Here is a 55,227-nt window from a genome sequence, read left to right on the forward strand (position 1 = left end):
GATTGGCGATTTTCATCCGGCCAAAATTGGCGATTTTCGCCCGGCCCGGAATGGCGATTTTCGCCCGGCGCTAACATCGATGATCTTAATGCGTTCTTCGACTGTTTTTAAGGCCATACAGATACCAACCTTTCGTATGTAGGATGGATTCAGTATACACCCCGCAATGGGTATTTTCAAGGACAGTTTGCTGTTTAACTGGCAGAAGTTCAAGGAACTGTTCCCGGAGGAAGTCAAACTCCGCATTCGGTTTTCGCTGAATGAATATTCCGCCCCCGTTGACCACCTCTGACCGCGTCGGATTGAGTCGGCTCGCCGCTCGGATTGAGCGGGGTGACCGCCCGAGTTGAGCAGTTACCCCTTTGCGGTCAGTCTACCGTCGCGGTGAGCTTTCGCATGTGCTCGCCCTTCAAGGTGATCACATATGAGTTGTGCTTTATCCTGTCGCAGATGGCATCGGCAAGCGTTGGGTCGTAGAGATACTCGTGCCGGCCGGGGATGTCTATCTGGGAGCAGAAGAGCGTGGAGGCGGTTTGGGTCCGGAGCTCGATGATCTCTAAAAGGTCCTTGGCCTCGGTCTCCTTCAGAGGATACAGCAGCCACTCGTCCAGGATCAGGACTCGGGGCTTCCTATACTTTTTCATCACGTCACGGTAGTCCCATCGCTCCTCGCCAGAGCAATCTCCACCAGCAGGTCGGGGAGGCGGACATATTTCACCTCGTAGAATTTCCTGTTCGCCGCAATGCCAAGGGCACATGCCAGATAGGTCTTGCCCGTCCCCGTAGCCCCGAGAATGATCACGTTGTTGGTGCTATCTATGTAGGAGCAGGAGGCCAGCTTCAGGATCAGCCCTTTGTCCAACTGACGCCCGGCGTGGTAGGAGATATCCTCCACGCAGGCGCTTGGGATGGCGTACCCGGCCTTCTTGACGAGCCTGCGCAGATGATTGCTCTTCCTGGAGCTCCACTCCGCTTCCACCAGCAGGGAGAAACGGTCCTCAAAGGACAGCTCGTTGAACTGTGGATCCTCCAGCTGCTGTGCGAAGGCCTTGGCCATGGCGCTCATGCGCAACTCATAGAGTTTTGAAACAGTGGGATTCATCAGCATTACTTGTCCCTCCTGTGGTAGTCCGCCCCACGGGTGAAGCTGTACTGGGAGGCCGCCTTCGGGCTCTCCTCCTTGTCCTCGCTCAGGAGCTTGTCCTGCTGAGTATTCCGGTGCCGGGAAACCGCCAGTCCGGAAAAATGAAAAGCGCCGTTCCGGCGTTTTGGAAACCAGCATTCCGGTGATTTGGGAACCGCTGCCCAGCAGGATATTGCTCTGGTTGCAGAGCAGCGGCTCCCGTCAAATCATTCGCTCAGGCTCTTGTCCAGTCCATATACCTCCCGCATGGAACGGTAGTTCGCCGGATCTGCGGGGATGATGTGAATCTTGTAGGCGTCATGCTTAATCCTGTCCAGGAGCGCCTCAGCCAGGGGACTGTTATCACCATCGATCTGGTTGTACCAGCCGTTGTCGTGGTACTGGGAGTAGAAGATTGTGGAAGACTTCTTCCGCCGGGCGTGAAGGAGTTCCAGGATGTCGTGCTGTTCCGTTTCCGTAGGCTTCAAAAGAAGCCATTCGTCCAGGAACAGGAGCCTGGGATTGGCATACTTCATCAAAACCTTCCGGTAGTTGTTCTCCGTCCTGGCGATCTCCAGATCCAGGAGCAGAGCCGGGAGTCGGACATATTTGGCCTTGAAGCGCTGCTTGCAGGCCTCTATAAAGGAGAACGAGGCCCGGGATGTGCTGGTGTATATTTCGTTTCGGTAGCCGCATTTGCACGGGGGATTTCTCCGTGCTAGTGGAGCTCCGTAGCCGAAATATACACCCAGCAGAGCCATCTGCCAAAATGAGCTCTATATTACTATGCTCCAGACTACCCTCCCGGTATGCGCCATAAGAGCAATTATGTAGCAAACCTCTTGACCTGCCCGCGTAATTGAGATGTTGGACGCCACATAATTTAGCTACGTTCGCCGAGCTCCCAATGCGACATAATTTATGAGCCTTGAGGAGGACAGATCACGCCGGTTGGGTTTTGCAATTATCCGACAGAGCAGAGCAAGTCGGAGAACACAGTGAAGGCATACCGGCAGGCGGCGGGTAAGTACCTGTGCTGGTATGAGGCTACATTCGGGGAACTGGCCAGCTGTACCGGGCCAATGTGCTTGACTACATCTCCTATATGCGGACGGTCAGGAAGCTGAGCAATCCGACGGGGAACGCCAAGCTGGCAGCGCTTCAGAGCTTGAACGAGTATCTGATCAGTGCAGGGAGCCAAACTGATACTGCACTGAGCGAGCGGGACTATCTAAAAGTACAGACAGCCTATGCCAATCCCAGTACGGTGAACAGAGAGCAGGTGGAAGCGTTCCGCCAGCGGGTGCTTGGGGCGTTCAGTAATCAAGTAAATTGGATTACGCCGAAAGTAATAGCTGTCATAATGGCTGCGGCAATACAGAGGCCGCAGAAAATCGCCGGGAATGCCCTGCTGATTCGTATATCAAGCATAGCCGCCGCCAGCGCTCCGGTCCATGCGCCAGTGCCGGGCAGCGGGATGGCTACCAGCAGGCACAGCCCGAGCGCCCCATATTTTTGGAATACCCTTCCCTTCAGATGGGCTTTCCGCTCCAGTGCAGCGATTACTGAATCCAACCGGGGGTTGTGTCCCCGCAGCCAGGCGAAAACACGGCGTATGTATGCAATCACAAATGGAACCGGAAGCAGGTTCCCGAGCATCGCCGCGAACAGTGCCATTGGGTAATTCAGCCCCTGGGCAATGCCGTAGGGCAGGCCGCCGCGCAGCTCAATCACAGGCACCATGGAGAGGAAAAAAGTGGCCAACACTTTGCTCAAAATGGCAGTCAGCCATTGCATTTTCCGTCCTCCCTCCGGCGCCGGGATGGTTTTCGGCAGCGCCTATTCATCAGATTTTCTCGGACACTCACCGCCGGACACTCCTTATGAGCCGCTGAATGGTATAGACGGCTGCCACTCCTGCCAAGGCGCCGATCACATTGAGACTCACGTCCCACTGCAAATGCCGGCCTGGCACTCCTAGTTTACCTATCTCCGCCAGCACTGCGATGAGTGCGCAGGAAATACTTGCGATCCCAAAAACTGTTCTGCCACGGTGCTGCGCCAGAGTTGCCAAAAGCGCCGCGGAAGCCAGGAGCCCCATGACAAAGAACACACCAAAGTGGGCGAACAGCCGCAGCCCCGCATGGAATTGCTGTGAGTCGAGCTGCAGGCCCAGCTTCCCCAGCAAATCCAGTAGAAAGCGGGCAACCAGCTGGCTGAATTGGCTCGTCTCCTCCCCTGTCTGCCAAGAGAGATAGAGGCAGAAGACAAGCCAGAGAAGAGTGAGGAACCAGAGAAGAATTATAGGAGGAGCATGTCCTGTCCTGTTTAGACATTTTGACATATAACTTCATCTCCAGATAATATGTCTGCAAAAAAGTAAGAGGCTTTTATTTACCATTTTGCAATCTTCCTTTCTTATCAGTATAGTAATATCGCATTATGCCGGCAGTGATGGACGCAGCTCTGTCTCTTTCCGAGCCCCCGTAAGATATGCTCTGGGCTGGATCGATGGCGTGATTGCGAATCGCCCAAAGGAAGAGGCCGGGCTTGGGCTTACGGCAATCGCAATCTCCGGTAATCTCCGGTAATCTCCGGTAGGTGAGGCCAGTGGTAGAAATTGTGATTACACACAAGCGTTCATAAGGTAAGACTCTCTTCTCCCGCGTCGTCCCCGCATTCACCGCCGATGCGGTAAGCATTCGGTGCCATGTCGTCAGCGGCCGGCATATTTTAGTTGCGGATGCATGGCATCCAGGACACTATAAAAAATCAGCCGTCTCCCTTTCGATGAAGCTTCTTCGTTACCACGCGAACAGCGTCAAGAAAATAGGAATTATTCAGCAGGTACAGCACCCTAAAATATACTGCCGTCGACAGCGTTATCACCAGGCAAATTCTGACTATATAGTTCAGCGGCAGCGCTCGCATCAGGATTGCCCCAGCCGGTATCGGAACTGCCGCCACCCAATATTGCCAATAGCTTTTAAAAACCTCTCGCATATTGAAAAATTTTGATGCGTTTACAAACGATATTACCGCAACGACAGTCTCCGCCACGACCGTGGCAATGGCAGCGCCGTTTTCGGCGTAGCGGGGGATGAGAACGGAATTGCATATAAGGTTGGTAACGGCACCGACGGATATAGCAATAAGCATCAGTTTTTCCTTGCGCTTCACCGCTATGGCGGCAGAGTTAGAAAGGCAGCTCAGCGACCCAGGCGCCTATGGCCAAATGGGATTTGAGGAACGGCTGAGCCTGTTAGTGGATGCGGAGTGGAACCGCCGGCAGCAGAACCGGATGCAGCGCTGTCTCCACAACGCTCACCTGGCTGCCCCTGGTGCTGTGATTGAAGATATTGAGTACCATGAGGACCGCCGGCTGGACAAGGCTCAAATTCTGCGTTTCGCTACTTGCCAGTACATTGAAGAGGGGCACCAAATCATCCTCAAGGGCGCCTCCGGCAGCGGCAAGACCTTTCTCGCCTGTGCCCTTGGCAACGCCGCCTGCCGGAAGTTCAAGACTGTCCGATATACCCGTCTCCCGGAACTGCTGGAGGAGATGGGGCTCGCCAAGGCTGCGGGTGAGCTCAAGGACACCGTGAAAAGCTACCGGAAGGTGGATCTGCTCATCCTGGATGAGTGGCTCATCCGCCGCCTTTCGCCGCAGGAGTCTTACAACCTTCTGGAGCTTGTGGAAGCCCGCTGTGCCCACGGCGCCACCATCTTCTGCACCCAGTACGACACCAGCGAGTGGTATGAGCGGATCAATCCCAGTTCCGAGGAAGCCAGTCCCATCTCCGAGGCTATTATGAACCGCATCATCCACAACGCCTATGACATCCTCATTGACGGCAAGATCTCCATGCGTGAGCGCCATGGCCTTAAGAGCCTGGAGGCGTGACATGGCAGTGATACAGCATGGCCGCCAAGAAGTCCTCGCTTACCTGGAGCAACAAAAGGCTTCCACGGAAGAACGAAGACTGGCTTGGAATTGGGTCCGCCGGGGGGAAAATCTCTTTGACAATCCATGGGTTCTCTATGACGAATCTGGCTAACCGATGGACTTCATCTCTGCTATGAGGATGATTTACGAATTGAGGAACGAACACCTATGACTCTCCCACCCGGTCCTCGATACACGCCGGGGACCGGGGGGACTTCTCCGCCGTGACGGTGGGGCTATTTCTCCGTGAAGCCGGGGCTATTTCTCCGTGCTAGTGGAGCTCCGTAGCCGAAATATGCACATATTGAAGAAGGGGTTTACCTCCAAGAATCATTGTGTTTTTTCCTGGAAGCCTCTCGTTATGAAGTTTGATGGGCATCATGGCAACAGTTTTCATTTACTGTTCCTCCTCGTAGATTTAGAGAGGAATCATTATCGCTGAGCTTTACAACCTATAGGAAGTCATTTTCTCTATTTGCCCTCGTACATTTTGCGGTAATAGTTTTGGTACTCCCCGCTGACGATCTCCTCCCACCAGGGGCGGTTGTCCAGATACCAGCGGATTGTCTTGACGATGCCGTCTGCGAATTCTGTTTCCGGCAGCCAGCAAAGCTCGGTGTGAATCTTTGCGGGGGCGATTGCGTAGCGCATATCAGGACCCTTGCAATCTGTGACATGAGTTTGGTTTGCAGAAAGATGCCGGGGTCCTCAATGCTGCGGTCAACATGGGATTCCGCCGCGAAGTTGACAACGATGTCCGGCTTTTCCACCACGAAGAGCGTGTCCACCGCCGCCCGGTCGCAGATGTCCGTCCTGACGAAGCGGAAGTTCGACTTGTCCATGACGGCCGCCAGAGTCGATAGGTTCCCCGCGTAGGTGAGCTTGTCCAGACAGACGATGCGATAGTCCGGGTGGGCTTTGAACATATGGAAGATGAAGTTGGAGCCGATAAACCCGGCCCCGCCGGTGATGATGATGGTCATTGTCTTTTCTCTCCGTCATCAGATGAGGGCGTTTTTACCCCTCGCCCGCGCAATACTCGCACGGCTAACGCAGTGAAATACCTAAATCCGTCTGTCCGAAAGGAAAGTGCAAAAAACAGCAGATTCGGCACTGTAAGGCAAATAATGGCTTTCAGCACGAATGCCCAAAACGCGTTTCCTGCCTGTATCATCCCCGCCAGCAACGATGTCAAAGCACAAGCCATAATGGTCACCGACATGTAAATCAAAAACATTACAGCGTACCGTCTGGCGCTCTTATGGAACACGTGTTTATAAAGCACATAGGGTTCCACCCAAATGCAAGTCGTAACAGTACTTATGATTGTACCCAAAAACACTCCCGCCGTACCCATGCACTTTGCCAAAATAATAGAGGCTATAATATTGATGGCTGATTCCGCTATGGGCTTATATCTGTCATAGTAAAACGCGCCGGTGGCTGATCGGAATGTTGAAGCGGCTTTTCTCATTCCTGTCAGATAAAAATTGATAACTACGATTAGCACGGTGAGGTCATCGAACAGGAGGCTATCTCCTAGCCAAAGGCTGATAAATGGGTTGAAAAGCACCCATAGGCAACAGGCGCAAAAGCCATAGATCCAGGCATTAGCGAAAAAAGTACGATTAAATGTTCTCTCCAGCTTTATCCTGTCTTCCGCTGTCTCAGAGGCGTTCAGGTTTCCCACGCTGGCGATAACCGAGTCGAAAAGTTGGCCGATTACCTTATTGAGTGCGTCCGTTATCAGGAAATAGTTTGAATAAAGCCCCACGGCCACCAGTCCAACGTAGCGGGACAGGATCAGGTTATCTGTGGACATAACCACCATGCCGCCGATTTTATGAAAGACCATGGCGCCGATGTTCTTTTTGATGCCTCCTACCGTCTCTTTCGGTAGAGGCTCCGCTTTTTTCTCCCGAAGATATGGATACATCTTGTCCGCCTTGTGTGAAATGCCCACGTTCTCTAAGAGGGTGAACAGCACCTGCAGAACAAGGAACAGGATATAATTCCGGGTAAGGAGCAGAGCAATGATCTGGGCCACATTCAGCAGAATGTAGAACCCATACCGATAAATCGTTGCAATGTACCGCTTTTCATCACATATAATCAGCGCCCGCTTGTAGGAGAAAAAGTAGGATACCACCGTGTTGGCAGCAAATAGCCAATAGATGAGGGTCAGATTTGGAATGTTTGGAACCTCATCCATAAGAATTGTATACCAAGGCGTGAAAGCAAGCCCGATGACCGCAATAGCGCAACCGATAGCGATGTATGCCTTTCGGTATAACGCCATCAGGCTCTTGACACTCTCCGTGTCGTGTTCCGCCAAGGGCTTATAGAGGGCAAAATTCATCGCCGGCCCAATGCCCAGCTCCACCAGGGAGAAGATAGTCAGGATATTGCTGAAAAGGCCGTTGAGGCCGAGATATTCTTCGTTGAGACTGCGGAGGAAAACAATCCGTGCGATGAAACTGATAGCAATCCCCACAAATTGACCAACAAAGGCTGTAATCAGATTCTTTATTGAACTCTCTGTACGTGACATAATCCAATCAAACTGTGCAAATTTTCAATTCTTATTATGAAACTTACCAACGATTCCGTCTGTTTTGGTACGAATAGGCCTTACATTAAAATCTGTATGATCTCCCGTATTGCCGCATCATTGTTGCCATCATATGTTATCGTATGACAGTCAGGGTTGACTCCAAGTCTCTCCAAACTGAAAAATGACTTGAATCCGTAATCTTTGTCGTCGATTGTGATAATCTTGCAATTAGCATAGACCATCACATCCATAAAACCGCTTCGTAGGCCAATAAGTATTCCCCCATAACTCACGAGAGAAAACGCTTCTTCTAGGTTGCAGGGAATAGCCTGAGTACCCCGTATGGGCCGTTCCAAATCGTTTTCGGTCAATGTAACAACTGTATACCCTCTAGCTGTCAACTCCATAACTGTTGCCTCTAACAACTTTAAGACATCACAGCAAACCGTATTTGCCTTAGGATTAAGCAAAACTGTTCGTCCTTTCTTTAGCTTGAATTTGCTTATATAATCCGATATGTCAGCTTCTGGAATTTTAGGTCTCTTCGGTTGTGAAGCAAGACTGATTTTATATAGCATGGCCTTAGCGTACAGTGGATAGCTGATTACGGGATTATCCCATAATGTGCGAAGATGTGCATTACACGTGAGGAAAACAAATGTCATGCGATCAATATAAAGGCATGAATAATATTGGCCAAGTTTGGAGCCGACAAATTCGCGTAATGCTCCAAGCTTCCATTTTTTCATGCAGAAAACATCATCAACTGCATCAGGGAAATAATTACAAAGTCGCTGCACATAATTTGGTGTGCAGACGACTGTCACATGGCTTATGTTTCTTTGCCTTTTAAATTCAGACAGATAAGAAAACGCCAGTATTGAATCCCCTAAAGTGGGTGGGCAAAACAAATAATGGGTATTCTCTTTCCTGTGTATTATTCTTGCAAAGAGAACTGCGCCAAGGCACATTTTTGGTATGGTTTTGATTAAGCTGTTTCTCAAGATTTTTCCGCCATAATACTTTTTATAATCGCTCATGTCCTCCACTCACCCTCCGTGCAGTTTTCTTGTCATTGGTAGGCCCCAATACAGTACAATATCATGTCTCTTCTCAATCGTTCTCGGTTATTCCGCAACAGCATCCACTTTGGTGATTACCTACCGCCAAATCATTCCTGTACACTTGCTGTTAGATATGCCCATTAGCAATGAACGGAGCGGCCCTCACGTTCACTACTTATTGCGCTTAAATAGGCTAAAAAGGCCCAGAACGGGAAGCAGTTATTCATCGGAACGGTCAACGTCATTATCCCTATATATCCCCAAAATACTGCCCCCAAAAGCATATTGTAGCTTCGCGATGTCCTGTATCTTTTATACAGCTTAATCAACGCCACATAAAATACAACAGTTCCAACAACACCCCAATATAGTCCATAAAGCAAAATGCCAAAAGAACCGCCCAGTCCTTCAGGGCCGTTCGCGATGATCTGATTTATCTCCCAATAATTCCATGCAATACGTGGCCCATTGCTTGAAAACCACGCAACTGTATTCTTGAGTATATCTTCCAATGTAAAACCCCAAATTGCATTTCCCACACCAAGGGGGTATTTTACCGTATGAATTACAGTAGCGATTAATTCCATCGTTCTGGTTGTCAATGACCCCAACGACTTAGTAAGAACCTCACTATAAACAATTCCCACAACTAAAAGGCCTACAAGCGGCAATAATATCAAAATAAGGACAGCAATAATGATTCCTTTTTTTGTCTTTTTCTTACACAGAAATGACATAATCAGAGTCAAAATCGTAATGATGGCGAAAAGCAGGAGAGTTCTTGCGCTTGATGTAATAAAAAAGCACAACATTGCCATTGCAGAAACAATTAACATCAGCTTATTTTGTTCCTGTTTATAATGCCAAAGAGTAACTGTTCCAAATGTTATAATCAAAGGGACTGTCAGCGACGATTCGGTAGTAGTCAACCGAACTCTTTCATAATACCTTGAGGGGTCAATTAAACTGTCAATTAAACCACCATTATTATAATGAAATATCGGCCATGCGGTAGGCATTGTCAGTATTTCCACAATCAGAACAAAAAGCAGAAAGTAGAACGTAAAAACAAATGGTTTGCAAATCTGTTTGGGGGTAAGCCTTTTCATGAAAGTCAATACCAACGCATAATATAAAATGCTATACAAGAAAAAGGTCATTTCCTTTATCGACTTGACTGCTGTATAATCGTCACCAATAATCGTTTTGCTGAAAAAAGCCGCATATATTATATCTGCCACAAAGTTTACCGCTAACAAATAGCACAGTAGCATGAAGAGAGTCCGGCCCAGCCGATCTACAGTTATTTTACGTCCCAATATCACTGCGAGGGAAAAAATTGCCGGGAATAGTACTGACAGGATTGGCCTTCCAAAATAGCCAAACAGCCTTGAAAAGAAGCTGTCATTAAAAACAGATAGAAAAATCAGTAAAAAATACAGATAATAATCAGCGCTGAATTTCTTCATACTACATCCCCAAAATGCATCAGACGCATATCTTTGTTATCAGTTCAATACAACTGTTGGCCAATGCAATATTCTTTTTACAACAGTTTTTTCTGAAGCCGAACCCATATGTCACTCCTAGAAAACATACTCCGGCCTTTTGTGCTGCCTCCAAATCATTGGCGGTATCTCCTACCATAAGGCATCTCCCGGATTCCAAAACGCCGACTGTACTCATACAAATACGGATAACGTTTGCTTTTTTTAATTCACCCTTAAGGTCTGTACCAGCGATGCAGTCAAAAAGTTGAGTAAAGTTAAAGTGCTCAAGAAGTCTTTTTGAATAGTCTTCACGCTTATTTGTTGCCACACCGATTTTTATCCCGCTTTCCCGAATCAGGCGCAATGCCTCATATATTCCTTCATACGGCATTGCCTCAAATAAATAAAGATCCTTATATACGTTTCTCCATGCCGTTGCCAGTTCCCATGCCTGCGCTTCCGAAAGAGCATAGTGCCGCTGAAAAGAGTCTTGGATGGGGGGGCCGATAAAGCTTTTCTGCTCTTCCCCAGTAAGCGGGGGAAGACAAAACTTCTCTATCACATAGTCGGTAGCCCGCGTTATTCCCTCTGACGTATCAAGCAGTGTCCCGTCCAAATCGAAGAAAACGGCATCATATCTCATATTCATCCTCCTTTTTCATATATGGATGGCGTTATAAAGGATAATTCCATTTTCGCCTTATAGTACGGAATTCTCCTGGCTATCGCCTTATTAACATCGGATAGGCGCTGGTAATTGTTCGACATCCCCATTTCCTCATCGTAATAATTCTCATTCGCTTTGGGGCTAAATCCGTCAAAGCCGGCCAGGGTAACAGTCTCTGGCTCACAATCGGAGAGAGCGTTCAGCAACATGGTCAATGCATTGTCTTCAATAACACGTTCACTGTCAAGAAGGTTCGCGTAGTTCAGAACGTAATCAAACGGTTTCCCTATTGCTGTCACATTGGATGTCGCGATAATAGACACATCATCCTTCAACTGCATAAAATCAGCCAATAGCAAACTGTATCTCTTTGCGTTGCTGATAAACACAGCATCAAAAGGTATCTGCTTCGGAACACAGTTTACGGAAATAACCAGTGGGTGCTCATTGCGTATATAAGCTTGAATATCCGCAGTTTTTGTGATTAGTGTTTTTCCAGGCCCAAGTAACAACAGCTTCCTGCCCGCGACTAATTCGTTGATTGCCCGTTCAGAAGCTATCATCCTGCTCTGATAATCAAAATATAATTGTTCAATACATGTCTGCTGGTAGTTTAGTTTTAATTCCGGGGGAATTCCCTTCACAATCTCGTTGACGGCTTTGACCGATAAGGTCTTTTTATTCAACAAATAGTCAATGTAATTAGGATGGCAATCATTTGCGGCCGACAGAAAATACAGCAGATTATATCCCCAGTACTTTTGATGATAGATACGCAGAATATTGGTATCAATTGCCTCCAGCAGCTGATTTATATCATATTCCTTGTCATAATTCTCATTAAGATACATCGCCAACAGTTCCAAAGGAGCATTTCCGGCACTCTTGCCCATCCCATAGAGTGTCCCATCAACAAGGATGCCATGTTTTGACCGGCGCTTAATCACCTCACATGTGTTTGCGTACGCCAGCTGGAAATTGTTGTGAGAGTGATAGCCGATGCGTATCTCAGGTTTCAAATTTCTTTCTAACAGATGGAAATAGTGCATGAGTTCCTCTTTGTGAAGAAGACCATATGTATCAACCATGGAAACCGCATAAAATGGTTGCTCATTGACCAAATCGACAAAATCCAGCATATCCCTATCTGAATAGGTGGTAATAGATACCATCTGTAGAAAGACCCTGTATCCGAGTTTCATTAGTTCTTGACCAAATGCCACGGCTTCACGCATTTTAGGCTGCTTGAAAATAAGGCGAATACCATCCAGGACACATTCATCGCAAGGAGAAATATTTTTCAAAGCGCATGTCCCGTAGTCAATCATGCCCACCAGCATGGAATTGCCTCTGTCAATACCAGAGAGGACCTTATTAAAGCACGTTGAGTTAGGCTGAATCGTCCTGTTTGGGTCAAATGGTCTTCTGTCATCCAAAAACCCAACCTCAATCACATCTACACGAGCCTGGATTAATCTTTCCAGAATGGATATAATTGCACCCTTGCCAAATCTCCAGTCATTTACATACCCTCCGTCACGGAGAGTGCAGTCCAGAAGCTGTACGCCCATATTATATCTCCTCGGTTTCCCTTGTTATTTGTATATCTCCAGATACTTTGGGACACCTATTTCCCGTCGAACTCTCGCAATTAATGACGCCTCAGCAATGTTCCAATCCTCTTCCGTATCCAAATCAGCGGACTCATCTTTGGGTATCTCAAACCGGCCAAGTTTACCGCCAAACACTGGGCAGAGTCCACTTTCCTGTAGCCTAATGAATGACTCCCGTTTCCATGCCGTCAAAGCCCAAACAACATATTCAATGGGTTCAAGCATTTGGGATGGTATTTTGTCTTCTCCAGTAAAGTTGACCCTATTTCCCTTGAAAAAGGCCTCAGCTTTTACCGAGAGCACAGACATCACGGTATCATAATCATTCTCGCATATAAATTGCAGGAAACGATTAACAGTCTTCTCACTGAGGGCTGGAGAGGTGGGATTTATCATCACGACATAATCGCATTCATGTTTTTTCAAAAATTCATACGTAAAATCTCGGTTAGTTGCACTGTCCGTGGACAACTCTGCCGGTCTCTTATGAAAGTTCGCCCCCATTTTCTCACAGGCGCGCCCCAGCTCGTCGCTCTCTGTGTTTACCCACACACTGTCAAACCTCTTATTGCCCAGGGCCAGATCAATTGGATACTGAATAAGGGGTTTGTCCAACATATATCGGATATTCTTTTTAGGAATTCGTTTTGATCCGAGTCTGGCTGGGATCATCGCTACAAATTTATAGTTATTCATTAGGTTTTCTCCTCGGTGTATGGATTCATTAATTCATCAAAATCCACCCGCTCAAATACCTCCAGCTTTCCGCCCCTGGTAGCATTAAATATTTTTATGTTGTGAGCGTCACTGTACTCTCTGGCGATGATGTAGGCATACTGCGCGGTATTAACAGCGGCAGGGTAAGAATTATCATATCTCTTGTTATCAAAATAGTCCTGTACTGCTGTATCAACGTTAACCTTTCCAGAAATATCTACAGTTCTTGAATAATTGTGATCCACGCCTATCAGATAAATCTCTTTAAAGCCCATATAGATTGCAAGCTGAATAGCTACAAACGTCACGGTTTGACCGTCACAGTAATGATTTGAGACATCCTCGCTGATATATATAGATGTTTTATTATATCGATCAAAGTCAACATCCAGTTGAAGACAATTACCATCATAAATTCTCGAAAGAACATTCGTCGGGGCCTGTATAGTGCAAAACCTGCTTGATAAAAACATATGCCCCAAACTATAATTGGCAAGTTCATTCTGATGTTCCTTCAATATTCTATCGTCGGTCGAAACATAGTAGGAAGGTCTCCAGTCCGTCTTGTCAAAAATGTTGAATATCCTATTGGATGCAAAGGTGTATTCTCCCTTGAGCTTGTCTAAGTCTTCCGCCCGCAGGCTGGGGCCGTTGCCGATAATAAAGCACCGCTTGCCCTCGTGGATTCCCTTCAGGGTTTGCAGATAGAAATGATCGGGAGAGAGGAGATACTTCTCGTGATCTCTTTTCCGCCTCCAGTCAACAATGGGCTTCGCAAGCACCCGAACCGCTTTCGTTTTTTTAAATGAATTCATAACGTTTTCCTCCCCGTGAAGGTTTCGATCTGCACACCGGCCATTTTGGTTTTCAGATTACGTCCTGTCTTGATCGCGCCTGATCCTCATCTTCTATGATCTGAAGCTTAAGGCCGCTGTCCCGCTCCTTTTCTACCGCAACAGCCATTCGTAGACCGGACGGTTTATCGTCATTAATTAGGATCCTCTCCCCATATGGCGCATTATAAATGATCGCATCATATCGGACTCCGTTTTCTCGCAAAAAGAATTCTGTTTCTGCACGCACATCCTCTGTACGGGAAGTCAATAGAATCACCATATCCTGCGGTTTAATTCGATCTAAAAACTCTTTCGCGCCATCTACGAAGCTGTCATGGCCATTCAACTTGTATCCATTATGCTTGACGAGCGTCCCGTCTAAATCCAATATCCATGTATGTCCCAGCGGCGACAGCGGAAGCTCAATTGGTTCATTTCCAAGACGCATTTTTATTTCCCCCGAAGCTTCTCTCCGATAGCGCCGCCGGGGTGGTTTTGTTTGAACTGCTCCAGCGTCACACCCATGCGCTCCGCCAGATTCAGAGCCAATCCCTGTAACACAATAAGATTTACCGTAGTCGAATTATTCGGCACGATGTTCCAAGCATCCCCCTCGTGGTTCAGCTCCAATATGAGGCACTTGGGAATCTCGCGGGTCAGGGTACTATCCCGATTGAAAGAGAGCAGCCACAAATCGACGCCGCGCTTTTTAAGAAGCTGCGTCAAATAGACAGATTCCACGGTCTCTCCGCTCTTTGTCAGAATGATGACCATATCTCCCGACTTTACCATACCCAAATCCCCGTGGACGGCGGTGTTGGTGTTCATAAAACACGCCTCAAGCCCCAAGGAGTTCATTGTTCCCACAAACTTGTCGCAGACCGGCACGTTCTTCCCAAGGCCGCTTACCACCACCTTGTGACCGCTCCTCAGCGTCTCCTCGCACTCGCCAAGGAGCCTGTCGAACACCGCCACGTCCATGGACTCCACCGACCTTCGTATGGTGTCGGTCACATTTTTAAAGTACCTCTTCATTGAAAGCCTCCTCCAGGTAGTAAAGTCCGTTATAAAACGCACCACAGACGGAGTCGTAGTCCTCCCAAGTGTAGGTGGTCAGCGACAGCCATATTATGGCGTGGAGCAAATGGATCTGTGCTGGTGATACCTCATCCGCAAGCAGGCGGAAAAATTCCGACTCCATCTCCTCCCAACCGTTGGAGGCGATATCCAATGTAACCTCCGTTTCTCCAATATCGAGGCGGAAGCGCTTGCGGTTGAATTGGTCATAGTTGCCCACCACAGAGTAATATAGCTTGGCCCAGTCGTAGGCCGGGTCGCCATAGAGTTCCGTAGTCCCGAAGTAACCTCTGGGGTCTATCAACACCGGCGAGCAGTCATCCCTCAACATCATGTTGGAAAAAGTACAATCTCCGTGAATGAGCTTGAAGCGGTCAGGGAAATACGTACCTATCCGCCGCTCCAGCTCCTTCCGACAGAAAAACACGTTTCGGCAGCGCCGCCCGTTGACTGTGACATACTCATCTTTGGCAAACGGGACAAGCTCCCGGACCTTCTCTAATCTCTTGAAGGTCTTGCCGATATATGCCTCATTGTAGCTTTCCCGGTCAGACGGGACGCTCTCAAGTCCCTGTACGGACTTGAGGCACCCGACAATCTGGCCCAGAAGCTCCTTTTTCCTCTCAGCGGATAGATTCTCATACTCATATATGGCCTTTCCGTTGATAAACTCCATTTTCAGCGGCTCGTAGGATGCGATCTCCGGGATATTCGTAAAGTGCTGATCGTGCACCTTCCTATACCACGATGCCTCGCGTGCGGCCAATGCCTCGCCCTGGGTGTCAATAGGCTCCTTCACGAAATAACCGTCCTCTATGTAGGTCCTGTTAAATGGCCGGCAACGGGCGGACTCAATTTTTTTAAATTCCGACAGGAGGCCGTATTCCTTTACCCGATAGAGCGGAAGGCTCTGAAAGGGAAGCCCGGTTTCCGCCAACCAGCGCACAAGCTCTCCGTCCTCAGGGACATTCTCTAAAGCAGACTTTTCGTGGAATACAAACAGTCCCGCCACACCGAAGGAATCAGACCGCTCCTCAGTAAAGACGCCGTCCTCATATTTCCACCGGCAGGGAAAATCCTTTGCTATGCCTATGTAGTCCCCCGGCTCCTTCGGTAATGTAAAACTCTCCGGCAGGATGAGGTCCGACCATATGAGCATAAATGGTTCGTTATCTGGAAGCTTTTGTACCGCTTGGCTCAGTCCGGCACATGTACCGGCATGGCCGGTAGCACGTACCAATCGGTACTCCACGGGCGCAAAAGCGGCCAGGTATCGCGCCAAAACCTCGTATTTGTAATCGCCTATTATAATATATTTGCTGCGCGGGTATTTCCGAAAGAGATGAAAAAGCATCGGAAGGTTGTCGACCGGCACCAGCGCTTTCGGCTTATTGGCTGTAAGATGCCCAAGGCGCGTTCCCTTCCCACCGGCCTGAACAATAATGTATGTATTATCCTGCGTTCTCATTGCCGTTCCTCGCTCATTCTCCACTCTTGGCAAGCAGAGCAAATCTTATCCGTCAGCTCTTTTTCATTGTCTTTTGTCCAGACAAGCTCAAGAAGCCGTTCATCTTTGCCGGGTAAATGTAAAGAAAATAATTCTCTAAATTTATATGAAGGATCATAAATTCCAATCACATTGCAATCCGACATACGTATAAAATCAAAGAAACCGCTACGCATTCCAATCACATAACCACACCATTGCGCCAAGTACCAGGCTTCTGCCAATGATGTAACCATTCCCATGGTTCCGGATACTGCTGTCTGTTTTTCAGATCCTAATATGGTTACAACGGAAAACCCATTTGCTTTTAGAGCTTTGGCAAGCATGACAAAAAAAACAGCGTCTATTTCTTTGACTGACTGTCCGCCGGTATACGGGTTTAATAAAACTGTGTTCCTGTGAGCAAGGTCATACTTCTCTATCAAACCAAAGATATCCGTCTGCGGGACGTGCGGTCCTTTTCTTCTTTCTGTACTCGGCAGATCAAGGAACTTTTTTACAACATCATCCACAGGGGCGGACGGATAGCGCGCTAAACCTTCCATCGGAATATCATAGACAATATGCTCAATTCTTTTAAGTTTACGGTGAATTGTCCTGCCAATCGGTATGCCGCTAAAATGAATGATACCAAGATACAGCGGATTCTTTAATACCAGGAGTGAATCCCAGTAAGGATAAAATTGCGCAACCTCTTTCCTGTTTGGCGGAGCGACCAGCGTAATGTGATGGATATTATGCTGTTTCTTGTATTCTTCTAAATATCCAAGAACAATACAATAATCGCCCAAGCCGATATGCGGAATAAAATATATGGTTCTGCGGTCTCTCAGGAGCAACCATATCGTTAAAGGAAGGCCAAATAAAAGAGTATAAATCACTTTTTTGGCAAATAACATTAAGTTATTCATTTTGTATCTCCCATCTTTTGCTCTCTTGGAGGCAACATATCTGGTCATATTCCTTTTTCACATATGTTTATACAAAGAGGAAAAATAGGTGAGAAACGACCTGTAAAGCCCCATCGACACGGCGATCACGCGCTTGAACCCCTTGGCGTACAGCCCGCCCAAAAGGCGGCTCATAAAGCCCCGTTTATCCGGCCACAGCTCCATATCCGCCAGTGCGGTCTGCGCCTTTACGTCCAAATAGTATTGCGTATAGGGGTGCGTGCAGTTTTCAATCCACGGTCTCGGCTGCATGAGTTTGGTTTTTACAAAATGGACAACGACCGGATTTTGTCTCGCGTCCTCGAATTCCTCTTTTGTGTAATAGGTGGTGGGCTTTCTGAATCGAAACATATTTTCATAATCAAAGAGGAAAACCATGGTGTAGGCGTTAAACCGCAACGGCATGATCTTGATTTTTCCCTCTGCCGCCACATTCATCTCGTCCTGCACTTCAAAGAAGAGCTTTGACTTGCCGCTTTGGATGATCTCGGCGATTTTCTTGGAGTACTTTTCCTCCCGCATTTTTTTCAGATTGAACAAAAGGATCCCGCAATTCACATACGGGGAGCTGTTTTTTAAGCCCAATCCTTTGTGTATATTTTTGTTTTGCATATCGTCCGCGGCGGCAAAATAATAGTCTGTTATGTCCATGCCGTACAGTTCTGTCAAATCCCCCACCACGATGGAGTCGCCCTCTAACAGCAGGACCTTGTCCACAGTTTCGGGAAGAATATCCTGAAAGAAGCAATAGCTGTATACCACATGGTCTGCACGCATGATTCCTTCTATCTGCGAGAAGGTTTCCGGCATCGGGATAAAGTCAATCTGTCTATGGTATTCCTCAATCAACGCTCTCAATAAATCCTTGTTTTCATCCGAGACCCCATGTTCTATGTAATAGATATGAATCTCATCCACAGTGGTATTGTTCATTAACAGTGTCTTTATGGATATCAATGCTGGCTTACTGTATAAATCACTTGTTGCGTATACTATGTTCATTTCAGCACTCTCCATAGCTATTTTCATACCGATATCTACTCTTCACTCTTGCCGTCAAGTTTCCCGCTTCCATTTTGCCCATGTCTTGAGAAAAAGATTTGTTTCAAACACATCCTCCACTGCAAGCGTCCGTACACCACAGCCAAGGATGCAGACTTCATGTCCTTTGGTCAATTCATTCCCAATATATAGGATACTGTCCGGTTCCCAGCCTTCCAAGGATATGACAAACTTTAGAGACGCCGCTTTGTCAAGACCTCTATTCATGATGTCGATAGATGTGCGCCCGGCAAGGTTTGCTTTGTAGTCATCGCCGTATTTTTTCAGGATACGATGTATCTTCGACAGTTTTTCCTCTCTGTCCGTCAGAGGTTTGACGGTAATCACTGAACCTTCCCGGTTTATCACTTTCCCCGCAAAATCAGCGTCCTTTTCAATTTCCGCCACCATGTCGCAGGGCAGGGCGAACGCATCGTTGAGGGTGTGCATATCGCCTTCGTCCTCGTTCAGCGTGAAGAAGGTGTTTCCGTAGTCGCAATAGATCTTCCCGCCGTCATGATGGGTAAAGTACTCTTTGGTCACGACGTACACATGATCATAGCTATTTCCCGAAAAAACGGTGCCGCGAAACAGGGCGAGGTTTTCGCTTCCTACCACTTTTGTATGGGAATCTCCATATTCATCCCATAGCGTTCCGTCTAGGTCGGATATCAAGCGGGAGATGTGACCGCTGATTTGAAAATAGTTCCGCATAATGGCAGAAACAATAGCCTCAGGGATATGCTCCCGGCTTTGTGGCATACTCAACTTCTCGTGAATTTGTCTGTATTTTACATCAACATGCCGCATTGATTCGGCTGCATTGTCGTTCAAAAGAATCGTTACATCGTCCAGATCTAGATATTTACTGATAATCTCAAGCACCTCATTCGCACTCAGCCCAGTCATGTCATAATCTTCCACATTGTTCATGACCAGATATTTTTTCGCTTTAGCATCCCGTATGAGGTCCCGAAAACCTTTATGCATATAAGTGGGAATCAGGGAGGACCACTGCGTCCCACTGCTAAAAATAATCAGGTCAGCGTCACAGATCAACCTGCTTACCTTGTCGATATTCCTTTCATCCACCGTGGGTACAAACTCGTTCCCAAAGCAGTTTTCCAAAACCACACGGCGGATACGATCTTTTGGATTCTTCCATGTGACAATATCACCTTCGTCACCGATTCGTTTCCCGCTTTCAGTTTCTGCTTTCAAATAGAGATTAATGTCCGAAATCAAATGCACACGGTTTTCAATCCGCAAGATTTCTGACATCTTTTTTCCAGCTTCGGAGAGCGAATACCCGTTTTGTGCCGCACACGCCGCATAAAAGATATTAGACAGCGAGAAATCGTGGAAATCTACATTCTGGACAGCTTCGCGGTATTTTTCGTTTTCTGGGTCTTGAAAAAAAAATTTCAGTAGAGAAAGAAAGTATGTTTTGCTACTCTCATATAGAAAATCAGAACCCTCCAGTAATGTGCGCGCTTTTCTATAATAATCGGCATAGTTTTGCGCATCAAATCGCAGCTTGAAGAGATCCAATAACTTTGCTTCGTAAGAGCTTTTATTCTGTATTTCTTCTTGATATGTAAGCTCATACTGCGTCAGTTGGTTCTTTCTTAGGTCGCTAGGTCCGAGAATTTTCCCTGCAAATACTTTTCGACAAGCCCCTGTGGATTTTCCGTTATCATAGGCGTTGATCACCACGTCCATACGGTAGTTATCGTATCCGTACAGCGCAGCAAATCCCTTCTGGATGGCAATGCTGCCTGTTCCTCCGCTAAAAAGCACAATCTTTATCACATTTTACCTCCGAGTTTTGTTTCTTTCGCGCTTTGATTCGCAGGCGAATTTCTTCCGCTTCTTCCATCGTATTGAAAGACAGCACACTACCAGGTGGTATCATTTTGCATTCTGCAGGAGGGAATTTTCCACATTCATATAGCCATTCAAAAAAATACAGAAGTTTCATTTCTGGTGATCTTTCGCAATAATCGTCCCCAATTCCTAATTCCCGTTTGTATTCTTCCAAGTACCGCACAGAAAGATCGACCGTAAGGATAAACAAAGACTGGTCGTGTACGCCGAAAGCGACCCTGTTTTCTCGATTTGCAAAGTATGCTTTTTTAATATGTACTCCGTCCAGTTTGAACCACGCATAGGGATTGCTGTCTTGTGAACAGAGGACTACTGCAGGAACCAATTCCGGAAAGTTTTCCATGCAGGAGGCCGCTTCTAAGAACGGCGAGCTATCAGTAAAATAGGCATCGCCCCAACAAACCGCAACCTTCGTCACATCTTTTTCTTTCATGCGAAGGAACTTTAAGCATTTTAAAACGGAGTGGGCATCGCCATTTCCCGTGACAATGGGGAACATCCTGCATCCCGTAATCGCATCTTTGTAAGCAGCATACGTTTCCTCATTCACCGCAATGTATATCTCATCGAACATCGGCTTCGCTAGATGAACGGTGTTTTCAACAACTAGCTTGTCCCCTATAGGGACAAATGCCTTGGGATAACCGCCGAACCTAGTGGATTTTCCACTAGCGACGATTAATAAGCAATTCATATGTCTATATCCTTTCTCACGGAGAATTCTACATAACCTTCCACCGGCATTAAATAGGGCTAAATGACTCGCACTTCTGGGGATCCCGAAAAACGATTAGTCCAGCAAGATTAAAATCACAATCTAGCCTCCAGTCACAATCATGCGAAAAGAAGATGTAGCATTCGCTCCGTATTTGCAGCAAGGAAACCTCTTGCAATTAAAGTCAGGGGTATCGTGTCCAACCAGAGCAATAGCCTGCAACATTCCTGCGGCAAAGGGGCGACCTATCCTGAGGTCAAACCGCGTCAACAGATTAGCGTTATGGGGAAGTCTAACTTGCGCAACTCGAATATTTTCATGGCGTTTCGGGCTGCTGGATGCTGGATGTTGTCAAGACAAGAGACCAGTTCTGGTTTATATATAGGAGAGTTCGGTGGAATACTCAGAGAACCTGCGCAGATGGCGTACCGTGACATAGCAGTACTTGTCGATACTCGCGGAAAGTACCGCTCCGCCGTGTTCTTAGAAAAAGCTCTCCATGTCCGTTCCGCCGCCGAAGAAGGACATGCAGATGGGGGTCTTGCTGGGGGTCTTGTTGGGGGTCTTGTTAACGATCATGCGGCCTCTCACCCAATACTCTTTGTCTTGCTCAACACGCGCATTATCACATGGTCAAAAATCATATGCACATCCTCTGAAATCTGCATATCATTAATGGCCACATGCATCGAATAGTCCGCCAGTTCCTTCACCTCACCTCCGGAGTAACCGGTGATACCCACCACAGACGCTCCCTGCGCCTTGGCATACCGTATGGCCCGCAGCACATTCTCCGAATTTCCGCTACTAGAGATAGCAATCACCAAATCTCTCGGTTTCAACTGTCCCTGCAATTGGTATACAAATATGTCCTCATAGCAAAAACTGTTGGCTATTGCCATCATAATCGGCGTGTTGTCACTCAAACATTCTACATGGAACCTTGGTCCACCCAACGCCTCGCTGGTACCCTTGGCCAGATCGCACACCATATGGCTGGCCGTAGCCGCGCTGCCGCCGTTGCCCATGGTATAAATCGTGCCGCCGCGATTTCTCGTATCCAGGATCGCGTTGACCGCCCGATTCAGTTCCTCATAATCCAAGGCTCGCAGAACCTGTATCTCTTTTTCGATACACGCCTGTATATTCTCCCGAAGGTTCACTATATCAATATCTCCTGTTATTTTCCCAGTTCCAGGCGTCCGCCAGGATCTCCTCAATGCCGCTGTGCTCCGGCCTCCAGCCCAAAAGCCTTCGCGCTTTTTCATTGGAGGCCACCAGAGAGGCGGGGTCGCCGGCGCGCCGGCCGGCCAACTGATAGGGAACCGATCTGCCGGCCACCTTCTCCAGGGCCTTCATCATCTCCAGCACTGTAAACCCTGTATTGCTGCCCAGGTTGAAACTGTCCGAACAGTTATGCTCCATTATGTACTTCAAGCCCAGATAATGGGCCTCTGCCAGATCCAGCACATGGATAAAATCCCGGATGCAGCTCCCGTCTCTGGTGTCGTAATCCGTCCCGAACACACTGAACGGTTTGCCGCTGATGGCTGCCTTTACCATTACTGGGATCAGGTGTGTCTCCGGGTTATGGGCCTCGCCGATGCTGCCGTCCTTGGAATCCCCGGCGGCACAAAAATAGCGAAATGCGCAGTAGCGCAGGCCATAGGCCCGCTCATAGTCTGCCAGCAGTTTCTCCCCGATCAGCTTTGTCGTCCCATAGGGATTGATGGGCTGCTGGGGGTGTCTTTCGTCCATCGGGATATACTGCGGTTCTCCAAAGGTGGACGCAGAGGAGGAAAACACAAAGTATTTCACGCTGTGCGCCACACAGCAGTCCAGCAGGGTCTGCATATTGGTCACATTGTTATGGTAGTAGCGGGCGGGGCGAATCACAGAGTCGGGCACCGACGCAAACGCCGCAAAATGTAAGACTGCGTCAAATCGTTCCTCCTCCATCAGCTTGTCCACCAGGACTTTATCGCCAAAATCGCCTTGGACAAAACGGCCGCAGACGACTGCCTCAGCGTGGCCGTCGCTCAAATTGTCAATGACAACGGTATCAATCCCTTTGTCTCTGAGCAGCTTGTTGGTGTGGCTGCCGATATATCCGGCACCGCCGGTGATAAGCACTTTCAACGCTCATTCCTCGCTCTCAATTATCGTCTGGACAGCCCGACGAAGATCGTTTGTGAGGATGGTCCGCACTCCGTATATCCGACCCGCCTCTACGTCTGTATCGTTGTCCCCAATCATCCAGGAGCCTGGTTTATCAATCTCAAAATCCCTCTCGGCCTGCAGGTCAGCCCGATGTCCGGCTTTCGGCAATGGTACTCCCCTTCGCCGTCCAGCTCAGCGATTCCGCATTGCCTAGGAACGTCGGCGTGAAACAGCGCCATTGTCAGAACATCTCTGCGCTCCTCATGAAACCGCTGAAAAGCAGTCAAATTGTCATCTGTCAGGTTATCCGCATAGCAGATAAGGAAGTCCTTCTCGTCCCTCACAAACGCTCGGTTTGCCCGGATAGTCCCGCCGCTGCCCAGCAATTCCGGCTCATAGGTCTCATGGGCTGTAAGACCAGTCCCCTTGGCATTGTATATCCGTATCAGTTCCCGCACCGACTCGGGCAAATAGTGGGTGTTGACCAGCACATCTGTGACACCGTGCTTTCGAAGCAGAGCAAACCACCAGCCCAGAAGCGGCTGGCCGTGGATAGGAACCATACATTTTGGAATGGCATCTGTGATTGGCTTCAGCCGCGTTCCATATCCGGCCGCCAACAGAAACGCTTTCATCGCGCACCCGCTTTCGATAGAACAGCTCCGACTGTCTTGAAAAAGATTTTGATATCGAACCCAAGCGAACGGTTCTGTATGTAATACAGTTCCATCCTTTGACGTTTACCGTCCTCATAGACCGCGTTGTTTCGCGCATATGCCTGCCAATAACCCGTCAGCCCGGGCTTCACAGAGAGAAGCAACTTTTGCTGCTCAGGTGTATAGTTTTTCTTGAGCTCATCTTCCATGATGGGCCGAGGTCCCACAAACGACATATTACCTTTCAGCAGGATATTGTACGGTATCTGCATAATCTCATCCAAGCTGGTCTGGCGGAGTCTTGCACCAAAACATCTGTTGCCATCCCCAGGCTTTTTCCAACCAATCAGCCGTGGGTCATCGTGGATTTTATACTCGCGTCTGTATTCCACCAACTGCTCCGGTGTAAGCATTTCCTCCAGCCTGTCTGCGCCCCTGCACATCGTTCGAAGTTTCATGACCCGGATGGGCTTATGCCCCTTGCCAATACGGGTATGTACATAAAACGGATTCCCTGGGTCTTTACACACAATCAAGACGGCAATCACTGCAATGGGAATTAAGAGCACAATACTCCCCAACAGAGCGAGGACAATATCTGCGCAACGTTTGAATAATTCGTAAATTGTTTTCCTTTTGACCTCAAACGGCTGCCAAACGTCTTTTTCAGATGCCTGTGTTGTTTCCAGCGGCAACTCGGCCAACTGCGATACTGGTTCGTTCATCGTTACTTTCCACGTCCCTTTTGTTATCCAATCTGCACTATTCTCTCGCTCTGATGCAGTAATTTAGTTGTTGGTATATCCCAAATCATGCCGACCTGCTCCAATCTTGCAATCTGATCCCCGTTTGCGCCGGAGCTCTTCAGCTTAGAATGGTCTCTCCTCTGGCGCTTCACCCATCGTCCAAGCCACAGTCCGTTCTCCGTCCGATAGGTGACTGGTACATCGAGGCTGCCGTGCGACAGATAATACCGCCGCGCCTCGGCGTAGTAGTTTTCCCAGTCGCGCTCTGAGGGGAACAACCAGTCGATTCCGATTTTCTCTAACTTGTGAATACACTCTGCTGCCAAAATACCTTTTCTACAATTGTTTCGCTGCGTCCGAACCCACTCACCAAGATCAGTTCCGCTTTCCGTTTTGTACCTCGCTGGCACATCAAGATTCCCGTATTGACGGAAGAAGCTCATCGCTTCTTTGTATACGTCCTTCCATTGCTGCTCGTAAATGTCCCATACCATGCCGATTTGCTCAAGCCGAGCAGCTTGTTCAGTGGTGATACTGTGATATTTTTTTTGGTGGTTATGATTTGCCCGTTGGTTGGCGACCCAATGACCAAGCCGGTAGCCGTCCGAGCAAACATACGCTGTAGGGAGCAATAGATTTCCGTGTTCCCGGTAGTACATCTCCGCATGATCAAACCCGATTTCCCACGAGTCGGGTAACTCCCAAACCATGCCCACCGCGTCTAGCTTTTCGATTTGCCGCTCCGTGAGTTTTCCATTCCGTTTCGCGGCGCGCTGCACGATAATCCAGCTGCCAATCTTTCTTCCGTCCGACAACACAAGTTCCTTCGGAATATTGATATCTCCGTGTCCGTCGAAGTAGGCCTTGACCGCTGCATACCGCTTGTCCCATGTGACCTCGTTTGGGTTTCTCCACTCGATCCCGATGGATTCAAGCCGCTTGATCTGAGTCTCCGTCAACGGCTGTTTGGGCCGGTTACCGCGGTAGGACTGCTTTTGCTCATTGACCCACTTGCCAAGGCCGATGCCATCCACCGAGTAGTTTCCGGGCACATTCAGATCTCCGTGTTCCCGGTAATACGCCTCAGCGAGAGCAAAGCGCAGCTCCCATGGGTCCTCCTTTTGCCAGACCATACCGATGCTCTCAAGCCTCTGTGCCCGTTTTGGCTTGATCTTCCCGGCCCGGTAGGCGTCCCGCTGGTTGCGCAACCATGATCCGAGCCCGAACCCAGAAGGAGTCACATAAGCGAACGGTGTAACAAGATCCCCGTGGACCTCATAATACCTTTTGGCCTCGGCAAATCCTTGCTCCCATGCACGACTGAATCTTTTTTCCCACACCATGCCAAGTTCATCAAGCTTCGCCGCCTGTTCTTCCGTTATGCGCAATGCCCCGGAAGCCCTGGCCGCGCGTAGACTATCGAGCCACACGCCAAGCCGTGTTCCGTCCTTAGCCACATAATTGGAGGGGACGTTCAAATCTCCATGCTCATAGTGATATTGCGTGGCTGCGGCGTAATATCGTTTCCATGAGCGTTCCGAAGCAGAGTCCCACAGCATCCCAATGGCGTTGAGCTTATCGATGCGGTCCCTGCTGAGTGCTCCGGGCAGCACGCCGCGATAGATGCCCCTCTGCGTGAAGATCCAATGACCCAGCGAATAGCCTTCCGGCGTTTTGTAGGTATTGGGGATATCCAGACTGCCATAGGTATCCGCATACTTTTTCGCCTGCTCGTACATGATGTCCCATGAGGCGGTAAGGGTATCATTCAGCCGCTCGAACAGCTCCCGGCAATCCCGCAGCTCATCGATCACTTTGAATCTCTCGTTGACGATCTGATCCCCGTCGCCAAAGTAACGGAAATACGCTACCGAAACGCGCATCTCTCCCTCCAGGGAGTCGATGCTGTAGAGGTTCTCAATGTTCATCACGATGTCGAAGATCACCGGCTCCTTTGCCTTGCTCGCCGACAGCGCCCGCCCTATCTGCTGTTTATAGATGATGGGAGAAACCGTCGGTCGCAGCAAGACCACACCGCTCACATCTTCAACATGGATGCCCTCGTTGAGCGCGTCGATGCAGTAGAGCAGCCGTAGATGGCTGTCGTCTCTGTCTGCTTTGAAATCCACGAAGGATTGGCTCGCTCCGGGGTCCTCCGAATAGACTGAGTAGACGTGTGGGGCGGGGTCTACCTTATGAAACCACTCGCCCGTCTTCTCCATCATTTCGTCCATATGCTCCTTATTGGCGCAAAAGACGATATATTTCCCCGTCCGGTCGGTCATATGCCGGTCAAAGATGACATCAAGTCCGTCCGCCTTGTCCAGCGCCCGGCGCAGAGCATCCAGGTACCGCTCCGCCGCATCCCGGACAGCTTTGTTTTTTGCCCTGCGGACACGGTTTTGGTATCTCTCCAGATCCTTCTGAAACGCGAAAACAGATAGGACGTACTTCGGGGGACTCAAAACGCCCCGGACAATGGCCTCGCCAAGCGTCATTTCGGAGGCGATATTCCCGTCAAAGAGTTCGTCCGCCATGTCCCGCTGGCTGTCCAGGTATCGTATTGCTGTTGCGGAAAGCCCAAGCATGGGAACGTGGGGATACTGCTTCAGCAGGTTTTCCACCCCGATTTGCCAGCGATCCGCTCCGGCGCGGTGAAATTCATCACAGATAACGACATCCGGGTCCATTTCCGCTATCTCGGCCTCGTTTGCGTTCATGAGCTTGGCATATGTGATGAAATTGACGTTGCGAGGCGCGTCTCCGCCGGCTGCCTTGAGGTTTTCCAGTTGGGTCTTGAAAATGTATTCGGAAGGCGACAGCCAGAGGATACGCTTATCAGGATTATCCTCACACAGCTTGAATGCAATAAAGGATTTCCCCGTCCCCGTGGGGTGGACGACTGCGGCCTTGCCAGTCCTCCGCAGCATATCCACCGCTGCCTCATACGCGATGCGGTTGTGCTCAAACAGCTCGATCACAGTCTGTCACCCCCCGCCGAGCATTTCACGTTACGTCCCTGCGTTCCGAGGCTCAATAATATCCGCCGTACTTTTCGCCGTAGTACTTGCCGTAATACTTCCCGTAGTACTTCCCGCTCTTCCGACGGTCTACCTTGTTCAGCACGACGCCTAAAACCGGGCACTTTGTGTTCTCCATTTTCCGCACCACGTCCTGCGCCGCACGGTAACTCACCTCTCCGGCAGAGATCAGAATAATCGCTCCATCGCAGTACTGCGCAATCACCGCGGCGTCCACCACCATGCCCAGCGGGGGGCAGTCAATGATGATATAGTCATACTGCTGCCGCATGGTATCCAGCATCTGCTTCATCAGTTCGCTGCCCAACAGCTCAGACGGGTTGGGAGGCGTCACCACGGTAAAGATCACATCCAGCCCGTCCAGCGTCGTCTGGCTCACCGCCTGCTCCGCCGTGCACTGGCCGGACAGATAATGAGACAAGTCGTAGTTTAGCTTTCCCTTCTTGACTTTCTTCCGAAAGACAGATCGACGCAGATCCGCATCAATCAGCAGCACCCGCTTCTGCTGTTCCGCAATGGACCGGCACAGGTTCAGCACCGTCGTGCTTTTGCCCTCGCTGGCAACTGCGCTGGTGACGCAGATCACCTTTTTTTCTACGCCGCAAAACTGCAGATTCGTCCGCAGCACCTTCAGTTCCTCATTGATCTCGTACGGCAGTTCCGGCATCTTCAGCGTGATGCACTCCGCCAGATTCACTTCTACCTGTTCCAAATGTCTCTCCCCCGTCTACAGCGATAATATCTTCAATGGGTTATCCCACAGCACCTTTTGGGCGCAGGCCTGTCCCATTTTCGTTTCGATTCTGTGTGCGCACTCCCCCAGTACAGGGGGGCGGTATTGCGGGTCGTGGGCGTCCGAGGCGACCACATCCACCAACCCCAGTTTCATCAGCTTCCAGCAAAACAGCTTCTGCCGAATCCCTTCATGTCCCAGCAGGCTGCTGGCGTTGATCTGTATCTTGGCACCCGCGTCAATCAGCCTCTTCACCTGATCTGCGTTGGCGCCGATGGCCGGATACCGTTCTACGTGGGCCGCCAGCGGCTGATAGCCGGCCTGCTTCGCCCGTTTGATATATTCGCAAATGGCATCCGCATCACAGCGGCCGGAAAACTCCATCAGCAGGGCGTCTCCGCCGCCCAGTGTCAGGAGGCTGCCGGCCTCCAGTCTTTCAAGAAACTCCTCATTGCAGTAATACTCCCGGCCCAGAAACAGCCGGATTGGCAGTTGACGCCGCCGAACGAATTCCTCCGCCTGCCCAAACCGGCGGCGGACATCCTCATCACTGGACGTGAACATCCCCGTCCTGAGATGGGGCGTAAAGCAGATCACTTCTACGTGCTGCTCCGCCTGGGATGTGAGCATCTTCTCCATCTCAGCCGCATGCTCCGCCCCATCGTCCACATACGGGAGAATATGACAGTGGATATCCGCAATTGATCGCATGCCGTCCTCCCCCCTCATTTTCCCTCCGTCAAAGGGGCCTTGCTTCCAAAGAAGCCAGACCCCTTTGACTTTGGGGTCTCTTTCCGTCAGGCGGATCTCTTCTTGCTCGTCACAAGAGCGACTGCACCTGCAGCTACGAACACGGCAATCCCCGCATAGAGCATGGTCATGTCCACACCGGTCTGAGGTGCGATGTGCTTGTCGCTGCCGGCACCGGTGCCAGGAGTGGTCGTCGCGGCGGCCTGCAGCACCACCGCCACGGGGGACAGGCTTGTGAAGGTGGCATCAATGGTACCACCCTTGCCGCTGGCCACGACCTCCCAGGCGCTGCCGTCGAAGTGCAGCACATAGACATCGTCGCTAGCCTTTGCACCCTTCACCTCAAAGGTGATGGTCACGGGCAGGTCCCTGGCGGGAACGGACAGATCCATGGAGTACACCACGGACAGATCCTCCGCCTTAGTCCCGGCGGGAGCCACGTCCTTCAGCACCTCCACAGCCTGCGTGGCAGTGGGGGTCACAGTGGGAGCAGACTCCCGAACGGTCACAGCCCTGCCGTTCGCCCCCACGGCCTTACCCACGCCCACCACGGCGCTGGGAGAGAGGGCAAATGCGGTGCAGGTCAGGCTCAGCGCCAGACCCAAAACGACAGCAATCTTCATCAGCTTTCTCATTTCGATCTCCTCCTTTCTTCCATATTTATCCAACGGCGCTTACGCGCCGGTGAATACCTCGTCATTCCGCGGGCTCATAGAATAATTCCACGATCTGCGCCTTCAGCGCCTCCTCGTCCACGTAATACTCGTCGTGGAGTTTGCCGGCCCTGTTAGTCCCGGGGACCTTTTCCGTCTCATCCAGCATCTGATAGTCCGCCAGCATCTTGATTGTCTCGGCGTCCACATCGCTCTCGATGTATTCCTCCGCCGTCTCCAGCATCCAGTCCAGCCGCTCCTCCAGATTCCCCTGCTCTCTCATCTGCCGGAACAGGGTGTGGACGAACCAGCTCTGCCGCTCCAGGCGATCCTCCGCGCTGCCCGAGACGTTTACATCCCGGTACCGCACGAACCGCTCCGCCGCCGCGCCGTCCAGCGTCACGGCGGTCCCGGCTGTATAGCCCGCATCGATGTCCGTATAGTCCTTGGGCAGGGTGACGGTGATTCCTCCCATCCCGTCCACGATGACCGCAATGCCCTCCATGGTCATGGACAGGCAGCCGTCAATCCGGGTGTTGTACAACAGTTCGGACACCGTGCGCTTCATCAGGAAATTCCCCCGGGCGGGACTGTCTCCGAACGCGTACTGCATGTTGAGCTGCATGACGCCCGAGTAGGCCGGGTCCCCGTTGCCCTTGTATACATCCACCTCCGTCATGGTGTTCCGGGAGATGGTCAGGGCCTGGGTGGTTTTGGCCGTCTTGTCCAGAATGAACAACACCACGGCATCCGCCCGTCCCTGGTTCCCCACCTGGATGCCCTCGGCCTCCACGGTCTGGGTGTCGTCTATCCCCAAGAACAGGACCGTTTTCAGGTCGGTGCGCCGGCGGTATGTTGTGCCATCCAGGACCACGGTGCCGCTCCACTCCAAATCCTCCGATTCCGCGGCGGGCGGTTCCGGCAGAACCGGGTCCTCATCCGGCGCTTTACAGCCGGTGAGAGAGAACACAAAGAGCAAAAGCAAAAGAAACAGGCTGATCTTTTTTCTCATTCCTGCGCACCCTCTCCCGCAGGGAGCAGATCCTCCAGGACAGCCACCACTAGGTACCTGTTGGTAGTCCGGTTGGCCGAAACACCCGTGCAGGTACTCAAGGTGATGATATGGCTGTCCGGAGTCACCTCCACGTCATCCAAAAAATAGCTGTTCATGTCCCGTACCCCGGCCAGCGCATCCAAATACTCCTGCCGGCTGGCCTCGGTATCACACGGATAGTAATAGGGGATATACTCATTGCCGAACAGTTCGGCGGCGAAGATCTTATAGTGATACTCCGCATCCGGCGTATAGATCACAATGGCACGGTTCTCCTCCAGAACGGAATAATCCCGATACTTCACCAGATTGCTGAACATCAATCCGCCCTTGGCGTGGTGGCCATATATGACGGTATTGAAATCCGAGAAGTCCTTGCTGTTGACAGAGGGCTCCGTGTAAATTGAGCCCGGCAGCCCCCTGTTTCCCTCAATGGTGTAGTGCAGATAGTACTCATCATCGGTAGGGTGCTGGACAATGGGGTAGGAGATATCCATACCGGGTATCTCAATCCAGGCGTAAATATCCTCGTTGATATCCCATAGCTGCGCAAAGTCGATGGGCGACACATACGGCTGCGGGGCCGGCTCCGCAGGAATGTCTTCCAAACCTGACGGCTGCTCAGAGGCGGTCGCCTGTTCCTGCAGTTCTCCGTAGATCCGGGCGTTGTGTACCGCGCTGCCGATCTGCACCGCCACAAAGGCTCCCGCAAGCACCATTACCGCGACGGCGCACCAAAACACGATCCTCCGCCTGCTCATTTAGAGACTCTCCTCCCAGTGGCACCGCCGCTGTTAGCCTTTCCGGGCTTCCGCTTGGGAGGCAGCTGGAGCGCCTCGTCCTCCTCAAAATGCTCCAGAGGGATCGCGGCCAGCGTGTTCAGGCCCAGATACTTCGCAACATCCTCCTCGTCCTTGATGGTGTCATCCAAGAAGTGGCGCAGCAGGAGTGCGGCGGCAGCCGCGGCGAAACAGAGCAGCCCACCCACCGCAAAGTTGATCAGCAAATTGGGGCTGGCGGGTTCCTCCGGCATCACGGCCCGCTCTACCGTGGAGGGCAGGTCCGTACTCATAACCTCCGCGATTTGGACTTTCAGCTGGTCCGCAATGGCGTTGCTGATCTGCGCAGCCAAAAACGCATCCGGATAGGTGACCGTGATCTGCAGCATATGGGAGTTGGCGGGGTTCTCCACGTCTACGCACTCCACAAAGCTCTCATAGTCCTCAAATTCGCCGCGGACATCATACTCCTCCCTGATTGGCTCCAGGACCTCCCGGGTAGTGGCAATGATCTGGAAATCCGCCGCCATCTGGCTGCCAATCTGCAGATCCGCCAGGGAGGTGATGCTGGTGGTCTTTGAGAGGATGTATATAATCGACGTGGCCTCATACTGAGGCGTGATAAAGAACACCGTGATCAGCCCTGCGGCCACCGCGCCGGCCAATAAGGCCACAATCAGGACCCACACATTGCGCCACAGCACATAGAATACTTCCAACAGGTCGATTTCCTGTTCCTCTATCTGCTGCATCTCCTGCTTTTCCATTCGTTTCTCCCCTTGTGTTTGTATTGATAGATCATGTTTTCATACATTCCGGCGCGTATTTCGGCCGTGCGGACTGCATCCCCGCCGGGTGCGGGCGCTGTCCGCAGTCAGCAAAGGCAACTCTCGAATGTACAGGCCCGTGGGGCCGATTTCATCTGAATCCGGCTCCAGGCGTATTCGGGGGGCCTCCCGGCCTACAGCCATCTGCTCGGCGCCCAGCATCTGCTCATATGTCTGTCCCGCCAATATCCGAAAGCGGCTGAGGATACTGTCCTGCGCAGGCTGCTGCATTTTCCACTGCGCCTCGGGATCGGATTCCACGCTGTCCACGCGGGCTTCCTGCGTGAGGAAACTGATCTCGTGCTGTATCATCGGCCGGCCCCATTGTCCTTCCGCCACCGCTGTCTCTCCCTTTTCTCAAAACACACCGCAAACAAGCGCAGAGCCTTTTTATTCTTTATGTAGAATCCCAGGCGTCCAATTTGCTATGGCGATCTTTTGCTGACAACGTTTTTCATGGGGGGTACCCCCCATGAAGGGGCGGCCGTGCCGCCCCTTACTCTTTTGGGGACGGTCCGGGCTTTTCTTCATTTCAGGGCTCTGCATGAAACATATTTTGTGAGTATTCTGGCTGCAGGGTAACAAAATCAAGGCCAACTTTGTGAACCTTTCCATAAATAATTCGCAGAGTTGGCCACTCAACGAGTACCTGCACCATTCCATAGACGGTTTTATTATACTGTATCATGCCCCTGTTTTCAACAGTTTTTTACTGGAGTTTCGCTGAAAAAAACCTGGTACTGCGATATCTAGATCATATTTACTCCAAATTTCTCTGCATCTCCGGAGTTTATCGCAGTCAAATACGCCGTCACCGGCCGCTATAATTGAATCTATGCAACATGTATTGGAGGAATTTAGTGTGAAAGACTATCAGATTTTAGCACTACCTGAAAAGGGCACAACAAACTGGCCCTGCCAACAAGAGGTTTTCAGGGCAGAGTGTAGGTGTTGGGCTAAGCCACGTTTAAGCCTTGGGCTTCTAAGAAACGGATTGCCTGGTTGATGGCCTTTTGTAACTGCTTCTCTTTCAAATGCTCGGGCATATCAACTTTGTACAGGTCAACTGGGTTCCAGACATCCCCAGTAGAGAACATGGAGTAAATGGCAGTTAAAATCATTCTGGCGATGGCGATGATGGCTCGTTTCTTGCCCCGTCGCTTTGTGATCCGCTCATACTTTAGGGCGTAGTAAGGAGAAGATTTGTCCTTCACGGCGGCGTGGGCAACTTGTACCAACGCCGGTTTGAGATAGACTCCAGCACGTGAAATGCGGACAGATTTTTTCTTGCCTGCGGATTCATTGTTGCCAGGGGTAAGACCGGCCCAGCAGCACAGCCGTTTGGAAGAACCGAACTGGGCCATATCAACGCCGATTTCAGAAATGATGGTGATGGCGCCGTTTCGGTCAATACCGGGGATGGTGCAGAGAAGGGTGATATATCCCTCGTACTTCTGAACCATGACGTTAATGCAGGCGTCCACCCGGCTGATGAGAGCGTCAATGTAGTGGAGATGATCACGGATAATACCAATGCGGGTCTTCTGCTCCGGTGTGATCTCATAACCCTCGATTGCGTCAAGGACATTGTCTGCCTTTTTCTTGAGAGAACACTGCAACAGGGAAACGCAATGCTGGGCGTCAAAATCCTCGTTGGATGTCAGGTAATCCGTGATTGCGGTCACGGATTTTCCAAACATATCAGACACAACGGAATCCAACGCCACATTGCAGACGGTAAACGCATTCTGAAAACGGTTTTTCTCGCTGCTTTTCATGGATGTGAGCTTATAGGTAGCGGGTCAACTCGCGGAGGATACGAGTATCCTTGTCGGGGATAAAACTGCTCTTCACCAAACCAATGCGAAAGAGGTCCCCGATCCACTTGGAATCCTTAGTATCATCCTTGTTTCCCTTTACCGCCTTGACCCACTTCGGATTAGCAATAACGACCCGGATGGCCCGCTTCTCCAAGATGTTAAAGACGGGGACCCAGTACTTCCCGGTGGACTCCATGCAAACATCCAGGCAGCCATTCTTGTGGAGCCAGTCGGCAAAGCGGTTCAGATCTGAGTTGAATGTGGAAAAGCGTTTTTTCTGATAGCTGGGCTGCAAGCTGTCTGCCTGAGTCTTAATGATGGTTGCCACCAGAAACGACTTGTGCACATCGACCCCACAGCAGGTTGGAAATACGACTTTCAAACTACGCCCTCCTCATAGCAAAATGGTGAGGAGAAAGCAGTGACTGGACCACCAGGCATTTAACAGGCGTTAATACAATCCTTAGTGTGCGGGCTCGAAGCGCCACTTATTTGTGCTTGAAACGGTGGTCCTGGCACTGATTACTATACTGTTTTTAGCTCCGGAAGCCATCTACGACTCTTCCTACCGTGCGTTGTAGTGTGCTTCCCCCTCTAACTCCAATTTTATAAGAAAGGCGACCGCTTGTCAGCACTCTTTCATTCCTATTTGTGCCGACAGCTTTGCGGTCGGCATGGTGATTACTATGGCAAGAAAAGGTGAAAACATTTTTAAGCGAAAAGACGGACGCTGGGAGGCCCGTTATATCAAAGGGTATGAGCTGTCCGGAAAAATCAGGTATGGGTTCTGCTACGGCAAGACCTATAAGGAGGCAAAGGAAAAAGTCACACAATGTAAAGCCGCCCTCTTGAACAACACGCCCCTGCCTGTGACGAACAACCGCCACAGGCTTGCTTTTTTCTGCGAAGAGTGGCTGCGGCTGGAGAGAATGAAGGTGAAGGAATCCACCTATATCAAATACGACACGATTTTGAAAAAGCATAGCATCCTTCACATTCCCACCGGACTGCAGAAGTCCCTTCACGCCGAACACAACGAAACGGTCTGAGGCGACATTGGTGTGGCCATTGAAAAAACGGCTTTCCGCGCCTTTGCACATGGAGTGGAGCCCCAGAAGGATTTCCTGAAGGAGTTCTCTCGTATAGAGGGGATTTTCCTCCCGGTCATAATCTCTGTACGCATTCTCAATGGTGGAATAGAGGTCGGAGAGGATGGGGTATCCATCCCGCGCCACTTTGCTGAAATCAGTATTGTCTGTGATGCCGAAGCGGAGGTAGAGCCGTTCTGCCATGATCTCAATGGTGTCGATGTGCCTGTCTTCGAATGATTTATAACTGCGGAAGAAGTCTTTGAGGAAAGAGATGTGCTGCGACAGAAGCGTCTTTTGGCGGAAGGGGGCGGGTGCCGATTCATCAACTTCTTTGTCGTCGCTCCACAGCTTAGGCTCCAGCGGGTTTATCTTATACCCGCCATCCATGAGGTCAATAAAGCAGCCGCCCAGCCGCGCGCACAGTTCCACCAGTTCATGCTCGGGATCCAGGCAGATGACATTCTTTCCACTCTCCAGGATGTTGCACAGAATGAGTTTCAACAGCCAGCTTTTGCCCTGCCCGGAGTTGCCGAGGATGAGGGCGCTGCCGGTGGTCTTGTCCTCCGCCCGCCGATCCAGATCCACGATGATGTTGCTGCCGTATTTGTCCCTGCCGATATAGAAACCCTGGGGATCGGTTTTGCCGGAATAATTGAAAGGGAACAGATTGCCCACTGAGGTGGCAGGGAGGACACGCTCAAACTGGCTCCCGAAGTGGTTGCTGCCGAAGGGGTTGACAGAGAGGAACCCATCCTTCTGCCGCAGGAGCAGGAGATCCACGCCCAGCTTGGAGCGGGCGAGTTCGGCGGTCACTTCGTCCTTCAGGGTCTTCAGCCCATCTGTGTCCCTGGCGCAGAGTTCCAGAAAAACGGAGCAGTGGACGAGAGGTTCCTGATTGCGCTGCATTGTGGTAATGAGAGTGACCACATCCTGAAAGTCCGCCTCGGCGGTGACGCTCTGCTTCAAGTTGTCCGTATTGCTCCGCTCCATCCGGCTGCGGCTGCTGGCGTTATGGAGGATGGCGTTTTCCTCTGCCGGGGTTACTCTGCGCATATAAGCCCGGAGAGTCACGCCGCTTTTTTCTCCCAGGCGGCGGAGGAGTGCCAACTCATCGGTCTTAGTGGGATAGCTCTTGATGGCCATGGCGCAGCGATAGGTGCTGCCCAAAATATAGTGATCTGTATTGAACCGCACCGCGGTGGGCGCCACCATGTCCAGGAAGTCCTTGGGCTTCCACTCCTGCTTGGCGCCGGCGGTGTTGGCTTTCACGGGCTTCTTAACTGTTTTCTTCGGTTTCATGAGCAGTTTCTGTCACCATCCCTTCGCCATCGTAGTTTTTGTAGTCGTCTGTGAATGCGTCCTGCTGATAATAGACCGCCAGAATCCGCTTGACATCCTGCTCCTGAGCCAGCCTGACAGTAAAGCCGCAGCTGTGGATCCGTTTTTCAAGTTGGGCGAGCTGCGCCTGATCCGGGGGCAGCTTGGTATCCGGTTTTACCAGCAGCGCGAATTCCCGTGAAGATGCGGTCCCGGTCTGGATGGCGTCCAAATGGGCGGCATCGCTGCGGAGCAGAGCCCGCACAGCGGGGAGCGGTTCCTCCTCCGCCCGCTGCTGGTACCAGTCCCTATTGCGTTGGAAAGATTCGCGGGAATCCAGCGCTACAACGCACAGTTCAGCCGAGGAGCGCAGGAGGTTTGTAAGCGCTAGGATGCGATTCTTCACCGCCTCCTCCGGCATGACAGAGAGGTTGTCCGGGCGGACAAGATAAAAAATGAACTCACCGGCGGGAGTTTTCGCTCCGTGTTCCGTGAGTTCCAGAATGCCCATGAGCTGCCGGGTGGAGGCCCTCTGACGCGCTTCTTTCTTCTGTTTTTTATTCATTTTCATAATGCTGCTCCCATTCAAAGTACTGCTGCTTGAGGATTAGAAAGTTTGCAGCAAACCGCAGAAAGTCCAGAACGCTGGTATCCTCCACTTTAATGGAGAGAAAGCCATAAATGACCGTTACAATCAGCGGCAGGCCGCTCAGCCCATTTGCCAGCGCAAGGACAGAGAGAATGAGGCCAACGCCGATGAGCGCCAGGGAGCGGAGCTCCCACAGCCACATTTTCGGCTTGGCTTTCAGGTTGTTGGGATAGATATACATGATGAAACACCTCCAAGCATGAAAAAGGCCGCTCGTATGGGCGGCCTTGCTGCAGAACATTTTTTGATTTACATGCCGGATTCAGGCGTCCGGCGCGCCAAATGATGGGAGGCAGGGCAGGTGGGACAGATCATCTTACCAGTACGAGGATAGAGAGAATGAGGTCAACGGCGGAGAGATAGGGAGCGCAGCACCCACAGTCACGCCGTCAGCTTGGTTTTCAGGCTGGTGGGAGCGATGTTCAACGTAAATACTGCTTTACAAAAAAAGCCGCCCTTCACGGGCGGCGAAAATTGACATCTTTCATTTTATTCGGTATAATTAATCTCGCCCCGCAAGGGGTAGAGCGCCGTTTCAAGGCGGGAAGCCCCATTTTCCCTGCGATTTGGATCGAAGGGAGGTGGTGCCGATGGGAAGCGGGCGATGGACGAAAGTCCTTCGCTTCGTGGTGTGTTTTATCGTCGCCCTTTGGTTGATGATCTACATGTCCCCAAAAGCTTGCTGACCGCCCGGCAGCCACCGAGCGGTCAGCGTTTCAACGCTTGACTTGACTTAGGAGTTAACCGTTGAGAAACGGCGCTCTTTCTATGCTTATTATATCAGTTTCAATTGCTTTGTCAACAACTTTCAGATGGAGTACAGGTTACCACTCAGTGGCCTTCTTGTCCCTCATTTTGTTTGGCCGCACTGTCCGCTGCCAACGCCCTCTGGATACATTCCACGAAGAATGCGTTCTGCTTAATGCCCTTGGTCTTGAGGAACTCCTTGAACCTATCAAAGAGGTCCGCGTCTACTTGGAATGCCACGGTACGCTGTCCGTCTTTCACTTTTACCATTCCTTCCTGTTTGTAGAATTCCGAGATAAGCCATGTCATGTACTCGCCGAGGTTTTTGCCCGACTCCCCTTGTTTCTGCCGCACACGTTCATGAAGGCTGGCGGGGATCGGAGCGCAGAGATTCTTAAGCTTGCTGGTATCCATGTCCTTTTCCCCCTTTCGCAAGCAAGTATATCGAAAGCACCGCCGCAAAGCTATTACCAATACCAACGAAGAACATCCGCCAAACCATGCTATATGGACAATGCTATACCGCTCCTTGAATTGCCGCGGTGATCCCGGCGAGGATAAACTCTACGCACGGGATGGCAACGCTGTTTCCCAGGGCTTTATACCGTGCGGAGTCCGCGGCACCGGGGACATCTGTCCACCCGTCCGGAAAACCTTGAAGCCGCTCACATTCTAATGGAGTTAGCCGTCTGATGAGGAGTGGTTTATCTGCCGCCAGCCTGTCCTGATCGATTTGACGGGCATTATCTTGATAGACAAGATCCGTTGCATCCTTGTGCTGGCGTGCGCTCTCTGTGCTGACGATATCGCTTGCTTTGAATGCATCTGCCCGCTGGCGGGAGAATACGGCATGGCGGTCTGTGGCAGTCAAAGTAAACGCAATCCCATCCTCTGAAATACCAAGCCCATTGCCGCCATTCAGTGGTTGGCGGTCTATGGCGTTGCCGGTGATGCAGACTATAGGTGCATCTTCCTCCTCCATTTTCTCTGCGACCAACGGCAGATTATTTCCCCCTGTGCCCGCACGGGCGGAGAGAGTGGGCACGATCCTGTGGGGACCGGTGTATCTGGCGTCAATCCCGTGATTCTCGTAGACCAGCCGTTTTGGGCTGGCGTTGACCCGATTTCCCCCACTGGGCGGCGCATTGACGCCTGCCGTTTCAAATGTTGCGGGGATAGGATGGGCGGCATCAAAACGGCCGCCAGACCGATGGTCTGGACTGTTGGTGTTGAAAACCAGCGGCTGATACCCATGCTCCTGGGCCCGAAGCGTTCCGGTTATATTTTCTGAGCACTCCATAACTGCGCCGCCCTGGTCGTTGAGGCAGAGGACGGAGGGCATACTGTTCCCGCTGGGGGAGCCTTTCAGGGTGGGAGTGACCTGCTCACTATAGGCGATACTGCCGGCTGTGGCGCCGGCGCCAGCGGAGAAAGCGGCGGCGAACAGGTGCTTCCCGCCGCTATCCGTTCCCTTCACACTGGGGAATGGCGCAGACCCAGCCTGTGCTCTCAAAGCCGCTTCCAGCTGGCTGGGAAGTGCTTTCTCTCGTTCCTCCGCCCGGCGAAGGATGCCCAGGCAGGCTGTCCGGCTGAGATAATATTTTCTGGCCGGGCGCTCCTCCAGCACACTGGCGAGGGAGGAATAGACGGGATCGCGAGGCGCCGCGCCGGTGTTTAGAATAGTTCCATCTTCCAAGACGGGGGAACGCAGCTCCCAATAGGCGTCCCCCAGCAGATTTCCATGCCCTGGCGTGAGGTCGCAATACTGATATGGGATGGAGATGAGCTCCGCCGCAGTTGTCATGCGCCTGCCCCTTGGGGCGGTATTTCCAGCCTTCCATTCTACTATAGGTTCCAGGAAGGATAGCTGTCCCTCGTTGTCATAGAGGGTCAGTCCAACTATCACGCTCGTCATCCTCCTTCTATTTCAGGTGGTCAAAAAGCAGCTTGGGAGCGGTATTCCCAGCGAAGTCAGCTGCGAGGAATATCCGCTTTCTTCTCTGCGCAACGCCCCAGTATTGGGCGTCCAGGATCCGCCATGCCAAGGACATCACGCCGAAAATCTCCAGGCGGCCGGCTGGTGCCCACCCGTTGGGGTAAGGCATAGGCACAGCCGCACCGGGCATTCGAACCCGCACGATCTCCTCCAGAACGATGCGGAAATCCTCTCCTTTTGGGGACCCGCTGCTGAAAGCCCCCGGCACATTCTCCCATACCATGTACCGTGGTCGGATCTGCAGCCCTATGCGGCCTCGTTCCATTTCTTCTGCCGCCCGCATTTCCCGCACGATTCTGACCTGCTCCATAAAAAGGCCGGAGCGGGCGCCGGCTAGTCCGGCCCTCGCTCCAGCCACAGAGAGATCCTGACACGGGCTGCCCCCGCAGATGATGTCTACAGGAAGCAGCTCCGAGCCTTTTAGCTTTGTAATGTCACCGCAGTGGTTCATGCTGGGAAACCGGCGCTTGGTCACCTCCATAGGGAAGGGCTCAATTTCGCTGGCCCACAGCACCTTGATTCCGTAGGGTGTCATGGAAATGTTCTGCTCCTCTATGAGTTTTTTCCCATACCTGTGGAGTTCAACAAAGGGGAGCAGGGTCGCCCTGTCACCATCGCCGAGTAGGAATGAAAGCTTGTCCAGCGCCACGGCTTCCGGACTGTCATATTGGCGCGTGAAGGTGTATGCGTCCATGCTGTCTATGAGCTTGATTGCGTCGGAGAGATTGGAGCACTGGGAAGCCTCGACGAGGGCTTTGAGCGGGAGGATTTTCTCCGCCGAAATCTGGGCGATTCGGGCTGCTGCGCCATTGGCCATATCAATACTGTCCGTCTGACTGAAGGCATCCCGGAGTGCTGGAATAAGGCAGTCAGCGCAGCGCCATGAGATTTCCGACCAGTCTTCAACGCCGAGTCGATTGAGGGCGGCGTCCAGAGTGGATCGGCTGCAGGGGAGCTTCAGCAGCACAGACTCCTCAGCATCCATTACGCCTAAATCAAGCAAGACTGTATAGTCCGGCTTTTTTGGCGTCAGGTGCAAATCTTTGAATTTCTCCTTTAAGTCTCCGATCTTTACAACATATCCTCCGCTGTCGATAAAGACCCCGTTTTCCTGGACCGCCATCCGTCTTCCTATCGCGTCAAAGTCCAAAAGATCCCATGCCTGATCCGGTACATTCTCCAGCTCTGGTATAAAATCGTTCTCGGCGAAGAACCGGCCAAGCGAGGTGTAGTCTTTGACATCATACAGAACCTGACAGCTATCCACGCTGGAGGCAAGGTCATAGAGCCTTGAGACGTTTAGTTCCGTCCCATTCTTCTCGTCCATCTGCACCAGTCCCTGTAGTGCATCCACTTGCCATCCTTCCAGCGTTGATAACTTTTCGGCCAAGGCATTCAATGCCCGAAGATCCTCTGTCTCGCAAATATGGGACTGTAAAAACGGAAAGCCCCTACAGCTCTCCACGTACACCTTCGCCTCGCCGCCTTCACCGCCCCGAACCTTATGAAGTGCGTCCTCCAGTTCGTACTCTGTGGCCGGCAGAATAATGTCTGCTGTCGGCCCAAAAGCACCCTCTCTCCAGTCATACACGCAAATGGAAAAGATAGTTTTATCCAAGGGTCATTCCTCCCATCTCACGCCAGTCGGTCGTAGGACTTTGGGTCAGCACATTGGCAAGGTCGATTACATGGGGGATTGCCTCCTCAATTTGTGACATGATCTCGTTCAACAGCTTCTCTTGTTTTGGATTGCTGACAAGATACAGCGTGGTCATATTCTGAGCCGCATCGTAGATCACGGCAAGCTGCTCATCACTGAACATCCGCTCTGGAGGAAGCAGGCCACTTCTGGATGTAAAGTCTTTCTGGGCTTTCTCGAGATTGTCCCCAAAGTAATGGCCTTGCCAGAGGCTGGTGTGATCCTGAACCCATTCCCAGGTGATGAATTCCATACCGAAGCTGGTTTCGTGTCCGGCAAGGATCACATTGTTGTATTCAGCCAAGGCGCGGTAGTCCCCGCTCAGGCTGTTCGCTTCGATTTGCGGAGCCCTTTCCATCATGGCCTGGATCTCCTTTTGTTTCATTGAAATCTCCTCCTCCTTCTTTCTTTTTGAATGTGAAAACAAAAAAGCGGCTGCTTCCTTTTGGAAACAGCCGCTTGTTGTGGATTTGTCCTTCGGAGTACCCGTTTTACTTCAATTTATCAAATCAATGTATTCCTCTATTGATGTGTATTCTGCTTGCGTCTCTCTAAGCGGTTCGAATCCACCCTTTCTGGGAAAAACCCGCTCGGAGATCTTTAAAAACACTTTGAAAAAAACAAACAAAAAAAAGGTGCAACCCCTTGATATCACTGAGCTTGCGGCCTTGATATCCAAAGTGTTACACCTACATGGTGGGGGAAGGTGGATTCGAACCACCGAAGCCGAAGGCAACAGATTTACAGTCTGCCCCATTTGACCGCTCTGGAATTCCCCCATATAAATTTGGAGCTGGTGGACGGATTCGAACCCCCGACCTGCTGATTACAAATCAGCTGCTCTACCAGCTGAGCTACACCAGCAGTTCCAACAGCAGGATTTATTCTAGCAGACAGCCTTTCATTTGTCAACAGATTTTTTCAGGTTTTTCTATTTTTTAAGGAGGGACTTTTTTGCAGCAGTTTCACCGCCGCCGGATGCGGCAAGCCCTGCTCTGCACGCTTTGCGGACAGGAGATCACGATTGGAGAGGAATACTGGGCCTGCAACGGCAGCTGCGTCTGCGCGGCCTGCCTGCCGGATTTTGCCCGCCAGGAGCTGGCGCCCTGCCATGAGACCCGGGGAAGGGAGATACGATGACCCTTTTGGAGATGTCTATTACATACGCGGACAGCGCCGCCGCCATCCGCACCCGCATCACAGAGCTGCGGGCGGAGGAAAAGGCGCAGACCGACGCGGAGGCCGTCCGCCAGCTGCGGCGGCGCATCGAGGAGCTGGCGCCCCTCTGGCGGGAGATGCGGGATCTGTCCACACTGACCGCCAGGTATTACGACAGGAGTTATCACAAGCATGAGAGATACACGATTTGACAGCCGCAGCAGCGAGTGGCTGGGCGATATGACAGTCTGGCTGCGGGAAAACGCCGCGGACAACTCGGAACAGCTGGACCGGCTGCGGCGGAACCTCCGCCTCGCCCGGGAGCGGGAGCTGACCGCCCGGCAGCGGCAGATGCTCACCCTGTACTATGACCATGGGATGAGCATTCCGCAGATCGCGCTGAAGCTGGGCCTGAACCGCTCTACGGTCTCCCGGACCATCCGGCGGGCCAAAGAGCGCCTGTACCACTGTTTGCAGTACACCTTGTAAATATCTGATTTTCCCTCTTGTAGTTTTCAGCGGGAACCCATATAATCGACCGTAGCAGGACATCCTGTGATCTTGAGGACTTTTGGAGGAGCTATCATGCTGTATAACACTCTGCACAACCGCTGGCTGCGGCTGGTGGCCGCCGTGGCGGGCGAGCTGATCGCCGCGGCAGCGCTGAACCTGTTCATCGTGCCCCTGAGCCTGTACACCGGCGGTCTCATGGGTGTTTGCCAGCTGATCCGCACGCTGCTGAGCACCTATCTCGGCGTCAGCTTCGGCACTTACGACATCGCCGGCATCCTGTATTTCCTGCTGAATATCCCCATTCTGCTGCTGGCCTACCGGACACTGGGCCGCAGCCTGGTCATCAAGACGCTGATCTGCACCGTGTCCTACTCGTTCTTTTACAGCGTCATCCCCATCCCCAGCGCCCCGATCATCGACGATTATCTCACCGCCTGCCTGCTGGGCGGCATCCTGGCCGGTGTGGGCAGCGGCATCGTGCTGACCTGCGGCGGCAGCGGCGGCGGACTGGATATCGTGGGCCTGTGCTTGAGCAAGCGGGGCAGCGCCTTTACCGTGGGTAAATTTTCTTTGACCTTCAATGCCTTTTTGTACACCGCCTGCCTGATCCTGTTCAGCCCGGAGGTGGCCATCTACTCCGTCATCTATAACTTCTTCACCTCTATGGTGCTGGACCGGGTGCACCAGCAGAACGTCAATGTTCAGGCTCTGATCTTCACCCGGGAGGACGAGAGCGCCCTGGGCCGCTTTATCATGGAGAAGCTGGGCCGCGGCGTCACCTACTGGAAGGGCACCGGCGCCTATACCGGCGAGGGCGTCCATGTGCTGTGCGTGTGCCTGTCCAAGTTTGAGATCGAAGAATTGATCCACGCCGTGCACCATATCGATCCCCACGCGTTTCTGACGGTGCAGGAGGGCGTTCGGATCTACGGCAACTTCCGCCGGAAGCTGGAATGATCAAAAAGCACGTCCTGGGGCCTGAGGTCCCAGGACGTGCTCTCTTATATGGCGGCTCACCGCTCCCGCCGGCCCCGGAAGGCCTTCCGGGCAGCGCGGCGGCGCTCTTTTTTTGCCCTGCGCTGTTCCAGCAGGGCGCTGCATTTGTCAAACAGCCGCTCCAGGCCCATCTGGGTGGGCACCACCAGCAGCACCAGGACCACCAGCACCAGCCAGCCCGCGAAGGAAAGTCCGGTGAGGGAAAACACGCTCCCGTAGAACAGCACCGCCGCCAGCATGGCAATGCTCATGGCGGCCAGCAGAACGATGCGCTTGCCGTCCAGGGGGCGGGCGGCGTAATAGATGACCATCAGGCCGTTGACGGCCATGAGGATGACGCAGATGGTGGACAGCTCTCCCAGGGTCAGGTCCAGGGTGTAGACGAACAGCTCCGCGAACAGGATGACGAAGATGGCCGTCAGGCCGCCGGGCAGGGCCCGCCGGAGGACGTTGTTCAAGAACCTCCCCCGTACCAGGTCGTGGTTCGGTTCCAGCGCCAGGAAGAAAGAGGGGATCCCGATGGTCAGGGAGGAGATCAGTGTCAGCTGGATGGGCACGAAGGGATAGGGGAAGTCCGCGAAGAGGGTGATGATGGCCAGGAAAAAGGACAGGATATTTTTCACCAGGTACAGCGCCGAGGCCCGCTGGATGTTGTTGATGACCCGGCGCCCCTCCGCCACCACCTTGGGCATGGCGGCAAAGTCGCTGTCCAGCAGGACCAGCTGGGCCACCTGGCAGGCGGCGTCCGCGCCGGAGGCCATGGCCACGCCGCAGTCCGCGTCCTTCAGCGCCAGCACGTCGTTCACGCCGTCGCCGGTCATGGCGACGGTGTGGCCCGCCGCCTGCAAAGCCCGGACGATCTTGCGCTTCTGGTTGGGCACCACCCGGCCGAACACGGTGTACTGCCGGATGGCCCTGGCGATGTCCTGGTCGGTCTTTAACTCCCGGGCGTCCACCCAGTCCCCGGAGCCGTCGATGCCCGCCTGGGCCGCCACGGCGGAGACTGTGACGGGATCGTCTCCGGAGATGACCTTGACGGCCACCCCCTGGTCGTGGAAATAGGCAAAGGTCTTGGGCGCCGCCGGACGGATGGGGTTTTCCAGCACCAGCAGGGCCATGGGCATCACCACGCCCCGGAGCCGCCCCTCCTCCGCGCCGTCACACTGGGCCAGCAGCAGCACCCGGCAGCCCTTTTCCGTGTAGTAGCGGATGCGGCTCTGAAGGGGAGCCAGGTCGCTGCCCAGCACATATTCCGGCGCGCCGATGACGTAGGCCCCCCGGTCCAGAAAATTGACGGCGCTCCACTTGGTGGCGGAGGTGAAGGGGACCGCTCCCCGGCTGGGCCAGCCGGGACCGTAGGAGAACTTCTCCGCAATGGCCCTGGCAGTGTCGTTGTCCGGCTCCAGCACCCGGTAGAAGGCCCCCAGGGTGTCGGCGATATCCGCGTCGGACCAGGACTCCGGCTCCAGCGCCACCACCTCCCGGACCTGCATCTGGGGACTGGTGACGGTGCCGGTCTTATCCACACAGAGGACATCCACCCGGGCCAAGGTCTCAATGGCGTTCATCTCATGGATCAGCGTGCGGTTCTGGGCCAGCCGCACCACGCTGACCGCCAGGGCCACGGAGGTCAGCAGGAACAGCCCCTCGGGGATCATGCCGATCAGCGCCGCCACCGTGGACACCACGGCCTGCCGCAGTCCCAGGTCCTGGGTGAAATACTGGGTGTAAAACAGCGCCGTACCGATGGGGATCAGCGCCACGCCGATGAACCGGATCAGGATATCCAGGGACCGCATCATCTCGCTCTTGCCGGGACCGGCGTCCTTTTTGGCCGCCAGTGTCAGCCTGGCGGCGTAGGAGTCCGCGCCCACCTGGTCCATCCGCGCCCGGCACTTGCCGGAGATCACAAAGCTGCCGGAGCGGAGCATATCGCCGGGTCCTTTGGAGATGGCGTCGGCCTCGCCGGTGATGAGGGCCTCATTGACCTGGACCTGCCCGGACATCACCGGACCGTCCGCCGGGATCTGACACCCGGCGGTGAGCTCCACGATGTCCTCCCGCACCAGCTGGTCCACCGGCAGGTCCCGCACGGCGCCGTCCCGGACCGTCCGGACCTTGGAGGCCGACAGGAGGGACAGCTTTTCAATGGTCCGCTTGGAGCGGATCTGCTGGACGATGCCGATGCCCGCGTTGGCGGCCACGATGAAGAGGAAGGTCATGTCCTTCCAGTCCCCCACCACCAGCAGACACCCCGCCAGCACCACGAAGATCAGGTTGAAATAGGTCAGCAGGTTTTCCCGCACGATCTGCCTGTCGGATTTGGTGGGGGATTCCACCGGCCGGTTGTCCCAGCCGCCTTCCGCTAGGGCCTTAGCCTGGGCGGAGGTCAGGCCCTTGTCAGGCGCGGGGCTGCAGCGGGGCATCTCCCTGCGGACCGGCGCCGCCTGCTCCGGTATTGATCTCTTTTTCATAGGAAGCCCCCTCGCTGTCGAAATATGATTTATTATAGCAATTCAAAATAGCTTTGTACAGATTCAGTCTACCCGTCCTATGATGTAATCCACACTCACATTATAATAATCCGCCAGCACAGATAAATATCTGCTGGGGATTTCCCGTTTTCCTGTTTCATAGTTACTGTATACACGCTGGTCAATCCCCAGCAAACCAGCCACTTCTTTCTGTGAGAGGTCTTTATCTTCCCTCAGTTCCCGCAATCTTTTGTAATACATGCATCTCACCTCAGGAAAATTATACTCACTATCAAATGATAGTATTGATTTTACTATCAAACGATAGTAAAATAGCAGTGAGGAGGCGATGAAATGCGAACATATCATCATACAACTACTGACCGCTGGAAGAATATTTTAAATCTATCGCATTGGCATTTGAAGATGCGGATAAACGACGTGATATTAGCGCGGGAGTACGCAGATGAGTCCATATATACATTTCGGCTCTCTCTTCTGCGGGAAAGCTACGAAAACGACCGTTTTCTCCGGGAGTTCCTGGGCTACCGCCGCATGACAAAGCTGGAACAGCGGGCCGCCGCACTCTTGGCCCCTCCCTCCGACCCCTCCGCCGCCCAAGCTCCCTGAGGACGCAAGGAAAAGGGTGCGGGGAAACCTTTTTTGAGTATCAAATCTCGGAGGGAAAGGGTGTGTGCGGGAAAACCGTCAGGGTTTTCCTGCACGATTTCAATCAGCCCGCCGCAGCGGCCCCTTTTTGCCAAAGGCAAAAAGGGGAAAGCTCCAAAAAGAAAAGACACACCTTTCGGTGTGTCTTTTCTTTTTGGAGCGGGCAACGAGGCTCGAACTCGCTACCTCCACCTTGGCAAGGTGGCGCTCTACCAGATGAGCTATGCCCGCGAGAACAAGGAGTATTTTAGCAAAGGTTTTTCTCCTTGTCAAGCCTTACTCGCCAATTTTTTCAATTTCTTTTTCAGCCGCTTCTTCCGCGTTCTCCTGGGGCGCCGCCTCCGCCTCCTCCGGCGCTCCGGACCCGTCCAGCAGGAATTCGATGAGGCCCACCTGCCCATTGGCGGGATAGTAATACACCCCCCAGGCCGGCGTCTCCGCCAGCGCCCGGTCCTCCCGGAGCTGCGCCATGGCGGCCTCCACCTTGTCCCGTCCGTCCTGGCCCCAGTAGCCGATGCGCACCGCCAGCTCCGTCTTTCCGGCATCCAGCGCGGATTCCAGCAGGCTGTACAGCGCCTCGGGGCTGGTGGCGTTCACCACGCTCTGGATCTGCTCCACTGTCCGGCGGTAGCTGATCTGAATGGACACCTCGTAATAGCCCCGCTGGGACTGGCTGGCGGAGGTGATGTACTCCACGGCATAGGCCCCCATGGGCGTCTCCTGCTGGATCTCGGTGGTGGCCCGTTCCAGGGTCTCCGACACCGTCAGGTCGTCCGTGAAGTCATAGAGCCGCAGGGTGGCGGCCTCCGTGTGCTGGCCGATGAGGAGCAGAAGGTCATTGACGATATCCTGGTAGTTCTCCGCCCGCAGGGTGTCGGCGGCCTCGCTCTCCCAGAATTTACTGCTGTGGGGTTCCACTGTGGTATAGGACCGTTCCAGCAGGGAGGCGCAGCCTGACAGCAGACACAGGGCCAGCGCCAGCGATATCCCGCACACCATCCTGCCTCTGCCCATCAGACGCGCCTCCTCTCCTGTATCAGAATCCCAGGTCCTCATCCACCAGGATGACTTCCATCTCCATGCCCATCATGGGCTCCCACAGCACCGCCAGCCCCCGGCAGATGCGGTCCGGGCTCTTGCAGTCATAGCACCGGTCGCCCTTGACCGCGCAGGGCGTTTTGCGGCCCAGCCGCTGGGCGTTCTTCGGCGCGGCGATGTTCCGGGCCCGCCAAAGGGCCTCGTCATAGGTGGGGGCCAGCTTGTTGCGGCCGATGACGAAGTAGACCTTCTGGTGGCCGTACAGGGTGGCGGCCACCCGGTTGCCCGCTCCGTCGATGTTGATGATCTCGCCGGTCTCCGCCAAGCCGTTGGCGGAGGAGATGTACACCTGGGCCCCCATGGCCGCGTCCCGCTCCGCCGGTCCGTTGGCCCAGTGCCAATGGACCTCATTGTGGGACGCCAGCCTGTCATAAAGGCCCAACTCCTGCAGCGTGACGGAGCCGCCGAAGCCGACGGACCTCCCGTCGATCACGCTGTCCAGATAGTCGGCGGCCTCCGCTCCCGTGGCAAACGTGCTCACGGTAAAGCCGCGAGCCCCCAGATTCTTTTCCACTGCTGTAAAATCCGCCATATCAAATCTCCTCCTTTTGATATTCTCCAAAGCCCTCTCCCAACACCTCATGGGCATCGCAGGCGATAAAAAAGGCCCTGGCATCCAACTCATGCACGATACGCTTGATCTGTACGATCTCCTTTTGGCGGAAGGCGATCATCAGCACCTGCTTCTCCGCGCCGGTATAGGCGCCCTGTCCCCGCAGGATCGTCACCCCGCGTCCCTGCTCCTCCATCAGCGCGGCGGCGATCTGCCGCCAGTTATCCGAGATGATATAGGCCACCTTAGCGGTATTCAGGCCGTACAGGACGGTGTCCATCACCCGGGTGGACAGGAACAGCGCCACCACGCCATACAGCGCGGATTCCACGCGGCCAAAGGCCAGCGCCGCCAGCACCAGCACCACAAAGTCCGGGATCAGCATCAGCTTGCCCATGGGCAGCCAGGGAAATTTCAGCTTCAGCAGCCGGGCCACGATGTCGGTGCCGCCGGTGGTGGCGCCCTGGGAAAACACAAGACCCAGACCCAGCCCCATCAGCGCGCCGCCGCAGAGGGCCGCCAGCATGGGGTCCACAGGCGCAAAGGCGTGGGCCGCGGCGATGGCGTCGATGGCCACGGAACTGAGCGCCATGGAAAACAGGGATGTCGCCAGCAGGTGGAAGCCGATCAGCCGCCACCCCAGCAAAAACAGCGGGATATTCATCAAAATGGTCAACCCGCCCACTGAGAGGGCCGGGACCAGGGCATTGATCACCTGCGCCAGACCCGTGATGCCCCCCACGGCGACCTGATTCGGCGCGAACAGCCAGTCAAAGGCCAGCGCGTATATGATGGAGCCAACGGCGATCACGGCATAGCTTTTCAATACTTTTTTCATCGTTTAATCCAACAGCTTCATCTGCTGTTCCTCAGAATCCGCCTCCCGCAGCAGAGCGCCGGCGGCGGGAACAGCCCGGACCCGGTAGCGGCTCTGGTTGGTGATGGCGGTCTCCTCCAGAGGCTTCACGGTATCCAGATGGTACTTGGGCTTCATGTTCATCACCGCCACGCCCTGGGTGGTGCGGGTGGTCTTGGGCGCCAGCAGGGCGGTGTGGAAAATCAGGCAGCGGGGTTCCGTGGAGTACACCGCCAGCTCCTGGTCCCCGTCGATGCGGCGGATGCAGCGCAAGGGCGATTTATCGGAGTAAGCGCCTGTGAGCTTCCGGCGGTTGGAGGTGGTCTTGTAGGCGGAGAGGTCCACCCGGGCCGCCTTGCCGTTTTCAAAGAAGAACAGCAGCGCGCCGGTGTACGCCCCCGGCAGCACGGCGTAGACCACATTCTCCCCGGCGTCCATGCCCAGCTTGGCGGGCAGGTAGTCGCCCAGGACGCTGGCCTTGGTGTCGTCGAATTCCGTGAGCCGCGTCTTGTAGACCTGGCACCGGTCGGTGAAGAACATGATCTCGGCGGCGCTGGTGGTGTCAAAGCTCTGGCGCAGGCCGTCGCCCTCCTTGAATTTTTGTTCGCTGCTCATGCGCAGGCTGAGGGGGGTGATCTTCTTGAAGTAGCCCTCCCGGGAGAGGAAGATGTGGACGGGATATTCCTCCGCCGTCTCCTCCTCCACATAGGGCTCGATCTCATGGCCGTAGACGATGGAGGTCCGGCGGGGCTCGCCGTACTTTCTCGCCGCCTCGTTCAGCTCGTCCACAATGATCTTTTTCAGCCGTTTGGGGCTGTTCAGCACATCCTCCAGGTCGTCGATCTCGTCCCGCAGGGCGTCGGTCTCCTGCGTGCGCTTGAGGATGTACTCCTTGTTGATGTTCCGCAGCTTGATCTCCGCCACGTACTCCGCCTGGATCTGGTCGATGCCGAAGCCGATCATCAGGTTGGGAATGACCTCGGACTCCTCCTCGGTCTCCCGGATGATCTTGATGGCCTTGTCGATGTCCAGCAGGATGCGCTTCAGGCCCTTCAGCAGGTGCAGCTTGTCCTTCTTCTTTTTCAGAACAAAGTACACCCGCCGCCGGACGGACTCGGTGCGCCAGGCGGCCCACTCCTCCAGAAGCTGCCGGACGCCCAGCACCCGGGGCATCCCCGCGATCAGCACGTTGAAGTTGCAGGAGAAGGAGTCCTCCAGAGGCGTCTGCTTATAGAGTTTGGCCATCAGCTTGTCCGGGTCCACGCCCCGTTTCAGGTCAATGGCCAGCTTCAAGCCGGAGAGGTCCGTCTCGTCCCGCATGTCGGCGATCTCCTTGGCCTTGCCCGCCTTGATCAGCTCGGCCACCTTGTCCAAGATTGCCTCCACGGTGGTGGAGTAGGGGATCTCGTAGATCTCAATCAGGTTTTCCGCTTTGACGTAGCGGTACTTGGCCCGGACTTTGACGCTGCCCCGGCCGGTCTCGTAGATCTCCCGGATGGCGGCGGGGTCGCAGATCAGCTCGCCGCCGGTGGGGAAGTCCGGGGCCAGCAGGGTCTCCGTCAGGTCGCAGTTCGGGTTTTTCAGGTAGGCGATGGTGGTGTCGCAGACCTCTTTCAGGTTGAATCCGCAGAACTGGGAGGCCATGCCCACGGCGATGCCGCTGTTGGCGGACACCAGGATGTTGGGGAAGGTGGTGGGCAGCAGGGCCGGCTCCTTCATGGTGTTGTCGTAGTTGTCCACAAAGTCCACGGTGTCGCTGTCGATGTCCCGGAACAGCTCGGCGCAGATGGGGGTGAGCTTGGCCTCCGTGTACCGGGGGGCGGCCCAGGACATGTCCCGGGAATAGGTCTTGCCGAAGTTGCCCTTGGAGTCCACAAAGGGGGTCAGCAGTGCGCCGTAGCCCCGGGAGAGGCGGACCATGGTGTCGTAGATGGCGGCGTCGCCGTGGGGGTTCAGGCGCATGGTCTGGCCCACGATATTGGCGGATTTTGTCCGGGCGCCGGTCATCAGGCCCATCTTGTACATGGTGTACAGGAGCTTGCGGTGGGAGGGCTTGAAGCCGTCGATCTCCGGGATGGCCCGGGAGACGATGACACTCATGGCGTAGGGCATGTAGTTGGTCTCCAGGGTGTCGGTGATGGGCTGCTCCACCACCGCCGCGTGGAGGCCCAGGACATTGGGATTATTGACTTTCGGCCGGGATTCCTCCGGCTGTTTTTTCTTAGCCATAGCTTATGGTTCCTTATCTTGTATCCACTTTTGTGGGTTATTGAGGATGTATTGCCGGGTGTTCCGGAGGTCGCATTGGTTGCGGATCACATGGTCGTAATAGCCCCGCTGCCAGAGTTTGGGACCGAAAGGTGCGCCCAACAGCCGGTATTGCCAGTCCGTATAGGATTTCATCCGACCAATGATATCCGGTAGGGGACGGGCTCTGTCCCGTCCCGCCTCCAGGGCCGCCAGAAGATGGATATGATCCGGCATGATACAATAGGTGTCCACTGACACCCCTTCGTAGAGGGATGGGATATTTTGAATGGCCTGGTCCACGATCTGACCGAGTTCTGTCAGACATACCGATCCCGGCGGGACGGCACAGAGGCCGTCCCCTACGGAACACAGGACCTCCTGTCCGCGTATCCGTGTACAGACAGTGATGAAATACAGGCCGTTTTCCGCATAATCGTATGCTGGTAAACGCATCTGTTTTCGTTTTGGATATTCTCTTTCGTCCATCATATTTTTACGAAATATCCGCCATCTCCAAATACTTATACCCGTTCTCGGCAATATGGTCCTTCCGCCCCTGCAGATTGTCGCCCAGCAGCAGGTCGAAGATCGCCGCCGTGCGCTCCACGTCCTCGGGCATCACCCGGATGAGCCGCCGGGTCTCCGGGTTCATGGTGGTCAGCCACATCATGTCCGGGTCGTTCTCGCCCAGGCCCTTGGAGCGGTCAATCTTGTATTTCTTCCCCTCCAGGCCGCGGACGATGTCGTTTTTCTCCTTGTCGGAGTAGGCGAACCAGGTCTTGTCCCCGCAGTTGATCTCAAACAGGGGGGTCTCCGCGATGTAGACATAGCCCTCTTTGATCAGCGTGGGCGTCAGGCGGTACAGCATGGTCAGGATCAGGGTGCGGATCTGGAAGCCGTCCACGTCGCCATCGGTGCAGATGACCACCTTGTTCCACCGGAGATTGTTCAGATCAAAGGAGGCCATGTCCTTGACATGCTTGTTCTGCACCTCCACGCCGCAGCCCAGGACCTTGATGAGGTCCGTGATGATCTCACTTTTGAAGATGCGGGCGTAGTCCGCCTTCAGGCAGTTCAGGATCTTGCCCCGGACGGGCATGATGCCCTGGTACTCGGAGTCCCGGGCCAGCTTGACGCTGCCCAGGGCGGAGTCGCCCTCCACGATGTAGATCTCCCGCTTGGAAACGTCCTTCGTCCGGCAGTCCACGAATTTCTGGACCCGGTTGGCGATGTCGATATTGCCGGAGAGCTTCTTTTTGATGTTCAGGCGGGCCTTTTCCGCGCTCTCCCGGGAGCGCTTGTTGATGAGCACCTGCTCCGCGATCTTCTCCGCGTCGAAGTGGTTTTCAATGAAGTAGATCTCCAGGTTCGTCCGCAGAAATTCGGTCATGGCCTCCTGGACGAACTTGTTGGTGATGGCCTTTTTCGTCTGGTTCTCGTAGCTGGTCTGGGTGGAGAAGTTGTTGGAGACCAGGACGATGCAGTCCTCGATGTCGTTCCAGGTGATCTTGCTCTCGTTTTTCTGGTACTTGTTCTGCTCCCGGAGGTATTTGTCCAGGGCGGAGACAAAGGCGGACTTGGCGGCCTTCTCCGGGCTTCCGCCGTGCTCCAGCCAGGAGGAGTTGTGGTAGTGCTCAATGATGTTGACCTTGTTGGAAAAACAGCAGGCGCAGGAGAGCTTGACCTTATACTCCGGCTTGTCCGCCCGGTCCCGGCCCCGCTTCTCCGCCTGCCAGAACACGGGAGCAGTCAGGCTGTCCTCTCCGGCCAGCTCCGCTACGTAATCCACGATGCCGTTTTCATACAGGAATTCCGTGGTCTCAAATTTTCCGCCCTCCGTCTCATTGCGGAACCGGAAGGTAATGCCCGCGTTCACCACCGCCTGGCGCTTCATCACATCGGTGAAGTACCCGGCGGAGATGGCGATATCCGTGAACACATCCAGGTCCGGCAGCCAGCGGGTGCGGGTGCCGGTCTTTCTGCTCTGATTTTTGGACAGGGGCGTCTTATTCAGGCCGCCCACGATCTCCCCCCGCTCAAAGTGCAGCGTGTACTCAAAGCCGTCCCGCCAGACGGTGACATCCATGTAGCGGGAGGCGTACTGGGTGGCGCAGGCGCCCAGGCCGTTGAGGCCCAGGGAGTACTCGTAGTTGTCGCCGGACACGTTGTCATACTTGCCGCCGGCGTACAGCTCGCAGTACACCAGCTCCCAGTTGTACCGCTGTTCCTTTTCATTCCAGTCCACGGGGCAGCCCCGGCCCGCGTCTTCCACCTCAATGGAGCGGTCCGCGTACCGGGTGACGGTGATGGTCCTGCCGTGGCCCTCCCGGGCCTCGTCGATGGAGTTGGAGAGAATCTCGAATACCGCATGCTCGCAGCCGTCCAGGCCGTCGGAGCCAAAAATGACGCCGGGCCGTTTTCGGACCCGGTCCGCGCCTTTCAGAGACGAGATGCTCTCGTTGCCGTAATCTTGCTTTTTCGTCGCCATAGATCCTCCAAACAGGCAGAAAGCGCCTGATCCGATTTTGCGCGCTCCCGCGCAGAAGATATTTCATAAGAATTCAGCGCGCAGTCAGCGCCACAGAAAGCTTTTCAGGCTTTTTGCGAATTCCGGCATGAAAATCAATATGTAGCATTGTATCACGATTTTTCCACTGGTTCAAGTATTTGCCCCTTTCCGGGAGTGTCCAAACACGCAGTTAAAGGAAGTCAAAGAGAGAAAATGGCACAGCAATCCCTGGATGTTTGGAGCGAT

Annotated in this window: 54 protein-coding genes, 3 tRNA genes and 4 pseudogenes; 6 read left to right on the forward strand and 55 right to left on the reverse strand. The window is 53.1% G+C overall.

What is annotated here, in order from left to right; genetic code table 11:
• Positions 1 to 368: 368 nt before the first annotated feature.
• The 6 genes from Q0Z71_RS17125 to Q0Z71_RS11340 all read right to left on the reverse strand — a co-directional run bounded on the left by Q0Z71_RS17125 (position 369) and on the right by Q0Z71_RS11340 (position 4,303).
• Positions 369 to 644 carry an ATP-binding protein gene (locus tag Q0Z71_RS17125; protein WP_363316710.1) on the reverse strand — a complete coding sequence of 92 codons (276 nt, stop codon included), beginning with the start codon at positions 642 to 644 and terminating at the stop codon, positions 369 to 371.
• Positions 644 to 1,108, reverse strand: coding sequence for an ATP-binding protein (locus Q0Z71_RS17130; RefSeq protein WP_363316706.1), 465 nt, complete (start codon positions 1,106 to 1,108; stop codon positions 644 to 646). The genes Q0Z71_RS17125 and Q0Z71_RS17130 overlap by 1 nt, the downstream gene beginning before the upstream one ends.
• A gap of 242 nt (positions 1,109 to 1,350) precedes the next feature.
• Positions 1,351 to 1,884 carry an ATP-binding protein gene (locus Q0Z71_RS11325; protein ID WP_363316707.1) on the reverse strand — a complete coding sequence of 178 codons (534 nt, stop codon included), beginning with the start codon at positions 1,882 to 1,884 and terminating at the stop codon, positions 1,351 to 1,353.
• Between the two features lie 562 nt (positions 1,885 to 2,446).
• Positions 2,447 to 2,920 carry a small multi-drug export protein gene (locus Q0Z71_RS11330; protein WP_298022545.1) on the reverse strand — a complete coding sequence of 158 codons (474 nt, stop codon included), beginning with the start codon at positions 2,918 to 2,920 and terminating at the stop codon, positions 2,447 to 2,449.
• A gap of 67 nt (positions 2,921 to 2,987) precedes the next feature.
• Entirely contained in the window at positions 2,988 to 3,467 is a 480-nt protein-coding gene (locus Q0Z71_RS11335) for a VanZ family protein (protein ID WP_298022547.1), read from the reverse strand.
• Between the two features lie 428 nt (positions 3,468 to 3,895).
• Complete coding sequence (locus Q0Z71_RS11340) at positions 3,896 to 4,303, reverse strand: polysaccharide biosynthesis C-terminal domain-containing protein (protein ID WP_298022549.1); 408 nt, start codon at positions 4,301 to 4,303, stop codon at positions 3,896 to 3,898.
• A gap of 4 nt (positions 4,304 to 4,307) precedes the next feature.
• On the opposite strand from Q0Z71_RS11340, the gene Q0Z71_RS11345 reads away from it, so the two are divergent.
• On the forward strand, positions 4,308 to 5,027 hold the full coding sequence (locus Q0Z71_RS11345) for an ATP-binding protein (protein WP_298022551.1): 720 nt from the start codon (positions 4,308 to 4,310) through the stop codon (positions 5,025 to 5,027).
• Between the two features lie 513 nt (positions 5,028 to 5,540).
• On the opposite strand, the pseudogene Q0Z71_RS11350 reads toward Q0Z71_RS11345, so the two are convergent.
• The 40 genes and pseudogenes from Q0Z71_RS11350 to Q0Z71_RS11535 form a co-directional block, all read right to left on the reverse strand.
• A pseudogene (locus Q0Z71_RS11350) lies at positions 5,541 to 6,052 on the reverse strand (GDP-mannose 4,6-dehydratase).
• Positions 6,049 to 7,620, reverse strand: coding sequence for a lipopolysaccharide biosynthesis protein (locus tag Q0Z71_RS11355; protein ID WP_298022553.1), 1,572 nt, complete (start codon positions 7,618 to 7,620; stop codon positions 6,049 to 6,051). The pseudogene Q0Z71_RS11350 and the gene Q0Z71_RS11355 overlap by 4 nt, the downstream one beginning before the upstream one ends.
• 80 nt (positions 7,621 to 7,700) lie before the next feature.
• Positions 7,701 to 8,663, reverse strand: coding sequence for a hypothetical protein (locus tag Q0Z71_RS11360; protein WP_298022556.1), 963 nt, complete (start codon positions 8,661 to 8,663; stop codon positions 7,701 to 7,703).
• 164 nt (positions 8,664 to 8,827) lie between these two features.
• Positions 8,828 to 10,156 (reverse strand): hypothetical protein, encoded by a 1,329-nt coding sequence (locus Q0Z71_RS11365; protein ID WP_298022558.1) that lies wholly within the window; start codon positions 10,154 to 10,156, stop codon positions 8,828 to 8,830.
• A gap of 19 nt (positions 10,157 to 10,175) precedes the next feature.
• Positions 10,176 to 10,820 (reverse strand): HAD family hydrolase, encoded by a 645-nt coding sequence (locus Q0Z71_RS11370; protein ID WP_298022559.1) that lies wholly within the window; start codon positions 10,818 to 10,820, stop codon positions 10,176 to 10,178.
• Positions 10,821 to 10,822: 2 nt separating this feature from the next.
• Complete coding sequence (locus Q0Z71_RS11375) at positions 10,823 to 12,415, reverse strand: aldolase catalytic domain-containing protein (RefSeq protein WP_298022561.1); 1,593 nt, start codon at positions 12,413 to 12,415, stop codon at positions 10,823 to 10,825.
• Positions 12,416 to 12,439: 24 nt separating this feature from the next.
• Positions 12,440 to 13,153 (reverse strand): acylneuraminate cytidylyltransferase family protein, encoded by a 714-nt coding sequence (locus Q0Z71_RS11380; RefSeq protein ID WP_298022564.1) that lies wholly within the window; start codon positions 13,151 to 13,153, stop codon positions 12,440 to 12,442.
• A complete protein-coding gene (locus Q0Z71_RS11385) occupies positions 13,153 to 13,989 on the reverse strand; it encodes a 6-hydroxymethylpterin diphosphokinase MptE-like protein (RefSeq protein WP_298022566.1) in 837 nt (278 codons plus the stop codon). The genes Q0Z71_RS11380 and Q0Z71_RS11385 overlap by 1 nt, the downstream gene beginning before the upstream one ends.
• Positions 13,990 to 14,041: 52 nt before the next feature.
• Positions 14,042 to 14,458: a hypothetical protein gene (locus Q0Z71_RS11390; protein WP_298022568.1), complete on the reverse strand. Its 417-nt coding sequence runs from the start codon at positions 14,456 to 14,458 to the stop codon at positions 14,042 to 14,044.
• A 2-nt stretch (positions 14,459 to 14,460) separates the two neighbouring features.
• Positions 14,461 to 15,045 carry an SIS domain-containing protein gene (locus Q0Z71_RS11395; RefSeq protein WP_298022570.1) on the reverse strand — a complete coding sequence of 195 codons (585 nt, stop codon included), beginning with the start codon at positions 15,043 to 15,045 and terminating at the stop codon, positions 14,461 to 14,463.
• The gene (locus tag Q0Z71_RS11400; RefSeq protein ID WP_298022572.1) at positions 15,029 to 16,555 is read right to left on the reverse strand and encodes a phosphotransferase; all 1,527 of its coding nucleotides are present in this window, start codon (positions 16,553 to 16,555) and stop codon (positions 15,029 to 15,031) included. Before Q0Z71_RS11400 ends, Q0Z71_RS11395 begins: the two co-directional genes overlap by 17 nt.
• Complete coding sequence (locus tag Q0Z71_RS11405; protein ID WP_298022574.1) at positions 16,552 to 17,505, reverse strand: hypothetical protein; 954 nt, start codon at positions 17,503 to 17,505, stop codon at positions 16,552 to 16,554. The genes Q0Z71_RS11400 and Q0Z71_RS11405 overlap by 4 nt, the downstream gene beginning before the upstream one ends.
• Before the next feature lie 57 nt (positions 17,506 to 17,562).
• Positions 17,563 to 18,573, reverse strand: coding sequence for a glycosyltransferase family 8 protein (locus Q0Z71_RS11410; protein WP_298022576.1), 1,011 nt, complete (start codon positions 18,571 to 18,573; stop codon positions 17,563 to 17,565).
• Between the two features lie 27 nt (positions 18,574 to 18,600).
• On the reverse strand, positions 18,601 to 20,397 hold the full coding sequence (locus Q0Z71_RS11415; RefSeq protein WP_298022579.1) for a 2-phospho-L-lactate transferase CofD family protein: 1,797 nt from the start codon (positions 20,395 to 20,397) through the stop codon (positions 18,601 to 18,603).
• The gene (locus Q0Z71_RS11420) at positions 20,375 to 21,166 is read right to left on the reverse strand and encodes an NTP transferase domain-containing protein (RefSeq protein ID WP_298022581.1); all 792 of its coding nucleotides are present in this window, start codon (positions 21,164 to 21,166) and stop codon (positions 20,375 to 20,377) included. Before Q0Z71_RS11420 ends, Q0Z71_RS11415 begins: the two co-directional genes overlap by 23 nt.
• 608 nt (positions 21,167 to 21,774) lie before the next feature.
• A complete protein-coding gene (locus Q0Z71_RS11425) occupies positions 21,775 to 22,350 on the reverse strand; it encodes an SIS domain-containing protein (protein WP_298022583.1) in 576 nt (191 codons plus the stop codon).
• Between the two features lie 4 nt (positions 22,351 to 22,354).
• Complete coding sequence (galE, locus tag Q0Z71_RS11430) at positions 22,355 to 23,320, reverse strand: UDP-glucose 4-epimerase GalE (RefSeq protein ID WP_363316711.1); 966 nt, start codon at positions 23,318 to 23,320, stop codon at positions 22,355 to 22,357.
• 9 nt (positions 23,321 to 23,329) lie between these two features.
• Positions 23,330 to 23,443 carry an HAD hydrolase-like protein gene (locus Q0Z71_RS11435; protein ID WP_298022587.1) on the reverse strand — a complete coding sequence of 38 codons (114 nt, stop codon included), beginning with the start codon at positions 23,441 to 23,443 and terminating at the stop codon, positions 23,330 to 23,332.
• Complete coding sequence (locus Q0Z71_RS11440; RefSeq protein WP_298022589.1) at positions 23,440 to 23,982, reverse strand: nucleotidyltransferase family protein; 543 nt, start codon at positions 23,980 to 23,982, stop codon at positions 23,440 to 23,442. Before Q0Z71_RS11440 ends, Q0Z71_RS11435 begins: the two co-directional genes overlap by 4 nt.
• Positions 23,979 to 24,728 (reverse strand): sugar transferase, encoded by a 750-nt coding sequence (locus Q0Z71_RS11445; protein ID WP_298022591.1) that lies wholly within the window; start codon positions 24,726 to 24,728, stop codon positions 23,979 to 23,981. Before Q0Z71_RS11445 ends, Q0Z71_RS11440 begins: the two co-directional genes overlap by 4 nt.
• 23 nt (positions 24,729 to 24,751) lie before the next feature.
• Positions 24,752 to 27,730, reverse strand: a complete 2,979-nt coding sequence (locus Q0Z71_RS11450; protein WP_298022594.1) for a Helicase associated domain protein — start codon at positions 27,728 to 27,730, stop codon at positions 24,752 to 24,754.
• Between the two features lie 52 nt (positions 27,731 to 27,782).
• The gene (locus Q0Z71_RS11455; protein ID WP_298022597.1) at positions 27,783 to 28,502 is read right to left on the reverse strand and encodes a CpsD/CapB family tyrosine-protein kinase; all 720 of its coding nucleotides are present in this window, start codon (positions 28,500 to 28,502) and stop codon (positions 27,783 to 27,785) included.
• A 15-nt stretch (positions 28,503 to 28,517) separates the two neighbouring features.
• A complete protein-coding gene (locus Q0Z71_RS11460) occupies positions 28,518 to 29,234 on the reverse strand; it encodes a CpsB/CapC family capsule biosynthesis tyrosine phosphatase (protein ID WP_298022600.1) in 717 nt (238 codons plus the stop codon).
• 86 nt (positions 29,235 to 29,320) lie between these two features.
• Positions 29,321 to 29,908, reverse strand: coding sequence for a hypothetical protein (locus Q0Z71_RS11465; RefSeq protein ID WP_298022603.1), 588 nt, complete (start codon positions 29,906 to 29,908; stop codon positions 29,321 to 29,323).
• 61 nt (positions 29,909 to 29,969) lie between these two features.
• Entirely contained in the window at positions 29,970 to 30,938 is a 969-nt protein-coding gene (locus Q0Z71_RS11470; RefSeq protein WP_298022605.1) for an LCP family protein, read from the reverse strand.
• A complete protein-coding gene (locus Q0Z71_RS11475) occupies positions 30,935 to 31,741 on the reverse strand; it encodes a class B sortase (RefSeq protein ID WP_298022609.1) in 807 nt (268 codons plus the stop codon). The genes Q0Z71_RS11470 and Q0Z71_RS11475 overlap by 4 nt, the downstream gene beginning before the upstream one ends.
• Positions 31,738 to 32,526, reverse strand: coding sequence for a YveK family protein (locus Q0Z71_RS11480; RefSeq protein ID WP_298022612.1), 789 nt, complete (start codon positions 32,524 to 32,526; stop codon positions 31,738 to 31,740). The genes Q0Z71_RS11475 and Q0Z71_RS11480 overlap by 4 nt, the downstream gene beginning before the upstream one ends.
• 39 nt (positions 32,527 to 32,565) lie before the next feature.
• Entirely contained in the window at positions 32,566 to 32,925 is a 360-nt protein-coding gene (locus Q0Z71_RS11485) for a hypothetical protein (RefSeq protein ID WP_298022614.1), read from the reverse strand.
• Between the two features lie 617 nt (positions 32,926 to 33,542).
• Positions 33,543 to 34,364 carry a transposase gene (locus Q0Z71_RS11490; RefSeq protein ID WP_363316708.1) on the reverse strand — a complete coding sequence of 274 codons (822 nt, stop codon included), beginning with the start codon at positions 34,362 to 34,364 and terminating at the stop codon, positions 33,543 to 33,545.
• A 10-nt stretch (positions 34,365 to 34,374) separates the two neighbouring features.
• Complete coding sequence (locus tag Q0Z71_RS17135) at positions 34,375 to 34,788, reverse strand: transposase (protein ID WP_363316709.1); 414 nt, start codon at positions 34,786 to 34,788, stop codon at positions 34,375 to 34,377.
• Positions 34,789 to 34,942: 154 nt separating this feature from the next.
• Positions 34,943 to 36,709, reverse strand: coding sequence for a helicase HerA domain-containing protein (locus tag Q0Z71_RS11495; RefSeq protein WP_298022617.1), 1,767 nt, complete (start codon positions 36,707 to 36,709; stop codon positions 34,943 to 34,945).
• Positions 36,710 to 36,773: 64 nt separating this feature from the next.
• Positions 36,774 to 37,385 (reverse strand): hypothetical protein, encoded by a 612-nt coding sequence (locus Q0Z71_RS11500; RefSeq protein WP_298022620.1) that lies wholly within the window; start codon positions 37,383 to 37,385, stop codon positions 36,774 to 36,776.
• The gene (locus Q0Z71_RS11505; RefSeq protein WP_298022623.1) at positions 37,372 to 37,644 is read right to left on the reverse strand and encodes a hypothetical protein; all 273 of its coding nucleotides are present in this window, start codon (positions 37,642 to 37,644) and stop codon (positions 37,372 to 37,374) included. The genes Q0Z71_RS11500 and Q0Z71_RS11505 overlap by 14 nt, the downstream gene beginning before the upstream one ends.
• Positions 37,645 to 38,294: 650 nt before the next feature.
• Positions 38,295 to 38,624, reverse strand: coding sequence for a hypothetical protein (locus tag Q0Z71_RS11510; RefSeq protein ID WP_298022626.1), 330 nt, complete (start codon positions 38,622 to 38,624; stop codon positions 38,295 to 38,297).
• Positions 38,625 to 38,727: 103 nt separating this feature from the next.
• Positions 38,728 to 39,657: pseudogene (locus Q0Z71_RS11515) on the reverse strand (DNA cytosine methyltransferase); the annotation flags it as partial.
• Positions 39,658 to 40,147: 490 nt separating this feature from the next.
• Positions 40,148 to 40,741 (reverse strand): annotated as a pseudogene (locus Q0Z71_RS11520) (DNA cytosine methyltransferase); the annotation flags it as partial.
• Positions 40,742 to 41,302: 561 nt separating this feature from the next.
• Positions 41,303 to 41,797, reverse strand: a pseudogene (locus Q0Z71_RS17140) (antirestriction protein ArdA); the annotation flags it as partial.
• 19 nt (positions 41,798 to 41,816) lie between these two features.
• Positions 41,817 to 42,290 (reverse strand): hypothetical protein, encoded by a 474-nt coding sequence (locus tag Q0Z71_RS11525; protein ID WP_298022628.1) that lies wholly within the window; start codon positions 42,288 to 42,290, stop codon positions 41,817 to 41,819.
• Positions 42,291 to 42,599: 309 nt separating this feature from the next.
• Positions 42,600 to 42,684, reverse strand: a tRNA-Tyr gene (locus tag Q0Z71_RS11530).
• A 9-nt stretch (positions 42,685 to 42,693) separates the two neighbouring features.
• Positions 42,694 to 42,769, reverse strand: a tRNA-Thr gene (locus Q0Z71_RS11535).
• Positions 42,770 to 42,859: 90 nt separating this feature from the next.
• Here Q0Z71_RS11535 and Q0Z71_RS11540 point away from each other — a divergent pair.
• The 4 genes from Q0Z71_RS11540 to Q0Z71_RS11555 all read left to right on the forward strand — a co-directional run bounded on the left by Q0Z71_RS11540 (position 42,860) and on the right by Q0Z71_RS11555 (position 44,533).
• Positions 42,860 to 43,045 (forward strand): hypothetical protein, encoded by a 186-nt coding sequence (locus tag Q0Z71_RS11540; protein ID WP_298022631.1) that lies wholly within the window; start codon positions 42,860 to 42,862, stop codon positions 43,043 to 43,045.
• A complete protein-coding gene (locus Q0Z71_RS11545) occupies positions 43,042 to 43,275 on the forward strand; it encodes a hypothetical protein (protein ID WP_298022634.1) in 234 nt (77 codons plus the stop codon). Before Q0Z71_RS11540 ends, Q0Z71_RS11545 begins: the two co-directional genes overlap by 4 nt.
• Positions 43,256 to 43,552: a sigma-70 family RNA polymerase sigma factor gene (locus tag Q0Z71_RS11550; protein ID WP_298022638.1), complete on the forward strand. Its 297-nt coding sequence runs from the start codon at positions 43,256 to 43,258 to the stop codon at positions 43,550 to 43,552. Before Q0Z71_RS11545 ends, Q0Z71_RS11550 begins: the two co-directional genes overlap by 20 nt.
• Before the next feature lie 96 nt (positions 43,553 to 43,648).
• On the forward strand, positions 43,649 to 44,533 hold the full coding sequence (locus Q0Z71_RS11555; protein WP_298022641.1) for a YitT family protein: 885 nt from the start codon (positions 43,649 to 43,651) through the stop codon (positions 44,531 to 44,533).
• A gap of 56 nt (positions 44,534 to 44,589) precedes the next feature.
• Here the strand turns inward: Q0Z71_RS11555 and Q0Z71_RS11560 are convergent, their stop codons facing one another.
• Entirely contained in the window at positions 44,590 to 47,046 is a 2,457-nt protein-coding gene (locus Q0Z71_RS11560) for a cation-translocating P-type ATPase (protein ID WP_298022645.1), read from the reverse strand.
• A 63-nt stretch (positions 47,047 to 47,109) separates the two neighbouring features.
• A complete protein-coding gene (locus Q0Z71_RS11565) occupies positions 47,110 to 47,307 on the reverse strand; it encodes a helix-turn-helix domain-containing protein (protein ID WP_298022648.1) in 198 nt (65 codons plus the stop codon).
• 93 nt (positions 47,308 to 47,400) lie between these two features.
• On the opposite strand from Q0Z71_RS11565, the gene Q0Z71_RS11570 reads away from it, so the two are divergent.
• Complete coding sequence (locus tag Q0Z71_RS11570) at positions 47,401 to 47,676, forward strand: hypothetical protein (protein ID WP_298022651.1); 276 nt, start codon at positions 47,401 to 47,403, stop codon at positions 47,674 to 47,676.
• Positions 47,677 to 47,870: 194 nt separating this feature from the next.
• On the opposite strand, the gene Q0Z71_RS11575 is transcribed toward Q0Z71_RS11570, so the two are convergent.
• The 7 genes from Q0Z71_RS11575 to Q0Z71_RS11605 all read right to left on the reverse strand — a co-directional run bounded on the left by Q0Z71_RS11575 (position 47,871) and on the right by Q0Z71_RS11605 (position 54,960).
• A tRNA-Gly gene (locus Q0Z71_RS11575) sits at positions 47,871 to 47,946 on the reverse strand.
• A 45-nt stretch (positions 47,947 to 47,991) separates the two neighbouring features.
• Positions 47,992 to 48,729 carry a hypothetical protein gene (locus Q0Z71_RS11580; RefSeq protein ID WP_298022654.1) on the reverse strand — a complete coding sequence of 246 codons (738 nt, stop codon included), beginning with the start codon at positions 48,727 to 48,729 and terminating at the stop codon, positions 47,992 to 47,994.
• Positions 48,730 to 48,751: 22 nt separating this feature from the next.
• Positions 48,752 to 49,345, reverse strand: coding sequence for a lactate utilization protein (locus tag Q0Z71_RS11585; RefSeq protein WP_298022657.1), 594 nt, complete (start codon positions 49,343 to 49,345; stop codon positions 48,752 to 48,754).
• A 1-nt stretch (position 49,346) separates the two neighbouring features.
• Entirely contained in the window at positions 49,347 to 50,204 is an 858-nt protein-coding gene (locus tag Q0Z71_RS11590; RefSeq protein ID WP_298022660.1) for a YitT family protein, read from the reverse strand.
• A gap of 3 nt (positions 50,205 to 50,207) precedes the next feature.
• Positions 50,208 to 52,451 (reverse strand): DNA topoisomerase (ATP-hydrolyzing) subunit A, encoded by a 2,244-nt coding sequence (locus Q0Z71_RS11595; protein ID WP_298022663.1) that lies wholly within the window; start codon positions 52,449 to 52,451, stop codon positions 50,208 to 50,210.
• A 3-nt stretch (positions 52,452 to 52,454) separates the two neighbouring features.
• Complete coding sequence (locus Q0Z71_RS11600; protein WP_298022666.1) at positions 52,455 to 52,925, reverse strand: transposase; 471 nt, start codon at positions 52,923 to 52,925, stop codon at positions 52,455 to 52,457.
• A gap of 40 nt (positions 52,926 to 52,965) precedes the next feature.
• Positions 52,966 to 54,960, reverse strand: a complete 1,995-nt coding sequence (locus Q0Z71_RS11605; protein WP_298022670.1) for a type IIA DNA topoisomerase subunit B — start codon at positions 54,958 to 54,960, stop codon at positions 52,966 to 52,968.
• Positions 54,961 to 55,227 lie beyond the last annotated feature (267 nt).

It is taken from the genome of uncultured Dysosmobacter sp. (assembly GCF_947631635.1).
Classification (GTDB): Bacteria; Bacillota; Clostridia; order Oscillospirales; family Oscillospiraceae; genus Oscillibacter.

What these genes read in the sequence shown, in the direction of transcription:
- Q0Z71_RS11600 (WP_298022666.1), bottom strand. Translation starts at nt 52,925, where the DNA reads ATGCGTTTACCAGCATACGATTATGCGGAAAACGGCCTGTATTTCATC.
- Q0Z71_RS11470 (WP_298022605.1), bottom strand. Translation starts at nt 30,938, where the DNA reads ATGAGAAAAAAGATCAGCCTGTTTCTTTTGCTTTTGCTCTTTGTGTTC.
- Q0Z71_RS11400 (WP_298022572.1), bottom strand. Translation starts at nt 16,555, where the DNA reads ATGAGAACGCAGGATAATACATACATTATTGTTCAGGCCGGTGGGAAG.
- Q0Z71_RS11605 (WP_298022670.1), bottom strand. Translation starts at nt 54,960, where the DNA reads ATGGCGACGAAAAAGCAAGATTACGGCAACGAGAGCATCTCGTCTCTG.
- Q0Z71_RS11510 (WP_298022626.1), bottom strand. Translation starts at nt 38,624, where the DNA reads ATGGATACCAGCAAGCTTAAGAATCTCTGCGCTCCGATCCCCGCCAGC.
- Q0Z71_RS17130 (WP_363316706.1), bottom strand. Translation starts at nt 1,108, where the DNA reads ATGCTGATGAATCCCACTGTTTCAAAACTCTATGAGTTGCGCATGAGC.
- Q0Z71_RS11395 (WP_298022570.1), bottom strand. Translation starts at nt 15,045, where the DNA reads ATGAAGAGGTACTTTAAAAATGTGACCGACACCATACGAAGGTCGGTG.
- Q0Z71_RS11445 (WP_298022591.1), bottom strand. Translation starts at nt 24,728, where the DNA reads ATGAACGAACCAGTATCGCAGTTGGCCGAGTTGCCGCTGGAAACAACA.
- Q0Z71_RS11545 (WP_298022634.1), top strand. Translation starts at nt 43,042, where the DNA reads ATGACCCTTTTGGAGATGTCTATTACATACGCGGACAGCGCCGCCGCC.
- Q0Z71_RS11495 (WP_298022617.1), bottom strand. Translation starts at nt 36,709, where the DNA reads ATGGTGGCGCCCACCGCGGTGCGGTTCAATACAGATCACTATATTTTG.
- Q0Z71_RS11550 (WP_298022638.1), top strand. Translation starts at nt 43,256, where the DNA reads ATGAGAGATACACGATTTGACAGCCGCAGCAGCGAGTGGCTGGGCGAT.
- Q0Z71_RS11580 (WP_298022654.1), bottom strand. Translation starts at nt 48,729, where the DNA reads ATGGGCAGAGGCAGGATGGTGTGCGGGATATCGCTGGCGCTGGCCCTG.
- Q0Z71_RS11370 (WP_298022559.1), bottom strand. Translation starts at nt 10,820, where the DNA reads ATGAGATATGATGCCGTTTTCTTCGATTTGGACGGGACACTGCTTGAT.
- Q0Z71_RS11360 (WP_298022556.1), bottom strand. Translation starts at nt 8,663, where the DNA reads ATGAGCGATTATAAAAAGTATTATGGCGGAAAAATCTTGAGAAACAGC.
- Q0Z71_RS17125 (WP_363316710.1), bottom strand. Translation starts at nt 644, where the DNA reads ATGAAAAAGTATAGGAAGCCCCGAGTCCTGATCCTGGACGAGTGGCTG.
- Q0Z71_RS11385 (WP_298022566.1), bottom strand. Translation starts at nt 13,989, where the DNA reads ATGAATTCATTTAAAAAAACGAAAGCGGTTCGGGTGCTTGCGAAGCCC.
- Q0Z71_RS11380 (WP_298022564.1), bottom strand. Translation starts at nt 13,153, where the DNA reads ATGAATAACTATAAATTTGTAGCGATGATCCCAGCCAGACTCGGATCA.
- Q0Z71_RS11435 (WP_298022587.1), bottom strand. Translation starts at nt 23,443, where the DNA reads ATGATTGGGGACAACGATACAGACGTAGAGGCGGGTCGGATATACGGA.
- Q0Z71_RS11500 (WP_298022620.1), bottom strand. Translation starts at nt 37,385, where the DNA reads ATGAAAATGAATAAAAAACAGAAGAAAGAAGCGCGTCAGAGGGCCTCC.
- Q0Z71_RS11335 (WP_298022547.1), bottom strand. Translation starts at nt 3,467, where the DNA reads ATGTCAAAATGTCTAAACAGGACAGGACATGCTCCTCCTATAATTCTT.
- Q0Z71_RS11345 (WP_298022551.1), top strand. Translation starts at nt 4,308, where the DNA reads ATGGCGGCAGAGTTAGAAAGGCAGCTCAGCGACCCAGGCGCCTATGGC.
- Q0Z71_RS11365 (WP_298022558.1), bottom strand. Translation starts at nt 10,156, where the DNA reads ATGAAGAAATTCAGCGCTGATTATTATCTGTATTTTTTACTGATTTTT.
- Q0Z71_RS11565 (WP_298022648.1), bottom strand. Translation starts at nt 47,307, where the DNA reads ATGTATTACAAAAGATTGCGGGAACTGAGGGAAGATAAAGACCTCTCA.
- Q0Z71_RS11555 (WP_298022641.1), top strand. Translation starts at nt 43,649, where the DNA reads ATGCTGTATAACACTCTGCACAACCGCTGGCTGCGGCTGGTGGCCGCC.
- Q0Z71_RS11590 (WP_298022660.1), bottom strand. Translation starts at nt 50,204, where the DNA reads ATGAAAAAAGTATTGAAAAGCTATGCCGTGATCGCCGTTGGCTCCATC.
- Q0Z71_RS11460 (WP_298022600.1), bottom strand. Translation starts at nt 29,234, where the DNA reads ATGCGATCAATTGCGGATATCCACTGTCATATTCTCCCGTATGTGGAC.
- Q0Z71_RS11405 (WP_298022574.1), bottom strand. Translation starts at nt 17,505, where the DNA reads ATGAATAACTTAATGTTATTTGCCAAAAAAGTGATTTATACTCTTTTA.
- Q0Z71_RS11440 (WP_298022589.1), bottom strand. Translation starts at nt 23,982, where the DNA reads ATGAAAGCGTTTCTGTTGGCGGCCGGATATGGAACGCGGCTGAAGCCA.
- Q0Z71_RS11375 (WP_298022561.1), bottom strand. Translation starts at nt 12,415, where the DNA reads ATGGGCGTACAGCTTCTGGACTGCACTCTCCGTGACGGAGGGTATGTA.
- Q0Z71_RS11355 (WP_298022553.1), bottom strand. Translation starts at nt 7,620, where the DNA reads ATGTCACGTACAGAGAGTTCAATAAAGAATCTGATTACAGCCTTTGTT.
- Q0Z71_RS11420 (WP_298022581.1), bottom strand. Translation starts at nt 21,166, where the DNA reads ATGAATTGCTTATTAATCGTCGCTAGTGGAAAATCCACTAGGTTCGGC.
- Q0Z71_RS11480 (WP_298022612.1), bottom strand. Translation starts at nt 32,526, where the DNA reads ATGGAAAAGCAGGAGATGCAGCAGATAGAGGAACAGGAAATCGACCTG.
- Q0Z71_RS11475 (WP_298022609.1), bottom strand. Translation starts at nt 31,741, where the DNA reads ATGAGCAGGCGGAGGATCGTGTTTTGGTGCGCCGTCGCGGTAATGGTG.
- Q0Z71_RS11330 (WP_298022545.1), bottom strand. Translation starts at nt 2,920, where the DNA reads ATGCAATGGCTGACTGCCATTTTGAGCAAAGTGTTGGCCACTTTTTTC.
- Q0Z71_RS11585 (WP_298022657.1), bottom strand. Translation starts at nt 49,345, where the DNA reads ATGGCGGATTTTACAGCAGTGGAAAAGAATCTGGGGGCTCGCGGCTTT.
- Q0Z71_RS11410 (WP_298022576.1), bottom strand. Translation starts at nt 18,573, where the DNA reads ATGAAAATAGCTATGGAGAGTGCTGAAATGAACATAGTATACGCAACA.
- Q0Z71_RS11390 (WP_298022568.1), bottom strand. Translation starts at nt 14,458, where the DNA reads ATGCGTCTTGGAAATGAACCAATTGAGCTTCCGCTGTCGCCGCTGGGA.
- Q0Z71_RS11465 (WP_298022603.1), bottom strand. Translation starts at nt 29,908, where the DNA reads ATGAGAAAGCTGATGAAGATTGCTGTCGTTTTGGGTCTGGCGCTGAGC.
- Q0Z71_RS11525 (WP_298022628.1), bottom strand. Translation starts at nt 42,290, where the DNA reads ATGAAACAAAAGGAGATCCAGGCCATGATGGAAAGGGCTCCGCAAATC.
- Q0Z71_RS11490 (WP_363316708.1), bottom strand. Translation starts at nt 34,364, where the DNA reads ATGAAAAGCAGCGAGAAAAACCGTTTTCAGAATGCGTTTACCGTCTGC.
- Q0Z71_RS11570 (WP_298022651.1), top strand. Translation starts at nt 47,401, where the DNA reads ATGCGAACATATCATCATACAACTACTGACCGCTGGAAGAATATTTTA.
- Q0Z71_RS11325 (WP_363316707.1), bottom strand. Translation starts at nt 1,884, where the DNA reads ATGGCTCTGCTGGGTGTATATTTCGGCTACGGAGCTCCACTAGCACGG.
- Q0Z71_RS11505 (WP_298022623.1), bottom strand. Translation starts at nt 37,644, where the DNA reads ATGTATATCTATCCCAACAACCTGAAAGCCAAGCCGAAAATGTGGCTG.
- Q0Z71_RS11560 (WP_298022645.1), bottom strand. Translation starts at nt 47,046, where the DNA reads ATGAAAAAGAGATCAATACCGGAGCAGGCGGCGCCGGTCCGCAGGGAG.
- Q0Z71_RS11595 (WP_298022663.1), bottom strand. Translation starts at nt 52,451, where the DNA reads ATGGCTAAGAAAAAACAGCCGGAGGAATCCCGGCCGAAAGTCAATAAT.